The sequence below is a fragment of the Promicromonospora xylanilytica genome, assembly GCF_054782895.1.
This window is the reverse complement of sequence record NZ_BAAGRP010000075.1, coordinates 1-55,261: the sequence shown is the minus strand read 5'-3', so window position 1 is coordinate 55,261 and position 55,261 is coordinate 1. Positions and strand designations below refer to the sequence as shown.

At 72.1% G+C, this 55,261-nt stretch carries 54 protein-coding genes (1 of these 54 cut by a window edge); 32 read left to right on the top strand and 22 right to left on the bottom strand.

Features of this window, described 5'->3' with window-relative positions; all coding sequences use genetic code 11:
* Positions 1–1,107, top strand: the final stretch of a protein-coding gene (locus tag ACYVK7_RS24470; protein ID WP_460890337.1) for a S8 family serine peptidase. 5,097 nt of this gene lie to the left of the window's left edge; only the last 1,107 of its 6,204 coding nucleotides appear in the window; its start codon lies beyond the left edge, outside the window; its stop codon occupies positions 1,105–1,107.
* Positions 1,108–1,141: 34 nt separating this feature from the next.
* Here the strand turns inward: ACYVK7_RS24470 and ACYVK7_RS24465 are convergent, their stop codons facing one another.
* From ACYVK7_RS24465 to ACYVK7_RS24435, 7 genes are all read right to left on the bottom strand, one after another.
* Complete coding sequence (locus ACYVK7_RS24465) at positions 1,142–1,468, bottom strand: hypothetical protein (protein ID WP_460890336.1); 327 nt, start codon at positions 1,466–1,468, stop codon at positions 1,142–1,144.
* A 7-nt stretch (positions 1,469–1,475) separates the two neighbouring features.
* Positions 1,476–2,144 (bottom strand): cation transporter, encoded by a 669-nt coding sequence (locus tag ACYVK7_RS24460; RefSeq protein ID WP_460890335.1) that lies wholly within the window; start codon positions 2,142–2,144, stop codon positions 1,476–1,478.
* Positions 2,141–2,500 carry a Cd(II)/Pb(II)-sensing metalloregulatory transcriptional regulator CmtR gene (gene cmtR / locus ACYVK7_RS24455; protein ID WP_460890334.1) on the bottom strand — a complete coding sequence of 120 codons (360 nt, stop codon included), beginning with the start codon at positions 2,498–2,500 and terminating at the stop codon, positions 2,141–2,143. Before cmtR ends, ACYVK7_RS24460 begins: the two co-directional genes overlap by 4 nt.
* Positions 2,501–2,567: 67 nt before the next feature.
* Entirely contained in the window at positions 2,568–4,079 is a 1,512-nt protein-coding gene (gene arfA, locus ACYVK7_RS24450) for an arabinosylfuranosidase ArfA (protein WP_460890333.1), read from the bottom strand.
* A gap of 109 nt (positions 4,080–4,188) precedes the next feature.
* Positions 4,189–5,520: an ABC transporter substrate-binding protein gene (locus tag ACYVK7_RS24445; protein WP_460890332.1), complete on the bottom strand. Its 1,332-nt coding sequence runs from the start codon at positions 5,518–5,520 to the stop codon at positions 4,189–4,191.
* Between the two features lie 29 nt (positions 5,521–5,549).
* Entirely contained in the window at positions 5,550–6,410 is an 861-nt protein-coding gene (locus ACYVK7_RS24440; protein ID WP_460890331.1) for a carbohydrate ABC transporter permease, read from the bottom strand.
* The gene (locus tag ACYVK7_RS24435) at positions 6,410–7,306 is read right to left on the bottom strand and encodes a carbohydrate ABC transporter permease (RefSeq protein ID WP_460890330.1); all 897 of its coding nucleotides are present in this window, start codon (positions 7,304–7,306) and stop codon (positions 6,410–6,412) included. Before ACYVK7_RS24435 ends, ACYVK7_RS24440 begins: the two co-directional genes overlap by 1 nt.
* Before the next feature lie 95 nt (positions 7,307–7,401).
* Between ACYVK7_RS24435 and ACYVK7_RS24430 the strand changes: the two genes are divergently transcribed.
* From ACYVK7_RS24430 to ACYVK7_RS24415, 4 genes are all read left to right on the top strand, one after another.
* Positions 7,402–8,421, top strand: a complete 1,020-nt coding sequence (locus tag ACYVK7_RS24430) for a LacI family DNA-binding transcriptional regulator (protein WP_460890329.1) — start codon at positions 7,402–7,404, stop codon at positions 8,419–8,421.
* A gap of 270 nt (positions 8,422–8,691) precedes the next feature.
* Complete coding sequence (locus ACYVK7_RS24425; protein ID WP_460890328.1) at positions 8,692–9,561, top strand: phosphatidylinositol-specific phospholipase C/glycerophosphodiester phosphodiesterase family protein; 870 nt, start codon at positions 8,692–8,694, stop codon at positions 9,559–9,561.
* A 241-nt stretch (positions 9,562–9,802) separates the two neighbouring features.
* Positions 9,803–10,600, top strand: a complete 798-nt coding sequence (locus tag ACYVK7_RS24420; RefSeq protein ID WP_460890327.1) for an ABC transporter ATP-binding protein — start codon at positions 9,803–9,805, stop codon at positions 10,598–10,600.
* Complete coding sequence (locus ACYVK7_RS24415) at positions 10,600–12,849, top strand: ABC transporter permease (RefSeq protein ID WP_460890326.1); 2,250 nt, start codon at positions 10,600–10,602, stop codon at positions 12,847–12,849. The genes ACYVK7_RS24420 and ACYVK7_RS24415 overlap by 1 nt, the downstream gene beginning before the upstream one ends.
* A 78-nt stretch (positions 12,850–12,927) precedes the next feature.
* Here ACYVK7_RS24415 and ACYVK7_RS24410 read toward each other — a convergent pair whose 3' ends face one another.
* Genes ACYVK7_RS24410 through ACYVK7_RS24395 form a run of 4 tightly spaced genes read right to left on the bottom strand, consistent with a single transcriptional unit; the run spans position 12,928 to position 16,739 of the window.
* On the bottom strand, positions 12,928–14,256 hold the full coding sequence (locus tag ACYVK7_RS24410) for an MFS transporter (protein WP_460890325.1): 1,329 nt from the start codon (positions 14,254–14,256) through the stop codon (positions 12,928–12,930).
* Positions 14,257–14,290: 34 nt separating this feature from the next.
* The gene (locus ACYVK7_RS24405) at positions 14,291–14,749 is read right to left on the bottom strand and encodes an RpiB/LacA/LacB family sugar-phosphate isomerase (protein WP_460890324.1); all 459 of its coding nucleotides are present in this window, start codon (positions 14,747–14,749) and stop codon (positions 14,291–14,293) included.
* On the bottom strand, positions 14,746–15,738 hold the full coding sequence (locus tag ACYVK7_RS24400) for a ribokinase (RefSeq protein WP_460890323.1): 993 nt from the start codon (positions 15,736–15,738) through the stop codon (positions 14,746–14,748). Before ACYVK7_RS24400 ends, ACYVK7_RS24405 begins: the two co-directional genes overlap by 4 nt.
* Positions 15,735–16,739: a LacI family DNA-binding transcriptional regulator gene (locus tag ACYVK7_RS24395; protein WP_460890322.1), complete on the bottom strand. Its 1,005-nt coding sequence runs from the start codon at positions 16,737–16,739 to the stop codon at positions 15,735–15,737. Before ACYVK7_RS24395 ends, ACYVK7_RS24400 begins: the two co-directional genes overlap by 4 nt.
* Positions 16,740–16,873: 134 nt before the next feature.
* Between ACYVK7_RS24395 and ACYVK7_RS24390 the strand changes: the two genes are divergently transcribed.
* The gene (locus ACYVK7_RS24390) at positions 16,874–18,982 is read left to right on the top strand and encodes a carboxypeptidase regulatory-like domain-containing protein (protein ID WP_460890321.1); all 2,109 of its coding nucleotides are present in this window, start codon (positions 16,874–16,876) and stop codon (positions 18,980–18,982) included.
* 119 nt (positions 18,983–19,101) lie between these two features.
* Positions 19,102–21,987, top strand: a complete 2,886-nt coding sequence (locus tag ACYVK7_RS24385) for a right-handed parallel beta-helix repeat-containing protein (protein ID WP_460890320.1) — start codon at positions 19,102–19,104, stop codon at positions 21,985–21,987.
* A 114-nt stretch (positions 21,988–22,101) separates the two neighbouring features.
* Here the strand turns inward: ACYVK7_RS24385 and ACYVK7_RS24380 are convergent, their stop codons facing one another.
* Positions 22,102–22,842 (bottom strand): FadR/GntR family transcriptional regulator, encoded by a 741-nt coding sequence (locus ACYVK7_RS24380; RefSeq protein WP_460890319.1) that lies wholly within the window; start codon positions 22,840–22,842, stop codon positions 22,102–22,104.
* 153 nt (positions 22,843–22,995) lie between these two features.
* Between ACYVK7_RS24380 and ACYVK7_RS24375 the strand changes: the two genes are divergently transcribed.
* The 14 genes from ACYVK7_RS24375 to ACYVK7_RS24310 all read left to right on the top strand — a co-directional run bounded on the left by ACYVK7_RS24375 (position 22,996) and on the right by ACYVK7_RS24310 (position 35,893).
* On the top strand, positions 22,996–24,138 hold the full coding sequence (locus ACYVK7_RS24375; RefSeq protein WP_460890318.1) for a mandelate racemase/muconate lactonizing enzyme family protein: 1,143 nt from the start codon (positions 22,996–22,998) through the stop codon (positions 24,136–24,138).
* A 20-nt stretch (positions 24,139–24,158) separates the two neighbouring features.
* Entirely contained in the window at positions 24,159–25,211 is a 1,053-nt protein-coding gene (locus ACYVK7_RS24370; RefSeq protein ID WP_460890317.1) for a hydroxyacid dehydrogenase, read from the top strand.
* Positions 25,204–26,226, top strand: a complete 1,023-nt coding sequence (locus ACYVK7_RS24365) for an aldo/keto reductase (RefSeq protein WP_460890316.1) — start codon at positions 25,204–25,206, stop codon at positions 26,224–26,226. Before ACYVK7_RS24370 ends, ACYVK7_RS24365 begins: the two co-directional genes overlap by 8 nt.
* Entirely contained in the window at positions 26,210–27,655 is a 1,446-nt protein-coding gene (locus tag ACYVK7_RS24360; RefSeq protein WP_460890315.1) for a hypothetical protein, read from the top strand. Before ACYVK7_RS24365 ends, ACYVK7_RS24360 begins: the two co-directional genes overlap by 17 nt.
* A 95-nt stretch (positions 27,656–27,750) precedes the next feature.
* Positions 27,751–29,025 carry an ABC transporter substrate-binding protein gene (locus ACYVK7_RS24355; RefSeq protein WP_460890314.1) on the top strand — a complete coding sequence of 425 codons (1,275 nt, stop codon included), beginning with the start codon at positions 27,751–27,753 and terminating at the stop codon, positions 29,023–29,025.
* Between the two features lies 1 nt (position 29,026).
* Complete coding sequence (locus tag ACYVK7_RS24350) at positions 29,027–29,941, top strand: carbohydrate ABC transporter permease (RefSeq protein WP_460890313.1); 915 nt, start codon at positions 29,027–29,029, stop codon at positions 29,939–29,941.
* A complete protein-coding gene (locus ACYVK7_RS24345) occupies positions 29,938–30,777 on the top strand; it encodes a carbohydrate ABC transporter permease (protein WP_460890312.1) in 840 nt (279 codons plus the stop codon). Before ACYVK7_RS24350 ends, ACYVK7_RS24345 begins: the two co-directional genes overlap by 4 nt.
* A 54-nt stretch (positions 30,778–30,831) precedes the next feature.
* Positions 30,832–31,536 (top strand): deoxyribose-phosphate aldolase, encoded by a 705-nt coding sequence (deoC, locus tag ACYVK7_RS24340; protein ID WP_460890311.1) that lies wholly within the window; start codon positions 30,832–30,834, stop codon positions 31,534–31,536.
* Positions 31,526–32,491, top strand: a complete 966-nt coding sequence (locus ACYVK7_RS24335; RefSeq protein ID WP_460890310.1) for a ribokinase — start codon at positions 31,526–31,528, stop codon at positions 32,489–32,491. Before deoC ends, ACYVK7_RS24335 begins: the two co-directional genes overlap by 11 nt.
* Positions 32,488–32,994: a D-ribose pyranase gene (gene rbsD, locus ACYVK7_RS24330; protein WP_460890309.1), complete on the top strand. Its 507-nt coding sequence runs from the start codon at positions 32,488–32,490 to the stop codon at positions 32,992–32,994. The genes ACYVK7_RS24335 and rbsD overlap by 4 nt, the downstream gene beginning before the upstream one ends.
* On the top strand, positions 32,994–33,872 hold the full coding sequence (locus ACYVK7_RS24325) for a fumarylacetoacetate hydrolase family protein (protein WP_460890308.1): 879 nt from the start codon (positions 32,994–32,996) through the stop codon (positions 33,870–33,872). Before rbsD ends, ACYVK7_RS24325 begins: the two co-directional genes overlap by 1 nt.
* The gene (locus ACYVK7_RS24320; RefSeq protein WP_460890307.1) at positions 33,869–34,615 is read left to right on the top strand and encodes an SDR family NAD(P)-dependent oxidoreductase; all 747 of its coding nucleotides are present in this window, start codon (positions 33,869–33,871) and stop codon (positions 34,613–34,615) included. Before ACYVK7_RS24325 ends, ACYVK7_RS24320 begins: the two co-directional genes overlap by 4 nt.
* A gap of 116 nt (positions 34,616–34,731) precedes the next feature.
* Positions 34,732–35,220: a hypothetical protein gene (locus ACYVK7_RS24315; protein WP_460890306.1), complete on the top strand. Its 489-nt coding sequence runs from the start codon at positions 34,732–34,734 to the stop codon at positions 35,218–35,220.
* Positions 35,221–35,242: 22 nt separating this feature from the next.
* Positions 35,243–35,893, top strand: coding sequence for a hypothetical protein (locus ACYVK7_RS24310; RefSeq protein ID WP_460890305.1), 651 nt, complete (start codon positions 35,243–35,245; stop codon positions 35,891–35,893).
* 25 nt (positions 35,894–35,918) lie between these two features.
* On the opposite strand, the gene map is transcribed toward ACYVK7_RS24310, so the two are convergent.
* Positions 35,919–36,695, bottom strand: coding sequence for a type I methionyl aminopeptidase (gene map / locus ACYVK7_RS24305; RefSeq protein ID WP_460890304.1), 777 nt, complete (start codon positions 36,693–36,695; stop codon positions 35,919–35,921).
* Between the two features lie 65 nt (positions 36,696–36,760).
* On the opposite strand from map, the gene ACYVK7_RS24300 reads away from it, so the two are divergent.
* A complete protein-coding gene (locus ACYVK7_RS24300) occupies positions 36,761–37,063 on the top strand; it encodes a helix-turn-helix domain-containing protein (RefSeq protein WP_460890303.1) in 303 nt (100 codons plus the stop codon).
* A 2-nt stretch (positions 37,064–37,065) separates the two neighbouring features.
* Here the strand turns inward: ACYVK7_RS24300 and ACYVK7_RS24295 are convergent, their stop codons facing one another.
* Positions 37,066–37,776, bottom strand: a complete 711-nt coding sequence (locus ACYVK7_RS24295) for a TetR/AcrR family transcriptional regulator (protein ID WP_460890302.1) — start codon at positions 37,774–37,776, stop codon at positions 37,066–37,068.
* Between the two features lie 96 nt (positions 37,777–37,872).
* On the opposite strand from ACYVK7_RS24295, the gene ACYVK7_RS24290 reads away from it, so the two are divergent.
* Positions 37,873–39,045: a PQQ-dependent sugar dehydrogenase gene (locus ACYVK7_RS24290; protein WP_460890301.1), complete on the top strand. Its 1,173-nt coding sequence runs from the start codon at positions 37,873–37,875 to the stop codon at positions 39,043–39,045.
* Positions 39,046–39,100: 55 nt separating this feature from the next.
* Here the strand turns inward: ACYVK7_RS24290 and ACYVK7_RS24285 are convergent, their stop codons facing one another.
* Entirely contained in the window at positions 39,101–39,853 is a 753-nt protein-coding gene (locus tag ACYVK7_RS24285) for an SDR family oxidoreductase (protein ID WP_460890300.1), read from the bottom strand.
* Between the two features lie 101 nt (positions 39,854–39,954).
* Here ACYVK7_RS24285 and ACYVK7_RS24280 point away from each other — a divergent pair, with 101 nt between their 5' ends.
* Both ACYVK7_RS24280 and nhaA read left to right on the top strand, forming a co-directional pair.
* Positions 39,955–40,782 (top strand): helix-turn-helix transcriptional regulator, encoded by an 828-nt coding sequence (locus ACYVK7_RS24280; protein ID WP_460890299.1) that lies wholly within the window; start codon positions 39,955–39,957, stop codon positions 40,780–40,782.
* 28 nt (positions 40,783–40,810) lie between these two features.
* Positions 40,811–42,211 (top strand): Na+/H+ antiporter NhaA, encoded by a 1,401-nt coding sequence (gene nhaA / locus ACYVK7_RS24275; protein ID WP_460890298.1) that lies wholly within the window; start codon positions 40,811–40,813, stop codon positions 42,209–42,211.
* A 198-nt stretch (positions 42,212–42,409) separates the two neighbouring features.
* Here nhaA and ACYVK7_RS24270 read toward each other — a convergent pair whose 3' ends face one another.
* A complete protein-coding gene (locus ACYVK7_RS24270; RefSeq protein ID WP_460890297.1) occupies positions 42,410–44,419 on the bottom strand; it encodes a BTAD domain-containing putative transcriptional regulator in 2,010 nt (669 codons plus the stop codon).
* A 33-nt stretch (positions 44,420–44,452) separates the two neighbouring features.
* On the opposite strand from ACYVK7_RS24270, the gene ACYVK7_RS24265 reads away from it, so the two are divergent.
* The gene (locus ACYVK7_RS24265; protein ID WP_460890296.1) at positions 44,453–45,328 is read left to right on the top strand and encodes an alpha/beta fold hydrolase; all 876 of its coding nucleotides are present in this window, start codon (positions 44,453–44,455) and stop codon (positions 45,326–45,328) included.
* Between the two features lie 3 nt (positions 45,329–45,331).
* Here the strand turns inward: ACYVK7_RS24265 and ACYVK7_RS24260 are convergent, their stop codons facing one another.
* Positions 45,332–45,928, bottom strand: coding sequence for a DsbA family protein (locus ACYVK7_RS24260; RefSeq protein ID WP_460890295.1), 597 nt, complete (start codon positions 45,926–45,928; stop codon positions 45,332–45,334).
* Between the two features lie 37 nt (positions 45,929–45,965).
* Positions 45,966–46,535, bottom strand: coding sequence for a TetR/AcrR family transcriptional regulator (locus ACYVK7_RS24255; protein WP_460890294.1), 570 nt, complete (start codon positions 46,533–46,535; stop codon positions 45,966–45,968).
* Between the two features lie 124 nt (positions 46,536–46,659).
* Here ACYVK7_RS24255 and ACYVK7_RS24250 point away from each other — a divergent pair, with 124 nt between their 5' ends.
* From ACYVK7_RS24250 to ACYVK7_RS24240, 3 genes are all read left to right on the top strand, one after another.
* Entirely contained in the window at positions 46,660–47,502 is an 843-nt protein-coding gene (locus ACYVK7_RS24250; RefSeq protein ID WP_460890293.1) for an alpha/beta fold hydrolase, read from the top strand.
* 205 nt (positions 47,503–47,707) lie between these two features.
* Complete coding sequence (locus ACYVK7_RS24245; protein ID WP_460890292.1) at positions 47,708–48,289, top strand: cysteine hydrolase family protein; 582 nt, start codon at positions 47,708–47,710, stop codon at positions 48,287–48,289.
* Positions 48,286–49,209, top strand: a complete 924-nt coding sequence (locus tag ACYVK7_RS24240) for a GlxA family transcriptional regulator (protein ID WP_460890291.1) — start codon at positions 48,286–48,288, stop codon at positions 49,207–49,209. The genes ACYVK7_RS24245 and ACYVK7_RS24240 overlap by 4 nt, the downstream gene beginning before the upstream one ends.
* A 62-nt stretch (positions 49,210–49,271) precedes the next feature.
* On the opposite strand, the gene ACYVK7_RS24235 is transcribed toward ACYVK7_RS24240, so the two are convergent.
* Positions 49,272–49,658, bottom strand: coding sequence for a DUF1304 domain-containing protein (locus ACYVK7_RS24235; RefSeq protein WP_460890290.1), 387 nt, complete (start codon positions 49,656–49,658; stop codon positions 49,272–49,274).
* A gap of 143 nt (positions 49,659–49,801) precedes the next feature.
* Between ACYVK7_RS24235 and ACYVK7_RS24230 the strand changes: the two genes are divergently transcribed.
* Positions 49,802–50,665, top strand: coding sequence for an AraC family transcriptional regulator (locus ACYVK7_RS24230; protein ID WP_460890289.1), 864 nt, complete (start codon positions 49,802–49,804; stop codon positions 50,663–50,665).
* Here the strand turns inward: ACYVK7_RS24230 and ACYVK7_RS24225 are convergent.
* The 3 genes from ACYVK7_RS24225 to ACYVK7_RS24215 form a co-directional block, all read right to left on the bottom strand.
* Entirely contained in the window at positions 50,564–51,757 is a 1,194-nt protein-coding gene (locus ACYVK7_RS24225) for an MFS transporter (protein WP_460890288.1), read from the bottom strand. The genes ACYVK7_RS24230 and ACYVK7_RS24225 overlap by 102 nt on opposite strands.
* A 145-nt stretch (positions 51,758–51,902) precedes the next feature.
* A complete protein-coding gene (locus ACYVK7_RS24220) occupies positions 51,903–52,538 on the bottom strand; it encodes a DedA family protein (protein WP_460890287.1) in 636 nt (211 codons plus the stop codon).
* Positions 52,539–52,614: 76 nt separating this feature from the next.
* Entirely contained in the window at positions 52,615–53,052 is a 438-nt protein-coding gene (locus tag ACYVK7_RS24215; protein ID WP_116673850.1) for an Lrp/AsnC family transcriptional regulator, read from the bottom strand.
* A gap of 102 nt (positions 53,053–53,154) precedes the next feature.
* On the opposite strand from ACYVK7_RS24215, the gene ddaH reads away from it, so the two are divergent.
* Both ddaH and ACYVK7_RS24205 read left to right on the top strand, forming a co-directional pair.
* Entirely contained in the window at positions 53,155–54,054 is a 900-nt protein-coding gene (gene ddaH, locus ACYVK7_RS24210; protein ID WP_460890286.1) for a dimethylargininase, read from the top strand.
* Positions 54,051–55,079: an ornithine cyclodeaminase gene (locus ACYVK7_RS24205; RefSeq protein WP_460890285.1), complete on the top strand. Its 1,029-nt coding sequence runs from the start codon at positions 54,051–54,053 to the stop codon at positions 55,077–55,079. The genes ddaH and ACYVK7_RS24205 overlap by 4 nt, the downstream gene beginning before the upstream one ends.
* Positions 55,080–55,261 lie beyond the last annotated feature (182 nt).

Below are 55,261 nucleotides of genomic sequence, written 5' to 3'. Positions count from 1 at the left end.
TACGTCCTGCTCGGGTCGGGCACGATCGAGGGCACGGTGACCGACGCCAACGACCACGAGCCGGTCGCGGGCGCCGTCCTCACCCTGGCCTCACCCGACGGCGGCTCCCGGACGATCACCGCCGATGAGCACGGGCGCTGGAAGGCGCGGGCTCTGGTCGGTGAGCACACGGTGGACGTCTGGTCGCCGAACTACGTCTCGACCAGCGACTCGGTGACGGTCTCCGATAAGGGACAGGCCAAGGTGCACGACGCGGTACTGGCCACCGGAATCGCCGAGATCTCCGGGGACGACCTCGAGTGGTTCTTCGGCCCGGACCAGGACGCGAGGGCCGAGCTGACCGTGACCAACACCGGGACGGCCCCGCTGGAGGTCGGGCTGACCGAGCAGGGCAGGGACGAGGCGGGCGACCACGAGCCCGTCGACCTCCCCTGGCTCTCGATGACCGGGGACGCCGCGCAGGGTGTGGTCGAGCTCGGTGTGGGCGAGTCCACCACGGCCACCGTGTCGGTGGACAACGCAGGCATCGGTCCCGGGCTGCTCGTCGGTGACGTGCTGGTGTCGTCGACCGCGGGCCGGGCCACCGAACAGTACGAGCGGGCTCGGATGGCGACGTCGGCGTACTGGCTGGGTGTCGACGTCGGCGGGCGTGGACTGGTCGGTGCCGACGGCCTCGTCTGGTCGGCGGACCAGGAGCTGCGTCAAGGTTCCGACCCGGCGTGGGGACATGTCGGCGGAGTCAGCCGGGCGACCCGGGCCGACATCGAGAACACGGAGGACGACGCGCTGTTCCGCACCCAGCGGACCGGCGGGACGTTCAGCTACGTGTTCGAGGACGTCCCCGCGGGCGGTTACCAGATCGACCTCGGGTTCGCCGAGATCGACCCGGTCGCCGTCGGCCGACGGACGTTCGACGTGCTGGTGAACGGCGAGGTCGTGCTCCACGACCACGATGTCCGGGCCGAGGTCGGCCGGGCGGCCGCCGACGAGCAGAACGCCACCGTCCAGCACTCGGGTGGGGACCTGACCGTCGAGCTGGTCGGTGCGACCGGGCAGCGTCACCCGGTTCTCAGCGCGCTGGCGGTTCGCGAGGACCCGCGACTCTGACGCCGGCCGTTCCCGCACCTCGCGCCGCACCAGCTCACTGATCGGGCCGCGGCCCCACGTTGAGCGCGGACAGCTCCGACGGCGGACCCGTCACGACCAGCCGCAGGTCGTGACGGGTCTCGTCGACGGCCCAGTCGACGAACCCGCAGCAGGTCCGTTCGACGGCGACGAGATCGTGCAGCCGCCGGACCGAGTCGTCGACCTTGGCGTAGTGGACGGTCAGCCGGGTCTCGGTGCGTTCGTGCCCCAGCGCGTAGTCGGCGTCGAACGCCTGCCACCTGCCGACCTGTTCCTTCGCGGCGTCCAGGGTGGGCAGCGCGCAGGCGATCGGCACCTGGTTCAACGGTCCGGTGTTCGGCATGACGTTCTCACTCCTCGTGGTGGTCGTGCTCTACCTCGATCTCGCCGGTGAGGGCGGCGACCGGTACGGCGCAGGCGTCGCCCCGCCAGGCCTCGAGGCCTTCCCTGACGGCGAAGCCTGCGATGACCAGCGCGGCCACGGCGTCGGCCCAGGTCCAGCCCAGCAGGCTGTTGAGCAGCAGGCCCACCAGCAGCGCGGCGGACAGGTAGGTGCAGATCAGCGTCTGCTTGGAGTCCGCGACCGTGCTGGCCGAGCCGAGCTCGCGGCCGGTGCGACGTTCGAACCAGCTCAGGAACGGCATCACCAACAGGCTCACCGCGGCCAGGGCGATGCCCACCGGGCTGTGCTCCGGCTCGCGCAGGCCCACCAGGGAGAGCACGGCGTCCACGGTGACGTAGGCGGCCAGGCCGAAGAAGGATACGGCGATGACGCGCAGCGCCGTCTTCTCCCTGGTCTCGGGGTCCGGGGCGGCGAACTGCCACGCGACCGCCGCCGCGGACAGCACCTCCACGATCGAGTCCAGGCCGAACCCGATCAGTGCGGCCGACGACGCGACGCTGCCGGCGGTCAGGGCGATGACGGCCTCGACGAGGTTGTACGTGATCGTGATCGCGACGACCCAGCGGATGCGTCGCCGCAGCACCAGCACCCGTGCGGGGGCCTTCACGGCGGTCATGCGGTCGCGCCCGGACCGCAGCACAGCGGGACGTCGCAGTTCTCGTCCAGGCAGGGGGCGCCGTCGTCGACGGCGAGCACCGTCTCCACCAGGGCGCCGATCGCGCGGGTCAGGTGCGGGTCGGCGATCTCGTAACGGGTCTGCCGGCCCTCCGGGGTCGCCACCACGATGCCGCAGCCGCGCAGGCAGGCGAGGTGGTTGGAGACGTTGGTGCGCGTCAGGTCCAGGTCCCGGGCAAGTCGCGCGGGGTAGCCGGGCGCCTCGGTGAGGCTCAGCAGGATCCGGGAGCGGGTCGGGTCGGCCAGCGCGCGGCCGAGCCGGTTCATCACGTCCAGCCGTGAGGCAATGGTCAGCATGCACTGACTATACAGCGGCCGCTGACCAATGGTCGAGCGGCCGCCGCACGGAGAGGGCCGACGAGCGTCAGATCCGTTCGAGGCGAAGCATCGACCAGGAGACCGGCGGCAGGTCGACGTGCGCGCTGTCGTCGGCGACCTTCGCGCTCGTGTTGACCCGCGGCAGCACGGACGTCGCGTCGTCGACCGTCGCCGACCAGGTGTGATCGGGGTTGGCGAGCGTGAGCGCCTCCGCCACCCGCAGTCCGGGGAAGCCGCGCAGGTCCACGTCGAGCGCCACGTCGTCGGACAGCGACCGGTTCACCGCGAGCACCACCACGCCGCCCGACTCCGTGTCGTGGGTCGCGACGGCGTCGAGCACCGGGACGGGGCCGAACTTGGCCGTCTCCTGCACCGGTGCGTCCACCGCGAGGCGCAGCACCTCGCCCGCGGCGTGCCGTGCGGTGAGCGCGAACGGGTGGAACGTCGTCTGCCGCCAGGAGCGTCCGCCCGGCTCGGTCATGATCGGCGCGATCACGTTGACGAGCTGGGCCAGCGACGCCGCGTGCACGCGGTCGGTGTGCCGCAGCAGGGAGATGAGCAGGTTGCCGACCACGACAGCGTCGGCAACGTTGTACTTGTCCTCCAGCAGCACGGGCGCCACCGGCCAGTCGTCGCCCGACGGGGGACGCGACTCGGCGCGCTTCTGGTACCAGACGTTCCACTCGTCGAACGAGACGTGGATCCGCTTGGTGTGCTTGCCCGCCGCACGCACGGCGTCGGCAGTGGCGGCCACCGAGTCGACGAAGTGGTCCATGTTCACGGCGGAGGCCAGGAACGACGCGAGGTCGCCGTCCTCCTCCCAGTAGTAGGCGTGCGCCGAGATGTGGTCGACGTGCTCGTACGCCTCGGTGAGGACCGTGTGCTCCCACTCGCCGAACGTGGGCATCTGGGAACCCGACGAGCCGCAGACCACGAGCTCGAGGTCCGGGTCGATCATGCGCATGGCCCGGGCCGTCTCGGCCGCGAGCCGCCCGTACTCGTACGCGGTCTTGTGGCCGATCTGCCACGGGCCGTCCATCTCGTTGCCCAGGCACCACATCTTGATGCCGTACGGTTCCTCGGCGCCGTTGGCCCTACGGCGGTCGCTCCACTCCGTGCCGCCCGCCACGTTGCAGTACTCGAGCAGGTCGAGCGCCTCCTGCACGCCGCGCGTGCCGAGGTTCACGGCCATCATGGGCTCGACGCCGGTCCGGGCGCACCACCGCATGAACTCGTCGACCCCCACGAGGTTGGGGTCGGTCGAGTGCCAGGCGAGGTCCAGACGCCGGGGGCGCTGCTCCACCGGTCCGATCCCGTCCTCCCAGCGGTACCCCGAGACGAAGTTGCCGCCCGGGTAGCGCACCGCGGTGACCCCCAGCTCGCGCGTGAGGTCGACGACGTCGCCCCGGAAACCGTCGGCGTCGGCGGTCGGGTGGCCCGGGTCGTGCAGGCCCGTGTACACGCTGCGGCCCAGGTGCTCGACGAACGAGCCGAAGGTGCGGGGGCGCACCGGCCCGACGACGAACGCGGGGTCGATGGTGACGGAAGCGGACAGCATGAGTGATGTACTCCTCGGTGGTGGGGGCGTGCGGCATTGCGTCGCACGGGCGGGGCGGCCGCCGTGGGGACGGCAACCGCCCCGCCCGTGCGCTCGAACGGCTCGGGGCCTACTGCCCCAGCTGGTTCTGCAGGTCGGCCTGTGTCTGGTCCAGGGCGTCCTGGGCCGGGGTGCCGTTCTCGTAGATCTCGTTGAGCGTGACCGTGCGGAACGTGTCGTCCACGGTGGGCCAGTTCGGGTCGCTGAAGGACTCGAGGTGCCCGATACCGTCCTGCACCTCGTTCAGCACGTCGAACAGGTTCGTCTGGAAGTACTTGTTGAACTTGTTCTCGGGGTTCTTGGTGACGGCCTCGTCCTCCCAGACGGCCATGTTCACCGGGTCGAAGCCCAGCACCTCCCACACGGCGACGTTCGCCTCGGGGGAGAGCTTTGCGAACGCGAGCCACTGCGCGGCGAGGTCCTTGTTCGGCGAGACGGCAGGGACTGACGCGCCGGTGCCGCCGCCACCGATGGTCTGTACGACGGCGTCGTCCGTGACGGGAGCCGGCGCGATGGCCACCTTGCCCGCGAGGTCGGGCATGTAGTCGACGAACCGGGACGTGTACCACGCCGGGTAGACGATGGCGGCGTAGTCGCCGTCGTTGATGGCGCCGAACGCCTCCTCGGAGTCGGGGCTCCCGCCCGGGATCGTGGAGACCGCGCCGGCGTCCTGCATGTCCTGGACCATCGCGAGGGTCTCGACGACCTCGGGGCTGTTCACCTGCACGTTGCCGTCGGCGTCGAAGAACTCGCCGCCGAGCTGCGCCGTGATGAGCGGCTCGAGGAACATGACGCTCGTGCTGGCGACGCCGAACGCCTTACCGGTCTCCTTGTTGTACGTGGACCCGGCCTCCTTGAAGTCGTCCCAGGTCTTGATGGTCGTGTAGTCGATGCCTGCGCCCTCGAGGGCCTCCGTGTTGTAGAAGGTGGTGAAGGCGCCCACGTGGGTCGGGAACCCGTAGATCTTGCCGTCCTTGCTGTACAGGTCGAGGCGAGCCTGGACGACGTCGTCCTTGTACGGGGCCGCTGCCTCGGTCAGGTCGACCAGCGGCGGGTTCTCACCCTTGACGAAGTTGGCGAACTTGTTGACCTCGATGTCCACCACGTCGGGCAGGCCCTCGCCCGAGTTCACGGCGAGCTGTAGCTTGTTGTGCATGTCGTCGTAGGGGTAGACGGTGACCTCGAGCTGGATCTCGTCGTCGGGGTTGGCCTCGTTCCAGCGTTCGGCCATCTCCTCGTAGTACGCGGCGTGCACGTCGGCGAACGTCCACATGCTCAACGTGGTCGATCCGTCGGCGTTCTTGGCGGGTGCCTCCGGCTGGCCGCCGCCACCGCATGCGGTGAGCACCGTCACCGCCACTGCGGCGACCAGCGTGGACACCGTCGTCCGTAGCCTTGTCATGAGTTTTCTCCGTTCGATCTGGGGAGGGGTCAGCCCTTGACCGCTCCCGCGGTGATTCCTTCGATGAAGAACCGCTGGAATGCGAGGAAAAGAATGAGGACGGGGATCAGCGAGAAGAACGCCCCGATGATGAGCAGCTCGTAGTTGTTGCCGTACGGCGTCAGGAGCGTGTTCAGGCCGATGGGGAGCGTGAACTTCTCGGGGCTGCGCAGCACCAGCAGCGGCCAGAGAAAGTTGTTCCAGCACAGCATTCCGTTGAGGATCGCCATGGCGGCCATCGCCGGCTTGGTGATCGGCAGCACGAGGCGGAAGAAGATCCCGAACTCGCTGACGCCGTCGACGCGGCCGGCCTCGATGATCTCCTTCGGTATCCCCAGGAAGTACTGGCGGAAGAAGAAGATGGTCACGGCCGCCGCCAGGAACGGGAGCACGATCACCGCGTAGGTGTCGGCCAGCCCCATGTCGTTCACCTGGACGTACAGGGGGAGCATGAGCATCTCGAACGGCACGGTCATGACCAGCAGCACCATGATGAACCACAGCGTCTTGGTCCTGAACTCGTACATCGCGAAACCGTAGGCCACGAACGAGCTCACCAGCAGCGTGCCCGCGACCTGCGCGACCGTGAGGAGCAGCGTGTTGGCGAACCAGCGGAAGTACGGCCCCGAGTCCGTGAACAGCAGCACGTAGTTGTCCAGGCTCAGCATGCCGAGGTCGACGTCGAACGTCATGCCCCGCCGGATCACCTCGTTGCCGTCCTGGAACGTGCCCACGAAGATCGCCAGGAGCGGGACCAGGGAGATCAGTGCGATCACGACGAGGAACGCGCTCTGGATCCAGGCCGCGGCGGACGGGGTGATCGACCGGCGGGCGGTCGGCTGAGCGGCCATCACGCGGCCTCCTTCTTGAAGGTGCCGCTGGCGGCGAGGTAGCCGATGTTCAGGGTCATGACGACGACGAGCAGCACCACGCCGACGGCCGAGGCGAAGCCGAGGTCGTTCTCCTCGATGCCCTTGCGGTAGAGGTATCCGACGACCGTCAAGCCCTGGTTGTTGGGCGAGTTGTTGCCCGCGTAGAGCATGAAGCTCTCGAGGAACATCGAGAGGCCGCCGTAGACGCTGATCGTGACGACGTACACGATGGTCGGCTTGATGTTAGGGATCGTGATGTGGATGAACTGCCGGAACTTGCTCGCCCCGTCGATCGACGCCGCCTCGTAGTACTCGGTCGGGATCGCCTGCATCCCTGCCAGGAAATACATCATGTTGACCCCGGCCCACCGCCAGAGCGCGATGGCCAGCAGCGCGACGAGACCGGTGAGGTCGTTGCGCAGCCAGCGGACGGGGCCGAACCCGAAGAACTCCACGACCTGGTTCATCATCGCGGAGTCCGACTCCGCGAAGATGAGCCGGAAGACGATGCCAGCGACCACGACGGAGGTCAGCGCGGGGATGAACATCGAGGCCTTGAAGAAACCCTTGATGCGGGCGCTCCCGATGTTCGAGTTGACCAGGGCGGCGAGGGCCAGGGGGATCGGGATGAGCAGGACGAGCGTGAGCACCATGTACCGGAGGCTGTTGAACAGCGCCTGCCAGAAGATGCGGTCCCCCCAGAGCCGCTCGTAGTTGGCGAGCCCGATGAACGTCGCCTGCCCGTAGAGCACCTCCTGGGTGCTCATCACGAACGACCGGCCGAGCGGGACGACCCAGAAGACGGCGAGGGTCACCAGGAACGGCAGGATGAAGAGGTACGGCGCGAGCCTCTTCGAGTACAGGAGCTGTTTCACGGCGGTCTGGTCCTCCTTGATCAGAGCCGGGTGGCACCCGCGCGAGCGGACGAGGCCGCCGATCGCGGGGTGTCATGATGGTCGGCGTGGTGAAGATGAGCGATGTGGCACTCGAGGCCGGCGTCTCGAAGATGACGGTGTCGAACGTCATCAACGGACGGCCGGGAGCGAGCGACGAGACGCGTGCCCGTGTGCTCGAGGCGGTGGCCCGGCTGGGCTACCGGGTGAACGCGACCGCGCGCCAGCTGCGCGCCGGTCGCAGCGGCGCCATCGGCCTGCTCGTTCCCCACCTGGACGGGCCCTACTACGCCCATCTCGCCGCTCGCCTGGACACCCTGGCGCGGGCGCGGGGCTACCACGTGATCATCGAGCGCACGGGGGCGAGCAGGGAGGGCGAGCTCGCCGCCATCTCCGCCGAGCGGGTGCGTCCGTACGACGGCGTGGTCTTCAGCCCGGTGCAGATCGACACGACGGACGTGCGCCGTGCGGGCATCGAGGTACCGGTGGTGCTGCTCGGCGAGCGGCGTCTGGCCGGCGAGTTCGACCACGTGATGATGGACAACGTGGGCGGCGCGCAGCTCGCCACGTCGCACCTGCTCGAGCGCGGTGCCCGGCGCATCGCCCTGATCGGCGGACGCACCGACGACAGCGTCGACAGCATGGCGACCCTGCGTACCCGTGGCTACCGTGCCGCGCACGCCGCGGCGGGCGTACCCGTCGACGAGCGTCTCGTCGTCGACGCCGCCTCGTTCACGACGAAGGACGGGCACGAGGCCGTGCTGCGGCTTCACCATGACGGCGTCCGGTTCGACGGGGCGTTCGCCCTGACCGACGCCGCGGCGATGGGCGCGCTCCGGGCGCTCGCCGACCTCGGCCTGCGTGTCCCGGAGGACGTCCAGGTGGTCGGCTTCGACAACGACGCCGAGAGCGAGTACCTCGTTCCCCGCCTGACCACCATGGATCCCGACAACGACACGATGGCCGAACGCATCATGGAGCTGCTCCTGCGGCGCGTCGAGGCCGACGCGCCCGACGTCGGCGACGTGGTGGAGTCGGTGATGTCGGCGCGGATCGTGGTGCGCGAGTCGACGCTCGATCCGGCACGCGACCGCTAGTCGGTTGGTCATAGCTTCTCTTCCTCGAGCCGCCGTCTGGCTGATGTTTATCGATAAAGTAGGGTGCGGCGGACGGCGTGTCAACGACCTTGTCGAAACCGTGTCCTTCGGCGAGACGGTGCGCGGGACTCACAGCTCCGGGTACGGGACCTGCCTGGTTCGGTTCACCGACGCATGCCCGTCGCGCGACGTTCACCGGCACGTCAGCCCCCGGCGCTTGCATGGGCACCACTCAGCCGGTGCCCGGCCGGCGGGTACAAGGAGACGACCATGCGCGCACGAACCATCGCCGGAGCAGCCCTCGCTGCCGCCATGCTGTTCACGGTGCCGGCCCTGCCGGCGTCGGCCACGCCGCCAGGCGCCGGTGTCGACCTGGGCGAGCCGCACGACGCCGCGCACGCCCACAACGACTACGAGCACGAGCGGCCGCTGCGCGACGCGCTGTCCCACGGCTTCACGAGCGTCGAGGCGGACGTCTGGCTGGTCGACGGCGAGCTGCTCGTCGCGCACGACCTCGTCGACGTGGATCCCGCGCGCACCTTGGAGAGCCTCTACCTCGACCCGCTGCAGGACCTGGCGCGCGGCCGTGGCCGGAACGTCTACCCCGGCTGGGACGGCAGCCTGCAGCTGCTCGTCGACATCAAGTCGGACGGCGAGTCCACCTACGCCGCGATCCACGAGGCGCTCGCCGAGCACGGGTCGATCCTGACCCGCACCGTGCACGGCCGGGTCCAGGAGGGCCCGGTGACGGCGGTCATCAGTGGCAACCGGCCCCTGGAGACCATGCGGTCGCAGCCCGTGCGGTACGCCTTCTACGACGGACGGTCCGGCGACCTCGGCTCCGGCCTGCCGGCGAGCCTGATGCCGCTGGTCAGCGACAACTGGACCAAGCTGTTCACCTGGCGAGGCGAGGGCGAGATGCCCGCGGCCGAGCGGGAGCGCCTGCACGCGTTCGTGGACGAGGCGCACGCTGCGGGCTACCGCGTCCGGTTCTGGGCGACGCCCGACCAGCCGGGCGCCGCACGCGAGGCGATGTGGACCGAGCTCGCCGACGCCGGCGTCGACCACATCAACACCGACGACCTGGCGGGCCTCGACGCGTTCCTGACGACCCGCCACCCCGCGCTCCCCAGGCACTGACCTCGTTGACCACAGCAACTGGTGCCACATCCCGTGCCCGGCCGGCAGCAGCTGCTGTGGTCAACTGGCCCGGGTCAACTGGCCCGGGTCAACTGGCCCGGGTCAATCGGGCGGGGCATGAGGTCGAGGGTTTTCCCTACCGTGTGACCGGGCTGGCCCCATACCCCCTGGGTCGCGCCGTTCGTAGCGTCGTCTCCGTGCTCGTGCAATCCGGCGCGACACAGGGGGAACGGTGCAAGGAATGTTCACAGACAGTGGTGGCGCCACGGACGCGGTCCGGCTGACGGACGTCCGCAAGGTCTACGGCAAGCGCGGCAACCAGGTCGTCGCGCTCGATGACGTGTCGACGCGGTTCGGCAGAGGCACGTTCACGGCGATCATGGGGCCGTCCGGCTCCGGAAAGAGCACACTGCTGCAGGCCGCGGCGGGGCTCGACCAGCCGACGTCGGGCTCGGTGGTCCTCGAGGACCGCGAGCTCAGCACCATGGACGAGACCGAGCTGACGGAGCTGCGGCGGGACCGGGTCGGCTTCATCTTCCAGGCGTTCAACCTGCTCCCGGTGCTGACCGTGGAGCAGAACGTGACGCTGCCGCTGCGGCTCGCCGGCCGTAGCCCGGCCAAGGGCAAGGTGCTGACCGTGCTCGAGCAGGTCGGCCTGGGCGAACGGCGCAAGCACCGCCCGGCGGAGCTGTCCGGTGGCCAGCAGCAGCGGGTCGCGATCGCGCGAGCGCTGATCACCGAGCCCGCCGTCATCTTCGCCGACGAGCCGACCGGTGCGCTGGACACGAGGACCGCGCGGGACGTGCTCGGCCTGCTGCGGCGTTCGGTGCGCTCCGCCGGCCAGACCATCGTGATGGTGACGCACGACCCGGTCGCCGCGTCCTACGCCGACCGGGTCCTGTTCCTCGCCGACGGCCGGATCGTGGGCGAGCTGCACTCGCCGACGGCCGACGCCGTCGCCGAGCGGATGACCCGCCTGGGCGCCTACGCGGACGAGGCCGCCCAGCCGCCGTCGGCGGCCGTGGGAGGGCAGCACTGATGATGCAGCTCGCGCTCCGCACCCTGCGGTACCGCACGGGGACGTTCGTGGCCGCGTTCCTCGCGATGTTCTTCGCCGCCGTCATCCTGATGGCCTGCGGTGGCCTGATCGAGACCGGCATCCGCGCCGCGGCTCCTCCGCAGCAGCTGGCCTCTGCCGACGTCGTCGTCTCCGGCGACCAGGCGCACCACGCGCCGGGCGGGGACGAGGACGAGCCCGCGATCCTGCCCGAGCGGGTCCGGGTCGACGCCGGCCTGGAGAGCACCGTCTCGGCGCTCCCGGGCGTCCAGGACACCGAGACCTACGTCTTCGAGGGCACGGCACCGTCGGGGACGGTCGACGCGATCGGTGTGGTCGCCGAACCGGGGACCGACGTCGACGAGCTCCGCGAGCGGATCGACGCCGAGCTGGGCGGCACGGCGCTGACCCTCGTCGGCGACGAGCGGGGCAGGGCGGAGCTGCGGGAGGCCACGGCGACCAGCGTGAACGTCGTGTCCCTCGGGGTCTTCAGCGCCTTCGCGCTCCTGGTGTCGGTCTTCGGGGTGTCCTCGATGCTCGGCCTCTCGATCTCCCAGCGCCAGAAGGAGCTGGCGCTGCTGCGGGCCATCGGCTCGACCCCCCGCCAGGTTCGCCGGCTGATCTTCCGCGAGACGCTGGTGCTGGCCCTGGTCGCCACGGCCGCAGCCCTCGTCCCTGGCCAGTTCCTGGGCAAGCTCGTGTTCGACCTGCTCGCCGACCTCGGCATCGCCACGGCGGGCGTGGCGTTCCACCAGGGCTGGATCCCGTCGGTCGCCGCGATGGCGGTCGCCGTCCTCGCGGCCCTGGGCGGTGCCCTCGGAGCAGGCAGGAGGGCGGCGCGCGTCAAGCCGAGCCAGGCGCTCGCGGAGGCCTCGACCGAGGGTCGGCTCATCAGCGGCTGGCGGGTGCTCGCCGGGCTGGCCTTCATCGCCGCCGGCATCGGGCTGACCATCGTGACCGTCGCGGTGCTGAGCGGACCGCTCGCGCCGGCCACGGCCGCGCCGGCGGTCATCGTGTTCACCATCGGGTTCGCGCTCCTCGCGCCCCTCCTGGCGAAGGTCATGATCGCCCTGCTCCGGTGGCCCGTGCGGGCGCTGGGCGGGCTGACGGGTGACCTCGCCGTGCTGAACGCGCAGGGCCGCACCGGGCGGCTGGCCGCCGTCATGGGGCCGGTCATCCTGCTGACCGGGGTCTCTACCGGCATGCTGTACCTGCAGACCACCAACGACACCGCGGACAGGGAGGCCTTCGCCAGCGGCATCGTCGCGGACGCGGTCGTCACCGCGGAGAGCGGGTTCGAGCCGGAGCTGGTCGAGCAGATCAACCAGCTGCCGAGCGTCGCCGACGCGTCGGAGCACGTCAGCAGCGTCGGGTTCGTAGAGAGTCCCGAGGACGTGTCGCCGATGGGCGAGGGCTGGAGCCTCCAGGGCGTCACCGCCGAGAACGCCGCCGCCAGCACGCCGGTCGAGGTCACCACGGGTGCGCTCACCGACCTGCACGGTGACACGGTCGCGGTCGAGGACGAGCATGCCGGCCGCCTCGGCGTGGGCGTCGGAGACGTGATCACCCTCCGGATGGGGGACAACACCATGCTCGACGCGCGGGTGGCCGCCCTGTTCTCCGCGCCGGACGACTACGACACGCTGCTGCTCCCGGCGGAGACGCTCGCCGCCCACACCACCGAGGGGTTCGCTACGCGCATCCTGGTCAGCGCCCGGCAGGGCACCGCGCCCGAGCAGCTGGTCACGGACCTGACCGGCCTGACCGCCGGCCGGGACGGGCTGACCGTCGCCGACCGGGAGGTGCTGTTCGACGAGTACGAGGACCAGACGAAGACGGCGTCCTACGCCATCTACATCATGGTGCTCATGCTCGTCGGGTACGCCGCGATCACGATGATCAACACCCTGGTGTCCAGCACGTCGGCGCGGCGGCGGGAGTTCGGGCTGCAGCGGCTCGTCGGCTCGACCCGCCGTCAGGTGATGCAGATGGTCGGGATGGAGTCCGCCATCGTGGCGGTCACCGGCGTCGCCCTGGGGACCGCCGCCGCGATGGCGATCCTGGTCCCGGTCAGCCTCAAGCGTCTGGGCTCGCTGATCCCTGCGGGCTCCCCGCTGATCTACGCGGCGATCGTCGGCCTGGTCGTGCTGCTGACCCTCGGCGCCGCGCTGCTGCCCGCGTGGCAGGCGACACGTGGCCGCCCGGCCGAGTCGGCGGTCGCCGTCGAGTAGCGGCGACCACGCGATCGTGCAGGCGTCTGGCCACCAGAGCATGCACGATCGCGTGGTCGAGGGCGACGGGGGGAGCGATCAGCGACGGCGCTCCGCCTCGACGAGCGCGCCGACCCGCTCGCGCTCCGCACGGGGCCAGGTCTCCCGGGTGACCAGGATGCCGACCAGGCCGACGACGGCGGCGCCCAGGTACAGGACGGACGCCCCGGGCCAGCCGAACGCACCGACCAGCGCGGCGGCGATCAGCGGCGCGAACCCGCCGAGGGCCGCGGCCAGCTGGTAGCCGAGGGACGCACCGGAGGTGCGTGTGGCGGTGCGGAACTGCTCGGTCAGCAGTGACCCCTGCGTGCCGGTGAGGGCCGCGTGGATCACACCGATCCCGATGATGAAGACCAGGACCACCAGCACCGGACTGCCCGTGTTGGCCATGAGATACATCGGGAACGCGAACAGGATCGCCGCGATACAGCCGGCGATGTAGATGGGCCGCCGGCCGACCCGGTCGGTGAGCGAACCGGCGACGAAGGTGACCACGATGGCCGTGATGCTCGCGGCGGTGATCGCGCCGAGCGCCGTGGCCCGCAGCTCCGGGTCACGCTCCGAGATGTAGTTCAGCAGGTAGGTAGCGGTCGAGTAGTAGGCGAACGACTCGACGACGCGCAGGGCGATGACCCGCAGGATGCCGCGCCAGTCGTGCCGGAGCGTGGCCAGGAACGGGTTCTTCTCGGTCTTGCCCGTCGCGACGGCCTCCTGGAACTCGGGGGACTCGGACAGGCGGGAGCGCACGAAGAGTGCCACGACGACCAGCACGGCGCTGAGCAGGAACGGTGTGCGCCACTTCCAGTCCCCCTCGAGGTTGGCGCTGAGGGCGAACATGCCGCTGGCGAGCGCGATCCCGAGCGGGTTGCCCGACTGGGGGATGGCCGCGAACATGCCACGCCGGTGCCAGGGGGCGTGCTCGTACGCCATGGTGATGGCGCCGCCCCACTCCGCGCCGAACGCGAGCCCCTGGATCATCCGGATGATGACCAGCAGGACCGGCGCCGTGGCGCCGATCTGGGCGTACGTCGGCAGCACGCCGATCAGGACGGTGGCCCCGCCCATGACGATCATGGCGCCGACCAGCACGGGCTTGCGGCCGAACCGGTCGGCCAGGTAGCCGCCGACGGCCCCGCCGAGGGGGCGCATCACGAAACCGACGGCGAGCGTCGCGAACGCGAGCAGGGTGCCGACCAGCGGGTCGCTCTCGGGGAAGAAGACGGCGCCGAAGTAGAGGGCGGACGCCGTGCCGAACGCGACGAAATCGTAGTTCTCGACGCTGGTGCCGACGGCGGCGGCGATCGCTGTCTTGACGCGGTCCTTCGACCCGAGCGGGGAACGCCGCTGCGCAGGGGTGGTGGTGGACATGGGATCTCCTTTGATCGGTGGAGCTGGGGGGTGGTCAGCCGCTGGTGGGCATCAGGTCGTCGAGCGCGTTGAGCTTGGCGACACGGCGGCGGGTGTCGGCGTCGTCGTCGAAGGTGGCGGCGAGGAACTCCCGCACGATCTCGGCGACCAAGGCGCGGGGAGCGAGCCATGCGCCGAGCGCGATGGCGTTCGCGTCGTCGTGCTCCACGGCCTGGTGGGCCGAGTAGGGCTCGTTGGCGAGCCCGCACCGGATGCCCGGGATCTTGTTGGCCGCCATGATGGCGCCGGCGCCGGTGCCGCAGACGAGGATCGCCCGGTCCGCCTCACCCGCGAGCACCGGCGCGCAGGTGGCCTGCGTGATGTCGGGGAAGTCGACCGGGTCGGTGCTGTCCGTGCCGCAGTCGACGACCGTGTGGCCGAGGTTCTCTATCGCCTCCCGGACGTGGTCCTTGAAGGGGAAGCCGGCGTGATCGGCTCCGAGGGCGACTCTCATGGGTTGTTCCTTTCGGTCCGGCTCAAGGCCTGGCTGATGTTCTGGCTGACGCCCTGGCTCAAGGCCCGGGCGGTGGTCCGGTGCGCGGCATCGAGCCGCAGCTCGACCTCCGCGGCCGTGGGGATCGAGGACGCGGCTCCGTACCGGGTGACGGCGAGGGCGCCGGCCTCCGTGGCGCGGCGCACCGCGTCCGCCAGGGGCAGGTGCCACGACGCCGCGAGGTAGCCGACGAACGTGTCGCCCGCCGCCGTCGTGTCCACGGCGGTGACGGACGGCGCGGGCACCCGTGTGAGCACACCGGCGCGGTGCACCAGCGCTCCGGCCGCCCCGAGGGTGCAGACGACGTCCGTGCCGAGCCGTGCGCAGACGGCAGCGACGTCCCGGTCGGGCGCCGACGGCTCGACGCCGAGGAGGCGGGCGACCGCGACGAGCTCGTGCTCGTTGACCACCAGCAGGTCGACGTGCGCGATCAGGTCGGCCGCCCGCACAGGCGCGGGTGCCGCGTTCCAGATGACCGTCGCCCCCGCCGCCGACGCGGTCGCCGCCGCCAGCAGGGACGTCGCCACCGGTACCTCGTGCTGGAGCACGAGCACGTCGCCGCGCGAGAGCTCGGCGCAGGCTCGGCGGACGGTGGCTTCCTCGATCGCGACGTTGGCCCCGGGAACCACGATGATCGAGTTCTCGCCGGCGTCGTCGAGCAGCACGAGCGCCTGCCCGCTCGGCAGGTCCGACCGGGTCAGCAGGCCGGTGTCGACCCCCTCGGCAGCCAGAGCGGCCGCCAGGTGCTCGCCGTCGTGCCCACCGACCGCGCCGACCATGCGCACGTCAGCACCCGCGCGCGCCGCGGCGACCGCCTGGTTGGCTCCCTTGCCGCCGAGCGAACGTGTCGCGTCCCTGGCGAGCACGGTCTCGCCAGGCCGGGGGAGGGACGCGAGCCGCAGCGACGTGTCGGCATTGATGCTGCCGACGACGGTGACTCGTGCCGTCATGCCCCGGTCCCGGTCCCGGCCGGCACCGAGCGGTCGACGAAGGACGTCGCCACGCGGTGCGAAGCCGCCGGCCGGCCCTCGATCACGTCGACCAGGGCACCCACGCCCAGCCGGCCGATCGCCGTCGCGTCGTTGCGGACGGCGGAGACGGGCGGTGACACGAGCGCGAACCAGTCCAGGTCGTCGAACGACACGACCTCGACGTCGCCGAACGCGCCGGCGGACTCCTCGCGCAGCGCGCGACTCACGCCGAGGGTCATCAGGCCGTCGGCACTGAGCACCGCCGTCGGCCGCGCACCGGAGGCGAGGACCGCACGCATCGCCTCCGCGCCGCTCTCGGTCCGGAAGTCGCCGTGCGCGATCAGGCGGGGGTCGGCCGAGAGCCCGAGCTCGTCGCGGATCCGCAGGAAGGCCACCCGGCGCTCGCTGCCGGTCGATACCGCTGGCGGGCCGCCGACGAACGCGACCTCCCGGTGTCCTCTGCCGTGGAGCCACGTCAGGGCGCTGCGTACGCCGCCGTCGTTGTCGGTGCTGATCGTCGGTACGTCGATCCCGTCGACCGACCGGTCGACGAAGACGAGGGGCAGCCCCGAGGCGCGCAGGCTCCGCAGCTGGGTCAGGTCCGAGCCCTGAGGTGCGATGAGCAGGCCGTCGATGCGCTGCGACGCGAAGGTGCGCAGGTACGCGGCCTCCTGGGCCGCGTCCTCGTCGGCGTTCGCGAGCAGCACCGTGTAACCGCGCCGCTGCGCCTCCCGCTCCGCGGCGTGGGCGAGCTCGGAGAAGAACGGGTTGCGGATGTCGGACACGAGCAGGCCCAGCACGTCGGTGCGGGAGCGGCGCAGCGACCGGGCGGGGCCGTTGGCGATGTAGTTGAGCTGTTCCGCCGCGGCCGTGACGCGGGCCCGCGAGTCGGGGGACGTCTGGCTGCTGCCGCTCAGCACGCGCGACGCCGTGCCGAGAGACACGCCTGCCAGCGCTGCGACGTCTTTGATCGTGGCCACTCTGCCATCCTCCGTGGAAACGTTTCCATGACTAACTGGTGCCAATCTGCCACATTCGTCCATCCGGTCGCAACCACGATGCGTCCGCAGCCGTCCCCGCGCGGCGGCGAGGGTTGTCTCCTAGCGTTTCCACCGTGAAGCACTCCCGGGCGGGGCTGGGCGTTCTCGTGGCCGCTGTGCTCGTCGCGCTGTGCGCCGCCCTGGCGGCACCGGCGACGGCGCGAGCCGGTGTCGGGTGGGCGGAGTGGGAGCCCCTGGCCGGGTCGGCGGGCGACTGGTCGACGACCGTGCGGCTCCCGGCCGCCGGCTTCCCCGCCGCGACCGTGACGTCCGACGCCCGCGGGGGCGTCGGGGTCGCATCCGGCGTGTCCTCCTGGCTCGGAGCCGCGACACCGCCGGGCGAGGTCTTCGGCTCGAGCAAGGGCTCGCAGTACCTCGTCCTGCGCCCGCTGGCCGACCGGCCCGGTGCGCCGTCGGTCACCACCTACACCTTCGACCACCCGACGCCGGCGGGCGGCTGGGCGTTCGTGCTGGGCGACATCGACGCGGACCGTGCGGTGGTGACCGCACGCGGCCCGGACGGTCTGCCGCTCGGCGCGACGCAGCTCGGCTGGCAGGGCGGCTTCAACTACTGCACCGGCCCCGGGTCGCCGCGCTGTGCCGGGCTGGCGCAGGACGCGCCGGCCTGGGACCCGGCCACCGGTGAGCTGGCGCGCGACGCGAGCGCCGCCGACACGTCGGGCGCGGCCGGCTGGTTCCGGCCGACCGCTCCGGTCACGAGCCTGACCGTCGAGCTCCACCGGCGCAGCGGTTTCCCGGTCAGCCGGATGTGGTTCGCGTCCCTCGCGCGGGACATCGCGGGGACCGTCGAGCTGGTCGGCGCGACCGGCGCCGTGCAGGGGGTGCTGCCCGGTGCGCGCCTCAGGCTCCTCGGCCCGGACGGCGCGAGGCTCGGCACGGCGACGTCGGACGAGAGCGGCCAGTACGTCTTTCCCGGGTACGTCGCGGCGCCCGGCTACCGGGTGGAGCTCACGAGCCTGCGGCGGGCGGACGACGCGTACCCGGCCGGGCTGGTCCCCGTGTCCGGGCGCGCGGTCGTCGTGGTGGACCTGGGGGCGGGGGACGCCACCGGCGTCGACCTCGCGGCGCGGGAGGTCCGGCCGGTCGCCGTGCGCGGCACGGTGCTGACCGACGGCGGCGCCCCCGTGCCGGGCGCGACGGTCACGCTCACGCCGACCGGTGGGGGCGCCCCGCTCACCGCCGTGACCACCTCGGCGGGCGAGTACCTGATCGACGGCGTGGGGTGGGGCACCGGCGGGGGCCGGGCGCAGGGCTACACCTTCGCGCTGAGCGATCTGCCCGAGGGGCACACCACGACGGTGGTGCCGGACGGCATCACGGTGGCGGCCGGCCAGGAGGAGGCCGTCGAGGGCAACGACTTCGTCGTCGGGGCGGCGCCCTCGGTCTCGGGCCGGGTGGCGGCGGGCGGCGATCCCGTCGCGGGGGCCCGCCTGACGCTGGAGGGTGAGGGCGGGACGGTCGGCACGACGACGGCGGCCGACGGTACCTATGTCTTCGACGCGGCGCCCTCGGGTGAGCACGCCGTGCGCGTGTCCCCGCCGGGCGGGTACCAGGTCACCGGACCCGCCGCGCGGCGGGTCACCGTGGGGACGAAGGGCCTGGCCGGGGTGGACTTCGCCCTCTCCCGCACCGGTGCGGTGGGCGGCACGGTGACCGACGGTGCGGGAGGCGCTGTGGCGGGGGCCACGGTCACGGTCGCGGGCCTCGGTGGGCAGCTCACGGTGGCGACGGACGCCGTCGGCGGGTACTTCGTCGACGGCCTGGCGCCTGGCGAGTACCTGGTGACGCTGACCGTGCCCGACGGGTACACCGCTGATGCCGTGGAGAGGTCGGTCGCCGTGACGCGGGCGGGCGAGCGCCGGCTCGACGAGAGCTTCCGCGTGGCCGAGGTGCTCGCTCCGAGCACGAGCCCGGTGCCGAGCGGGACACCCGCCACCGCGCCGAGCGTCGTGTCCACCCCGAGCCGCACGCCGGAGCCGTCGGCGGGCCCGCCCCCGGGCGTCGGTCCAGGCGGCACCAGTACCGGCGGAGGGCCGGCCGGCCTGGCCGCGACGGGCGCGACCGTCGGGGTCGTCGGGCTTGCTGCAGCGATCCTGCTGGCACTGGGGAACGCGCTGGTGAGAGGTTCCCGCACGGCGGATCCGGCGGACGGCGACGGCTGAACCTTGCGGTTCGCACCGAGGACCCACTACTGTGCATATGTCATACATGTTCTCTTGCTGGTCGGACGGCGATCCGCCGCGCAGCTCGGGAGCTCGACATTCGACGAGGGAGTTTCTCGATGGCGAGAAGAATCCGTCCAGCGGCTCGGCTCGGTACGGCCGCCGCCCTGGCCCTGGTGCTCGGTGCGACGCTCGGCGCGGGAGCCCCGGCGTCCGCGGCCACCGGCGAAGAGCTGGTCGTGTACGTGTCGGACACGGGCGGTGACGACGCGAACCCCGGTACCCGGGACGCCCCGCTCCGGACCATCGCCGCCGCACGGGACGCCCTGGCGGGCCGGACGTCCGCCCAGGAGCGCGGAACGGTGTACGTCCGCGGTGGCGAGTACGTCCTCGACGACACGATCGGCCTGACCGGGGAGGACCACTCGTGGGTCACCTACTCGGCATACCGGGGCGAGCAGGTGACCATCACGGGATCGCACGAGCTGCCGGCCGACGGGTGGCGCAAGCTGAGCGACCTGGGCGCCGACGAGCTCGCCCTGCCGCAGTACACAGCGCACGAGCGCCTGGACACGCCGGCGCAGCGCGACGGCGTCTGGGTGTACGACCTCGGTGCGCAGGGCGTCGACCCGGGCACGCTCTACAAGAACGGGTTCAACTGGGTGCAGCAGCCCTTCGCGCCCGAGCTGCTGGTCGACGGCTCGCTCGAGACGCTCGCCGAGTACCCGAACGGCGGGGACTGCGCCACGACCGACACCGCGTGCCACCTGTGGGGCACGGGAGGCAAGTGGAAGGCGGACGGGCCCCGTGACCTGATGAACGTCGACCTGATCGACCGGTTCGGAGCCCAGGGGCACTGGGAGCGCAGCGGCACCACCCCGCGTGCGCAGTTCGAGGACAAGAAGCAGACGCTGCCGGACCCGGCGGACCGCGACTCGTGGTCGTCCGAGCGGATGCGCACCATGACGCCGTCGATCTTCACCGTGGGTGGTCGCGCGGCGGAGGGGGACCGGTACCAGCGGTGGGCGCCCGAGGCGGAGCCCGTCGTCGACGACCTGGGCGGCCGCGGTCTCGGCGACTACGCGGACGTGCCCGTCCAGCTCGACCCGCGGTGGATCGAGGACATCGACAGCTCCCGGTACGAGACGGAGGCCTGGTTGTCGGGGTACCTGGGCAACAACTACGCCAACGACATGGTGCGCCTGCTCTCCTGGAGCGCCGACCGGCTCTACGCGAAGTACCCCTCGATGTACATCCCTCAGGACGAGTGGACCAAGGTCAAGGTCGTCAACGTGCTGTCGGAGATGGACGTGGCCGGCGAGTACTACATCGACCGCTACCAGGGCCACGACGTCCTGTACTACCTGCCCGACGGCGGCACCGTCGAGGGCAAGAGCATCTCCCTGATGACCTTCGACAAGAACTTCTTCCAGCTGGAGGGCACCACCGGGGTGACCCTGCGCGGCCTGACCATGACCGGTTCGCTCGTCAGCGGCGTGCAGCTCCTCGACGCCGTCGACACGCTGATCGACGGTGTGGAGATCTCGAACGTCAGCATGGACGCCGTCCGGATCGGACGTCCCGCCGACACGATCACCGCCATGCCCGACTACGAGACCTTCCAGGGCGGGCACGGCAACGTGGTGCAGAACTCGTACCTGCACGACCTCGGAGGTGGCGGCGTGCTGCTCGGCGGCGGCGACCGCACCACGCTGGAGCGGGGCGACAACGTCGCCCGGCACAACGAGATCGCACGCTTCTCGAAGCTGGCCACCTACACGCCGGCGGGCTACCTGTACGGCGTCGGGAACAGCTTCGAGCACAACTTCGTGCACGATGCCCCGCACATGGCCGTGCAGATCATGGGCAACGACATGAAGGTCAACCACAACCACTTCTACGACCTCGTCAAGAACGCCGGCGACCAGGGAGTGGTCTACACGGGTCGCGACTACACGTTCCTCGGCAACGAGATCGCGTACAACCACTTCGAGCGGATCGGCGGCTCGAACGACGCGTTCTACATGGACGACGGCGCCTCCGGGATGCGGTTCCACCACAACGTGGTCCAGGACGCCCACTCGGGCGTGTTCTTCCAGTCCGGCCACAGCAACACGGCCAACGACAACGTGTACATCGACGTCGAGCGCACCGGCCACGACATGATGTACCACCAGAAGGGCGAGACCTCGCTCCCGATCTCCAACGCGTGGGTGGTGCACAGCCGCTTCAACGCCTTCCTCGACGTGCGGGAGGGCGAGAAGTACAGCGCGACGCCGGAGGCGGTGTCGGCCTGGCACGAGCACTACACGAGCGGGCGGCACGCCTACTCGGACGGCGTGCCGATCGTGTACCCGGAGATCACCCGCTGGTACGTGCCACGGGTCACCGCGACGGGTGCGGCCTGCACGGCCGCCGACTACACGACGGACGGCACCAACGGGTGCAGCCGGGCGACGGTCTGGGACAGCGCCGACTCGCTCTACGCCCCGGCACGGATCGAGATCGACCACTCCGTGGTGATCGGCGGCGACGAGTACCGCGCCGGGTCGGCCACGTTCTCCGCGCCCACCGCGACGTACGAGCTGGCGCGGTGGAGCGACAAGGTCAACACGAACGTCGTGCGGCCGGCCTCGCTCGCGGACGCGGGGTTCGACGGCGACACCCTGAAGTTCTCGACGTCGGGTGCCGTCGCCTCCGCCTACGGTGAGGCCTGGGTGGACACCTGGAACCGGCACGTCACGACGGAAGGCACGGGGCGGCCGGAACGCGGCGACGCCGCACGGCTCTGGGCCGCCGTCGACCACGCGGAGCAGGTGCTCGCCGGTGCGGGCGACCGGGGCGCACCACCGCTGCGGGACGCGCTCGACGCCGAGGTGCGCTCGGCGACCGCCGTCGGCGACGCGACGGGGGCCGACCAGGAGGCCCTGGACACGGCGACCGCCGACCTGGAGCGGGCCACCGAGCGGTTCGAGCGCACGCTCCCGCCGCGCCAGCCCGAGTGACCGCCCCTTGAGGTGACCGTTCCTTGAGTGCTGGGTATGTGCCGGATCTCGTGCTCTGATCCGATACATACCCAGCACTCGGCGTGGGTCAGGTCGTGGGGTCAGATCGTGCGGTCAGGTCTCCTGCGGGCGGCGGCGGGCCCAGGAGCCCGTGATGTGGTCGCGCATGGCGTCCGCGGCGCCGTCGGCGTCGGCCGCCAGCAGGGCGGACACGATGCGCTGGTGGCCGGCGTGCGTCAGCTCGAGGTCCTCACGGGTCGGCTGTCCGCTGTACTGCGGGGAGTGCAGCGCCTTGCCCTGGATGTTCGACACGATCGCGCGGCCGAAGGCGTCCTGGGAGGCGCGGTGGATCAGCTCGTGGAGCTCGACGTCGGTGGCAGCGTAGGCGGTCGGGTCGTCCATGAGGCCGGCGAGCTGGTCGAGCTTGGCCGACAGCGCGGCACGGTCGGCCGCGTCGAGCCGGCTCGCGGCCCGTGCCGCCATGGCGCACTCCAGGGTGGCCCGCACCTCGACGAGGTTGTCGAGGTACACGAGGCGGTCGTCGCGCTGGAAGAGCGCGTCCAGGACCAGGGGGTCCAGCAGGCTCCACTGCTCCTGGTCGAGCACCACGGTGCCCCAGCCCTGCCGGGTGGCGACCAGGCCCTTCTCGGCCAGTGTCGTCGTGGCCTCGCGGATCACCGTGCGGCTCACCTCGTACTGCTCGCACAGGACACCGGCGGGCGGCAGGGCGGAGCCCGGCGGGTAGTCGCCGACGACGATCGCCGTGACCAGGCTCTTGATGACAGCCGCGGCGAGCGGAGGCCGGTGCCGTTGCGGCCGGGGCACGGGGCCGCCGGCCGCGGGTGTCGCGTTCATGTCGTGGAGGACTCCATCGTGGACGAGCCCGGCGGGGTACCGCCGGACAGACCGAGGGTAGCCGAGTGTTGCACTATCGTCACTCGTATCATAAGTTATGAGTGACATGCTGGCGGAACCCGCGAGCGTGCTGTCTCGACGATGCGGAGCACGATGCGAATCACCGGGTACCGGAGCCTGACCACGGTTCACCGCTGGGGCCGGCCAGTGGGCGACGTCAACGGCATCGTCGCCGGCGGCGTCACGGAGGTGCCGATCGTCCTGATCGAGACCGACGGCGGGCTGACCGGCGTGGGCCTCGGCGCGCACCCGGACGTCGAGCGGATCTTTCCGGCGCTCGACGGGCAGGACCCGCGGGCCGTCACGGCGCTCTATGACCGCATGCTCGCGTTCGTCTTCAAGTCGGGGCACCACGGCGCGACCTTCGGCACCATCGGTGCGCTGGACATGGCGCTGTGGGACCTCAAGGCGAAGCTCGCGGAGGAGCCGCTCTGGCGCACGCTCGGCGCGACCGACCGGTTCGTGCCCGGCTACGCATCGGGCCTGGAGTACGGGCTCGCCGACGACGAGCTGGCCGGCCTCTACGAGCCGTGGGCCGAACGTGGCTACACGGGCGCGAAGGTGAAGGGCGGCCTCGACGTCGACCGGGACGTCAAGCGCCTGGCCGCCGTGCGGGACGTGCTGCGCGTCAACAGCGACCAGCCCGCCATCATGTACGACGTGAACGAGGCGTGGGGCCGGCACCAGGCGGTGCGGCTCGCACGCCGGGTCGAGGAGCAGGTCGATCTGACCTGGATCGAGGAGCCCGTGCGTCGCTGGGACGTGGCCGGGCACCGCGCGGTCGTCGCGGGCATCCACGGGGCGGTCGCCACGGGGGAGAACCTGACCGGGCTCGAGCAGTACCGGCAGCTGCTCGACGCCGACGCCGTCGGAGTGGTGCAGGCGGGCAGCGTGTGGGGCATCACGCACTTCTTGCGGGTGTCGGTCCTCGCGCTCGGCCACGACCTGCCCGTCAGCCCCGTGGCCTACGACGTCAACCCCCTCGCGCACGCCTCGGCGGCGGTGCCCAACCACCTCGTCACCGAGGTCCAGGACCTGGAGCTCCCGGACGGCCTGCGTGCCGACCAGGAGATCGCCGACGGCGGGATCGTGCTCGGGGACGCCCCCGGGCTGGGCATCGAGGTCGACGAGAAGCTGATCGGCGCGCTCCGGGAGTCGGGCGAGTGGGCGACCGTCGCGGGACCGCACGTCCGCCCGGCGGACGCCGGGCTGCGGCTCGCGCACCGGCGCCAGTGAGGCACAGGAGGATGACCACCATGACGAACCACCGGCCGCGCGCCGTCCTGGCGTTCGGGCCGCCGTCCCTCGCGGGCAGGATCTTCGGCGCCGAGGCGGCAGCGCGCCTGACGGCGGCGCTCGACGTCGACGTCGACCAGGTGCTCACCGAGGTCACGTCCACCCGGGCGCGCGGCCTGCTCGCCTCCGCGGAGGTGCTGGTGGCGGGCTGGGGCGCGCCCGAGGTGCCGGCCGGGCTCACGCCGCGGCTGCGCGCCGTCCTGTACGCGGGCGGCGTGGCGCGCACGTGCCTCGCCGACCCGGCGGCGCACGCCGCGCGCGGCGTGGTCGCGTCGAACGCACGCGCAGCGAACGCCGTCCCGGTGGCCGAGTACACGCTCGCGATGATCCTGCTCGCGGGCAAGCGGGTCCGGGCCGCCGAGCGGGAGCTCCGCGCACACCGGCGGCTGCCGGACCGCGAGCACGAGCCGGTGAGCCTCGGCAACTACCGCCGCACCGTCGGGATCGTCGGGGCGTCGCAGGTGGGACGGCGGGTGATCGAGCTGCTGCGCCCCTTCGACCTCGACGTCGTGGTGCACAGCCCAGAGCTGACGGAGCGGAGCGCCGCCGAGCTCGGCGTGCGCAGCGCGACGCTGGAGGAGGTGGCCGCGCAGAGCGACGTGCTCTCGCTGCACCAGCCGCTGCTGCCGGAGACGGTCGGTCAGATCGACGCGCGCGTCCTCGCGCTGCTCCCCGACGGCGCGACGCTGATCAACACCGCCCGTGGCGCCGTGGTGGACGAGCCGGCTCTGCTCGCCGAGCTGCGCACCGGCCGGATCGACGCCGTCCTCGACGTCACCGCACCCGAGCCACCGGCCCCCGACAGCGAGCTGTGGGACCTGCCCAACGTCGTGCTGACCCCGCACGTCGCGGGGTCGGCGGGCGGTGAGCTGCACCGGCTCGGCGACCTGGTCGCCGGCGAGGCCGAACGCTTCGCGCGCGGCCTGCCGTTCGAGCACCCGGAGAACCTCGCGGCCGGCGCGGCACCCGCCGTACCGGGCGCGCCCGCGACCGGAAGGCCCGGACATGCGTGAGCGCCCGCTGCGGACCGGTGTCCGTCTGACGGAGCTGGGCTTCGGGGCCGCTCAGCTCGGCAACCTCTACCGCCGCACCACGGACCAGGAGGCACGCGACGCCGTCGACGCCGCCTGGGACGCCGGGATCCGCTACTTCGACACCGCGCCGCACTACGGGCTCGGGCTCTCCGAGCACCGGCTCGGAGCGGCGCTCGCCGGCCGGCCGCGTACCGAGTACGTGCTGTCGACCAAGGTCGGGCGCGCCCTGGTGCCGACACCGGAGCGGGCGCACCTGCGCGACGACGACGGGTTCGACGTGCCCGCACGGTTCCGCCGGGAGTGGGACTTCACGCGCGACGGGGTGCTGCGGTCGCTGGAGGGCAGCCTGACCCGGCTCGGCGTCGACCGGATCGACGTGGTCTACCTGCACGACCCGGACGCGCACTGGGCGGCGGCGTCCACCGGCGCGATCAAGGCCCTGACGGAGCTGCGCGACCAGGGCGTCGTCTCGGCGATCGGCGCCGGGATGAACCAGTCGGCGATGCTGGCACGCTTCGTTCGCGAGACCGACGTCGACGTGGTGATGTGCGCGGGCCGGTTCACCCTCCTGGACCACGCGGCGCTCGGCGACCTGCTGCCCGCCGCGCTGGAGCGCGGGGTGTCGGTCGTGGCAGCCGCCGTGTACAACTCCGGGCTCCTGGCCGCTCCGCGCCCCCGGCCGGACGCCCTGTACGACTACCAGCAGGCGCCGGCGGAGCTCATCGCCCGCGTGCACCGGATCGCCGACGTCGCCGAACCCTTCGGCAGCACCGTCCCGGAGCTCGCCGCGCAGTACGCGCTGCGGCACCACGCCGTGGCGTCCGTGGTGCTCGGCATGCGGACCGCCGAGCACGTCACGACCAACACCGCTCGGATGTCGCGAGCGGTACCCGGCGAGCTCTGGGACGAGCTCGACCGCCTCGGCCTCGTGCCGGGCGTCGGCAGCGAGCAGGGCGGCACACAGGACGGAGCACCTCATGACCGAACGAGCTGACGTGACAGCGCTCGCCCGCTGGTTGCGTACCTGGGTGGGCGACGAGGGGCAGATCAGGGGGTTCCACAACCACAGCGTGTGGGGCACCAACCCGGCCACCTTCCTCGACTTCACCAGCGGGCACCAGGCGTTCTCGGCGCCCGCGACGGCGGCGTTCGCCGAGGCGCTGGCCCGCCGGCCCGACGAGCGCGGGCTCGCGATGTGGCGCCGGATGATGCTCTTCCAGGCGCGCACCGTCCAGGCGGACGGCCAGTTCCGCCACATCGGCTTCCAGGTGGGGGAGTCCGCCACGGCAGGTCTGATCCACAACATGGTGGGCTGCATCGGCCTGCTCGAGGGCCTGCGGCATGCCGGGCACCTGCTGGAGCCCGCCGAGCGGGCGGAGGTGCTGGCGGCGGTCCGGGCCGACCTCGACGCGTGCCGCGTGTACGGCGGTGGGCGGCCCACACCGGAGGGCACCGTGAACCAGGAGTACGCCCGGGTCTGGGCGAAGCTCCGATACACCGAGCTGTCCGGGGACGACCGGTACGCGGGCGAGCTGGAGGACGACCTCGACGACCTCGTCCGGCTCAGCCGGGCCCCGGGCGTGCCGGACGCCGAGAGCGCCGGCGCGTACCGGCAGCCGACGGACCGCGCCGGTGGCGGCATCCTGGAGCCGGCCGAGTACTACGGCCTGATGATCGTGCCCCTGGTGCTCGGCGCCCGGCGGTTCGGACGGCCCGACCTGCTCGCCGAGGCGGTGCGCCTGAGCCTGCACGTGGCCCGGTCCGCGTGGGTGGACGAGCGCGGCCGCACCCGCTACCACCGCTACTGGTACGTGCGGCAGGACACGGCGCTGCGCACCACCACGCCCATGCTCGTCGCCGGGATGGGCCTGAGCCTCTACGGCATCGACGAGGTGCTGGCCGAGGCCGACCACCCGGAGCTGGCCGGCTTCGTGGGCCGGTGCCTGGCCACGTACGCCGCGTACCAGACGCCCGCCGGCTACTTCGCCTCGGCGACCGGCTGGCACAACGAGGCGGACGTGGCTCCGAGCACGGCGTGGCACGCGCACGACCTGCTGTTCCTCGTGCGGCACACGGAGACCCCCGACACCTTCTGGGACACCGTCTTCGCCGAGCACGACAGGCAGTCGGTGCTGCTGTCGGACCGTGCGTACTGGGTCGAGGACGGCGTGCACTGGGCGATCCTCAGCCCGGCGACCGCCGGCGATCTCAGCCTCTACGGCCGCAAGGACCGCGACACGTTCGGGCGGTCGTACTTCGCCTGGACGGACAAGGAACCGCTGCCCGCGGAGCTCGAGCTGCCGGGCGCCCCGCTGTTCTTCGTGGCCGACGACGGGATCTACCGGCTCGACGACTCCGAGCGGCCGGCCGACGTGTCGACGCTCGGCGCGCTCCCGTACCGGGGGCACATCAGGGAGGCATGATCCGCCCCTTGCATCGAACTTTGCACATGTAGTATGTATGACAAGTAGTCGGAGTCCCTCCGGACCCGACTCGGACCCAAGGCAGGGAGACAAAGATGTCAACTTCGTTCCGACGCCGGGCGCGCGGAGCCGTGGCCCTCGGCTTCGTTCCCGTCCTCGCGCTCGCGGCCTGCAGCTCGGGTGACGCGAGCGCCGACACCGATGACGGGTCGGTACGCATGCTCGTGAACATCACGGACAACCTCACGCAGGCCAAGTGGGAGGAGCTGGTGGCGCCCTTCGAGGAGGAGAGCGGCATCGACGTCAAGATCGAGGGCCCCAGCGGCCAGTCGGTCGCCGAGTCGTTCCCCGCGCTCCTCGCCGCGGGCACGGCCCCCGACGTGATCCAGTCGATCGTGCCGGGGCCCGACACGGCTCCGGAGCTCCTCGACCTGACGGAGTACGACTGGGCATCCGGCACGCCCATGGCCGACCTGTACTCGACGGACGGCTCGATCAACGTCGTCGGTGTCGGGATGCAGGCGCAGTCGCTCATGTACTACAACGCCGACCTCTTCAAGGAGGCCGGGGTCGCCGAACCGCCCACCACCTGGGACGAGCTCGACGCGGCGCTCGCGAAGCTGGACGAGGCGGGCGTCGCGACGCCCATCGCGTTCGCGTCCGACTGGGCGACCGGGGTCCAGGTCCAGGAGATATGGCACCCGCAGCAGAACCTCACCACCCCCGGCTGGCAGCAGAGCGTCGCGGACGGCTCGTCGACGCTGGGCGACCAGTTCGAGCCCGTGTTCGAGCACGTCGCAGGCTGGGTCGAGGCGGGGTACACCACCGCTGACGACGTCGCGACGGACAGCGGGACGCAGGAGGCCAACTTCATCGCCGGCGAGGTCGGCGTCTACCCGATGGGTTCGTGGTTCAGCACCACGCTCGCCGCGTCCCCGCCCGACTTCGAGGTGGGCGTGTTCGCGCCGCCGGTGGACGACGCGGCGGACGCACCCGGGCCGATGGGCGCGACCATCGCGTTCCCGTACATGGTCTGGAACGGCACGGAGAACCCGGACGGCGCGACCGCGCTCGTGGAGTATCTCGTGACCTCCGACGAGGCCATCGCGAAGCAGGCGGAGATGGACAGCTTCAGCCGCGAGGGCCTCGAGCCCAGCGACAACGAGTACGCGGGACAGGTGCAGGAGCTGACCGACAGCGCGCCGTCGTACGTGGTACCCGGCAACCAGACCGTCGGCGACTTCGCGCTGCCGGTGGCCGGGTTCAACCCGAAGTTCACCGAGCTCGTCCAGGGCCTGTGGCAGGGCAGGTCTCCTGCCGATGTCGCGGCGGACCTGACGGCCTGGTACGAGGCGGAGAAGCTCGGCTGACATGGCTCGCACCACTACCTCCCGGCGCGGGTTCGTCAGCAGCCTCGCGAGCGGGCTGATGACGATCCCCGCGGCCGCCGTCTACGCCGGGCTGACGGTGGTGCCGGTCGGGTTCGCCGTCTACTACTCGTTCACGCGGTACAACGGGATCCCCAGCCAGCCGCCCACCTGGGTCGGGCTCGAGAACTACGCGCGGATCATCCAGGACCCGATCGGTGACCTGCGGCCCGCGGTCGTCGTCACCACCCTGATCGCCGTGGTGGGCGCGTTCCTGGTCAACGGCGCCGCGCTGGGGCTCGCGCTGCTCCTGCGGCGGACCACCGGGTTCAACACGTTCGCGCGCGTCGTGATGTTCTACCCGCACGTGCTCTCCGCGCTGATCGTCGGGTTCCTGTGGCAGGCGATCCTCGGCCCGCAGGGGGCGGTCAACAACCTGCTCGAGAGCACGGGGTCGTCGTCGCTGCCGTTCCTGGCGGACCCGGACTGGGCGCTCGCCACGCTGATAGCGGTGATCGTCTGGGCGCAGTTCGGCGTCCAGCTCGTCCTGTATCTCGCGGGGCTGCAGGCCGTGTCGCCCGAGCTCCAGGAGGCGGCACGGCTCGACGGCGCGGGCAGCGTCCAGGTGTTCCGGCACGTCACGTGGCCGGCGCTCGCGCCCACCGTGACGGTCACGATCGTGACGTCGGTGCTCTCGCTGCTCAAGGTCTACGACGTCGTGCTCGGCCTGACGAACGGCGGGCCGGGCGACGCCACGCAGACCTGGGCGTACGAGATCCTCGCGGTCTCGTTCGCGAACAACAAGGTGGGGCTCGCCTGCGCGCAGGCCGTCCTGCTGGTCCTGGTGGCCGGGATCCTGTCGTTCACCATCATCGCGCTGCGCAGGCGCGCCGAAGAAGGAGCGGAGGCCGTCGGATGACCAGGACCTCAGTGCGCTCGGCGACCCGCGTCGCGGTGGTCGCCGTGCTCTCGGTCGCCATGCTCGTGCCGATGTACATCATGGTCGTCAACGCGTTCAAGCCGCAGCAGGAGATCCTGCTGTCGCCGCTCGGGCTCGACCTGGCGACCGCGACCACCGAGCACCTCGCGGCCGCGTGGGAGAACACCAGCTTCCCGGTGGTCGAGGGCTACGCCGTCACCCTGTTCCTGGTGCTGGCCTGCAACGTGGTGGCGATCGGCACGTCGGTACCCGCCGCGTACGCCATCGCCCGCACCCCGGGGCCGCTGTTCCGGTTCCTGCTGTTCTTCTTCGTCGCGGGGATGTTCGTCCCCGCGCAGATCATCCTCGTGCCGGCGATCTTCGTGCTCAAGGCGACCGGCCTCATGGGCACGCTGCCCGGGCTGGTGCTCTTCATGGCGTCCACGATGATCCCGTTCACGCTGTTCATCTTCAGCGGCTACATCAGGATGCTGCCCCGGTCGCTGGACGAGGCGGCGTCGATCGACGGCGCGGGCAGGCAGCGCATCCTGTGGACCATCGTCTTCCCGCTCATGCGGCCGATCGTCGCCACCGCGTTCATCCTCAACGCCCTGAGCGCCTGGAACGACTTCGTCAGCCCGCAGCTCATCCTCGGGCCCGGCTCGGAGTTCAAGACGATCACGACCGGGGTGTACGCGGCCGTGTCCACCTACACGACCAACTACGAGATCGTCTTTCCCACCCTCCTGCTCGCCGTGGTGCCGATCCTGGTGATCTTCGTGGTCATGCAGCGGCACATCATGGGCGGCCTCTCCGCGGGCGCCGTGAAGGGCTGACCCGACCCCGAACCCGGCGGCACGCCGACCCCCATCCGTACCAAGGAGACCACGATGACCGTCGACCTCACCGACCCCAAGCAGGTCGCCAAGGCGATCCAGTACACCAACGTCAACCCGGACCTGACCAGGGCGGGTGTCGTGCGGCACCTCGAGACCTGCGTCGAGTACGGGTTCGACGCCGCGATGATCGCGCCCTACTGGGTGTCGCTCGCCAAGGACGTGCTGGCCGGCACGGAGGTGCGGGTCGCGTCGACCCTCAACTTCCCGATGGCCAACGACACCCTGCCGATGCGGCTCGCCGCGCTCCGGGAGCTCGTCGCCCAAGGGGTGGACGAGTTCGACTTCCCGCCCCACCCCGGGCTCCTGATCGGCGGCGACGAGGACCTGTACGCGCAGGACGTGCGCGAGATCGTCCAGGTGGCCCACGCCGAAGGAGTGCGGGTCAAGGCGATGCTGGAGTTCGGCTTCCTGGAGACGGACGAGCTCAAGGTCCGCGCCACCCGCATCGCGTACGAGGCGGGGGTCGACTGGGTCAAGCAGTCCTCCGGCTGGGGCAAGGGCGGCCTCGCCGCCACGGAGCACGACGTGCGCCTGCTCGCCCAGAACATCGAGCCGCCCTGCCGGGTGAAGGTGTCCGGCAAGGTCAACACGCTGGAGAAGATGACGGCGCTCTTCGAGGCGGGTGCCGAGCTGGTCGGCACGAGCTCCGGCCCCGCCATCGTCGACGGGCTCGTGGGAGACCCCGATGCCTACTGAGCGCCCCGCCGTCGCCGTGGTCGGCAGCTACGCGAAGGCCCTCGTGATGACGGCGGACCGGATCCCCGCCCCCGGCGAGACCCTGATCGGCAGGGACTTCCGCGGCACCTTCGGTGGCAAGGGCTCCGACATGGCCGTCCAGGCGGCCCGGCTCGGGGCAGCCGTGGCATACCTGGGAGTGGTGGGCGACGACGGCTACGGCGCCGAGCTCCGCGACCTCCTCACGCACGAGGGCGTCGACCTGAGCGGCCTGCGCGTCGCGCCGGGCACCTCGACGGGCGTCGGGTTCATCGTCAAGGACACGGCGGGGCGCAACGTCATCGTCGTCGACCCCGGGGCGAACGCCGGCTTCTCCACCGCCGACGTCGACGCCGCCGCCGCCACGGTGCGGGCCGCCGACGTCGCGCTCGCCCAGCTCGAGATCCCCCTCGCGACCGCCCTGCACGCACTCGACCTGGCCCGCGCGGCCGGCGTCACCACGATCCTCAACCCCGCCCCGGCCGTCGACCTGCGGCACACCGACCTGACCGGCGTGGACGTGCTGACGCCGAACGAGCACGAGGCGAAGGTCGCGCTCGGCCTGCGACCCGACGACGTGGTCCCCGCAGAGGAGCTCGGCCGCCGCCTGCTCGCGCTCGGCCCGCGCGCCGTGGTCATCACGCTCGGCGAGGCCGGCGCCCTGGTGGTCACCGACCAGGGGGCCACGCCGATCGACCCGGTCCGCGTCGCCGTCGTCGACTCGAACGGCGCTGGGGACAGCTTCAACGCCGCGCTCGCCGTGGCCCTCGGCGAGGGCCACGACCTGCCCGACGCCGCGCGGTTCGCCGGCACGGTGGCGGCCCTGTGCTGCGAGCACTGGGAGACCGTCCCGTCCTACCAGGACCGGGCGACCGTCGAGGCCTTCCTCGCCGCGGACCCGACCACGAACCCGACCACCATGGAGGCACGACGATGAGAACCGGACGGATCCTGCACCCCGAGCTGGCCCACGGCCTGGCGACGCTCGGACACACGGACGTCGTGCTGGTCACCGACGCCGGGTTCCCGATCCCCGCGGACGCCAACCGCGTGGACCTCGGGCTCACGCCGGGCCACATCGACGTCCGGACCGTGCTCCGGACGCTCCTCGACGAGATCTTCGTGGAAGAGGTGCACCTCGCCCGCGAGCTCAAGACGAACCACCCGCGCCTCTACGGCGAGACCCAGGACATCTTCACCGGGTCCGGCGCCACCTTCCACGGCACCACGCACGAGGAACTCATCGCGCGCTGGGCCCCGCGCGCCAAGATCGTCGTGCGGTCCGGCTCGTTCGAACCCTGGGCGAACTTCGCCCTCGTCGCCTCGACGGCGCCCTTCGACTGGTTCGCCGACGACGACGTGACGATCCTGCCCGCGTACGTGGAACGGCGCCGGCTGATCACCGAAGCGGTCCGCCCCGACCTCACCGAGGAGCCCTGATGAGGCTCGCCCGCATCGGCGCCCCCGGCCACGAACGCCCCGTGGCGCACGACGGCACCCGATGGCGCGACCTGAGCCCGCTCACCGCCGAGATCGACGGAGCGTTCCTCGCGTCCGACGGCGTCGCCCGTACCCGGGAGGCGCTCGCGGCCGGGACGCTCGCCCCGGTCGAGACCGCCGGGGTCCGGTTCGCCGCCCCGGTGGCCCGGCCGTCCGCGGTCGTGTGCGTCGGCATGAACTACGCGGCGCATGCCGCGGAGTCCGGGTCCGCGCCGCCGGAGGCTCCGGTCGTCTTCCTCAAGACCCCGAACACGGTCGCGGGGCCGGACGACACCGTGACGATCCCCCGGGGGAGCCGCAAGACGGACTGGGAGGTCGAGCTCGCGGTCGTGATCGGCCGCAGGGCCCTGTACCTCGACTCGCCCGAGCAGGCCCGGACGGCGATCGCCGGGTACGCCGTGGCCAACGACCTGTCCGAGCGGGCGTGGCAGCTCGAGGAGTCCGGCGGCCAGTGGTCCAAGGGCAAGTGCGGGCCGGGGTTCACCCCGCTGGGCCCGTGGCTCGTGACCCCGGACGAGGTGGACGGGGCCGGCGCCGCGGGGCTCCGCCTGCGGTCGTGGGTGAACGGCGAGGCGCGCCAGGACTCGACGACGGCCGACCTCATCTTCGGCGTCGACGTGCTGGTGCACACGCTGAGCCAGTACCTGGCGCTGGAGCCGGGTGACGTGCTGCTCACCGGCACGCCGGAGGGCGTGGCGCTGTCGGGCCGCTTCCCCTACCTGCGGCCGGGCGACGTCGTGGAGACCGAGATCGACGGGCTCGGCAGGCAGCGCCAGGAGTACGTGGCCTGGGCCGCCGGCCCGGGAGCGGGCGCATGACCGCCTTCGCCGGCCTGGTCGCGGTGGTCACGGGCGGATCCTCCGGGATCGGGGCGGCGGTGGTCCGCCGGCTGCGCTCGGCGGGCGCCCGGGTGGCGGTCTTCGACGTCGACCCCGAGGCGGCCGACGCCGACGTCGCGCTGGGGGTCGACGTGACCGACACCGCGTCGGTGGGCTCTGCCGTCGCCGCCGTCGAGGACCGGTTCGGACGGCTCGACGTGCTGGTCAACAACGCGGGCGTCGGTGCACAGGGCACCGTGGCCGACAACCCGGACGAGGAGTGGCTGCGGGTGCTCGACCTGAACGTGGTGGGGATCGCCCGCACGAGCCGGGCCGCCCTGCCGCTGCTGCGGCGCTCGCCCGCCGCCTCGATCGTCAACACCTGCTCGATCGCCGCGACCGTCGGCCTGCCCCAGCGTGCGCTGTACAGCGCGAGCAAGGGCGCCGTGCTCGCGCTGAGCCAGGCGATGGCCGCCGACCACGTGGCCGAGGGCATCCGGGTCAACGCCGTCAGTCCCGGCACCGTCGACACGCCCTGGGTCGGACGGCTCCTCGCGCGCGCCGACGACCCGGCGGCCGAACGGGCGGCGCTCGAGTCCCGGCAGCCGCACGGCAGGCTGGTCTCCGCCGAGGAGGTCGCCGAGGCGGTCGCGTACCTCGCGAGCCCGCTCGCCGGCTCGACGACGGGAACCAGCCTGGCGGTCGACGGCGGCATGCAGGCCCTGCGTGTGCGCAGGCCCTGACCCGTGGCCCTGACGGGTGCGCGCTCGGACACAATGTCACAACGGTCGGGACGGCTCCGGCGGCTCTGCGCCGTCGGTGGCACCGAGCACCCTCTGACATGCGGAAAGATGCCCGCATGAGGTTCGAGTACTTCGCAGTTCCGGACGACGAGACCGCAGCCCAGACCATCGACGGTGGCGAGATCGACGGTAGCGTGGGATCCCACGTCGTCGACCCAGCCTCGGTGCTCGGCCAGCTCGAGCGGCTGCTCGGTGGGCCGGTCGGGGACGACGGGCTGCGCAGCGCGCAGCTCGTGGCCGAGAGCGCCGACGGCGCCCGGCTCGTGATCCGGCTGTCCAACCACCTGGTGTCGCTGTTCGGGATGGTGCGTCCGACCACGCTGGACGACGTGGTCAGGCACTGGTCGCTCTCCCGCCGGTTCCGCCGTGCGGACCCGGAGGACCTGCGCGCCTTCGCGGCCGGGCTGAACGAGCTGTGCAAGGGCAGCGGCAAGCGCGTCTATTGCCGGGCGACGGCGGACGAGGCGGAGCTGGCGGCAGCCATGGCCCCCGCCGGCGCCGGCGCCGGCCCCGACGGGGAGCGCCCGTTGCCCCGCCGGCGCTGAGCCGCTCGTCTAGGGTTGGCGGGTGACCTCGTTCGACGCCCTTCGTCAGCTGCCGCACCGCGACGTCGCCGGGCGCCTGCTCGCCGACGGCTGGAACGTGTGCGGCCTCGGGGACTGGGCGACGGTCTGGCGCTCGCCCGACGGGACGCAGGTCGCGAGGGTCAGTCCGTTCGAGCCGGCCTACGAGGTCTTCGTGGACCTGTGCCGCGACCTCGCCGGGCACCCGCTGCTGCCGCGCGTCGACTTCGACGCCGCTCTGCCCGGCGGCGGCCGCCTCACGGTGATGGAGTTCCTCCTCCCGGCGGACCCGGTCGAGGCGGACGCCGTCGTCGAGCGCTGGGCCGCCGCCCTGCCGGACGACCCGGTCAGCGAGGTCCGCCGGAGGGCCGAACGGCTCGATGCCGCGGCGGCCGCGTCGATCCCCTTCTGGGGCGGGCTCGACCACAACCCGGGCAACGTCATGCGGAACGCCTCCGGCGAGCTCAAGCTGGTCGACCTGTTCTACGCCGCCGGCCTGGAGATCTACCGGGTCCTGCGGGAGGACCCGGCGAAGATCGCCGAGGCTTTCGCGGCGGACCGGCGCGCGTACATCTGCGACATCGGCGCCGTGGCCCGGATGTCGGCCCCGGACGAGCTGACGGCGCTCCGGGCGGCTGCGGAGAGCATCGCCTGAGCGGCGGACGGGGCCCGCCGCCCGGTCACGCCGGTCGTGGCAGCGTGAGGATCTCGGCCCCGTCGTCGGTGACGGCGATGGTGTGCTCGCTGTGCGCGGTCCGGCTTCCGGTCGCGCTCCGGAGCGTCCAGCCGTCCGCGTCCGTGACCAGCTCGTCGGTGTCTGCCATGACCCACGGCTCCAGCGCGAGCAGCAGCCCGGGGCGCAGCCGGTAGCCGCGGCCGGGCCGCCCGGTGTTCGCGATGTGGGGGTCCTGGTGCATCGTCGACCCGATGCCGTGGCCGCCGAACTCGGTGTTGATCGCGTACCCGGCCCCGCCGAGGACGGTTCCGATGGCGTGCGAGATGTCGCCGATGCGTGCGCCGGGGCCTGCGGCGGCGATCCCCGCGGCGAGCGCGCGCTCGGTGATGCTGATCAGCGCGACGCTCTCGGCAGGCCGGGCGCCGCCCACGATGAAGCTGATCGCGGCGTCCGCGGCGACTCCGTCCAGGGAGACTGCGAGGTCGAGGGTGAGCAGGTCGCCGTCGGCGAGCGTGTAGTCGTGCGGCATCCCGTGGAGCACGGCGTCGTTGACGGCCGTGCAGATGTAGTGCCCGAACGGCCCCCGGCCGAAGGACGGCGCGTAGTCGACATAGCACGACTGGGCGCCGGCCTCGGTGATCATGGCCTGGGCCCAACGGTCGATGTCCAGCAGGTTGGTGCCGACCGTGCTGCGGCCCTTCAGGGTCTGGAGGATGTGCGCCACCAGGGCGCCGGTCTCCCTGGCCCGGGCCAGCTCGGTGGGGCTGAGGATCTCGATCATGCGGGGCTTCTCTCGCTTGGCCAATAACTATCCCGGTAATGTTATACCGGGATTATCATGGGCTCATGGTCAGGTTGCCCCTCACTCCCGCGGAGGTCGAGCGCGGACAGCGTCTCGGCGCCCTGCTGCGTCGCGCACGGGGCGGGCGCTCGATGCTCGAGATCGCGCTCGACGCACGCGTCTCACCGGAGACGCTCCGCAAGATCGAGTCGGGCCGCGTGGCGACGCCGGCCTTTCCCACCATCGCGGCGATCGCCGACGTCCTCGGCCTCTCGCTCGACGAGGTGTGGGCAGAGATCAGCCGGCCCGACGGCGGGGTCGAACCCGGGCGTCCGGCTCGCGAGGAGCGTGCGCGGCTGGTCTCGTAGGGTCAGGACGGCCGGCGGTCGCCCCGTGAGTTCCCGAGCCGGTCGAGCAGCTCGCCGAGCAGCGCCTCCTCCCCCGCGGTGAGCAGTCCACCGGTCTGCCCCAGGGCTGCCTTGAGTGCCGTGGCGTGCTGCGGGTACCTGGGAGCGCTGGGCGGTGCGTCGCCCGTGACTGCGGCGAGGACGGCCTCCCGCAGCCGGCCGGGCAGCTCCGGGTCGCGTTCGCCGGGTGCTGTCCCGATGAGGTGGAACGTGAGACCGCTGCCCGCGGAGTGGATCATCGCGGCGGCGGTCTGAACGGTGACCGCCAGGCGGCCCGCCGCGGCGACGCGCTCGACGAGCAGGTGCAGCCGGTCGGCCGAGCGCTGGGCGGCTGCCGACGTCTCGCCCGGAGTGCGCCTGCCATACATCAGCAGGTAGTGGGCCGGGTGGGTGAGGCCGAACTCGACATGCAGGTCCCAGCCGTTGCGCAGGTCCTGCACGGGGTCGTCCGTGAGGTCGATGCCGTGCTTCTGGGCGAGGTACGTGTCGAAGCCGTGCGCAGCCACCGCCTCCAGCAGGCCGTTCATGTCGGTGAACTGCCGGTAGATGGTCGGCGGCTGGACCCCGGCCGCGTGGCTCACGGCGCGCGTGGTGACGCCGTCTCGCCCGTGCTCTTCCAGCAGGCCTGCCGCCGCGTCGAGGATCCGCTGCCGGGTGCTGGTGGGCTCGCTCATGTATCAACGGTAACGCAGAACCGATATCGATAGTTGCGTGCATGCGATAACGGCGCTAGCGTTATCGGCGATAACATCCTGACGGAAGGAACGCTCGTGTTCAACGCAACGCGTACCGCTCTGGTGGCAGCGACCGCCACGGCGTCCTTGGCAGTTCTGATGACCGCTGGGTGTGGTGGGCCGGCGTCCGCCCCGGGCGGCGAGGCCGGTCCGGCAGGCGAGGTCGGTGGTGAGGCGCGAACGCCGGACCCGGCGGACGCGGCGGTGTCTGCCTCCGGCCCTGGCGAGCTGACCGAGCTCACGACGGGGCTTGAGGCGCCATGGGGGCTGGCCTTCCTCCCGGACGGGTCGGCCCTGCTCACCGAGCGGCTGACGGCCAGGGTGCTGCGAGTGCCGGCCGACGGCGGACCGCCCCAGGTCGTCGGCGCGGTCCCCGACGTGGAGACCAGCTCGGAGGGCGGCCTGCTCGGCCTGGTCGCGTCGCCCGACTTCGCGACGGACCGCACGGTGTTCGCCTACGCCTCCGGCTCGCCGACCAACAGGGTGGTCGCCCTGGAGGTCGGGCCCGACTTCGACTCGCTGGACGTCTCGCGAGTGCTGCTCGACGGCATCGAGACCGCCGACCGGCACCACGGCGGCCGCCTGCGGATAGGTCCGGACGGCCACCTCTGGATCGGCACCGGCGACGCGTTCCTGCCCGAGAACGCCGCGGACGACGGGTCGCTGAACGGAAAGATCCTGCGGATCGCGCTCGATGGCTCGATCCCGGAGGACAACCCGTCCGGGACCGCCGTCTACTCCTCGGGTCACCGCAACGTCCAGGGCATCGCCTTCGGTCCGGACGGGACGGCATACGCCTCGGAGCTCGGGCACCGCACCTGGGACGAGGTCAACGTGCTGCGTCCCGGCGCGGACTACGGCTGGCCGGAGACGGAGGGCGTCGCGGGAGGCACCGGTGAGCAGCCTCTGTTCACCATCCATCCCGACGACGCGTCACCGTCCGGCATCGCCTACGCCGACGGATCTCTCTGGATGGGCGCCCTGGGTGGGCAGCGCCTGTGGCAGCTGCCCGTGGACGGGCCCGAGGCGACCGGGGACCCGATCGAGCACTACACCGGCGAGCACGGCCGCATCCGCACCGTCGAGGTCGCGCCCGACGGCGCGCTCTGGCTGGTCACCTCCAACACCGACGGTGCGACGTGGGGCGGCACGGAGCCCAGGCCGGGTGACGACAGGATCCTCCGGCTCGAGCTCGCCCCCACCGGATGACCGGCATCACGACACCGGAGTGCCCGGCGCCGGGCCCCGCGGAGGGCCCGGACGCTCACCGCTGGGCCGCGGGGCGCACGATGATCTCGTTCACGTCGACGTCGGCGGGCTGTCCGAGAGCGAAGGAGATCGCGCGGGCGATCGTGTCGGCGGGGATCAGGTTGCGGCGGAAGTCGCGCATGTAGTCCTGGGCGCCGGGGTCCGAGATGTGGTCGGCGAGCTCGCTCTCCACCGTCCCGGGCGTGATCGTGGTGGTCCGGATGCTCGGGTCCGACTCCATCCGCAGGCCCTCGGTGACGGCCCAGGCGGCGAACTTGGTGCCCGAGTAGACCGCCGACGTCGGGTACACCTCGTGCGCGCCGACCGAGGCGACCGTGACGACGTGCCCGCCGCCCTGCCGCCGGAAGTGGGGCAGCACCGCGGCGATCCCGTGGAGCAGCCCCCTCACGTTGACGTCGATCATCTGGTCCCACTCGTCCACGAGGAGCGCGTCGAGCCGGGACAGCGGCATGACCCCCGCGTTGTTCACGATGACGTCGATGCTCCCGTGCTCCTCGACGACCTGGTCCACGACCGCGCGCACGCCGTCGCGGTCCGTCACGTCGAGGCGGTGGGCGCTCGCCCGGCCACCGCCCGACCGGATCTTCTCCACCAGGGCCTGGAGGCGGTCCGTGCGGCGGGCGCCGAGCGCCACGTGGTGGCCCTCGGACGCGAGGCGGAGCGCCGTGGCCTCGCCGATACCGCTGCTGGCGCCGGTGACGAGGACGACCTTGGCGGAGCTGTGCTGGGTGTTCGTCTGTGTGCTCATGGACCCAGGCTGCGGTGGCGGCGCGGGGCCGAGGAAGGACGCCGTCCTCCTGGGTGCGACACACCCTGGACCCGTGCCCCGGGACGAGTACCGTCGACGACATGACCGCATCACCGCTCGGCGACTACCTGCGCGGCCGGCGTGACCAGCTGACGCCGGAGGTGCTCGGGCTGCCCGTGTACGGTCGGCGCCGCGTCGTCGGGCTGCGGCGTGAGGAGGTCGCCATGCTCACCGGTGTGAGCGTCGACTACTACGTCCGGCTGGAGCAGGGTCGCGAGGCGAGCCCGTCACCGCAGGTCCTCGACTCGCTCGGGGAGGTGCTGCGCCTGGACCACGACGGGCGGCAGCACCTGTACCGCCTGGCCGGCCTGAGCCCCCGGCCCGAGCCGCCGGCGCCCGTCGAGGAGGCGGACGCGTCGCTGCTGGAGCTCATGCTCTCGTGGCGGGACAGCCCGGCGCTCGTGCTCGGCCGGGCGTTCGACGTGCTCGCCGGCAACCCGCTCGGGGAGGCGCTGTTCGGCGGGTTCCCGTTCTCGCGGAACCTGACGCGTTCGACGTTCCTCGACCCCGTCGCCAGGACCTTCTACCCCGACTGGCACCGCGTCGCCGAGAACACGGTCGCGGGGCTCCGCCTGGCCGACGGCCGGACTCCGGGCGACCCGGTGGTCCGCGGGGTGGTCGACGAGCTGCGCGTCAAGAGCCCGGACTTCGTGACGATGTGGGACCAGCACGACGCCCGGGGGAAACGGCTCACCGTGAAGCGCTTCCTGCACCCGGAGGTCGGCCACCTGGAGCTGCGGGTGCACGTGTTCGACGTGCGGGGCGCGCCCGGCCAGGAGCTCGTCGTCTACCACGCGACTCCGGGCTCGCCGGCCGCGGAGGCGCTGTCGCTGCTGGGGACGCTCGCGGCGACGCGGGGGATCGGCTGACGACGTCGGCGTCTGACAAACTTGCCCCGTGACAGACCGGATTCCCACCGGCGTTCCGACCCGGCCGGGTCCCCGGCCCCGGGTGGACATCCCGTACCCCCGCTTGTCCCCAGGACTGCGCAGCTACTTCGCGACCGAGGGCGGGGGAGCGACCCTGCTGCTCGCGGCGTCAGCCATCGCGCTGGTCTGGGCGAACGTGGCCGGCGACTCGTACCACGACCTGTGGGAGACGCCGATCAACCTCATGGTCGGCACCTGGACCCTCGACCTCTCGCTGCACCACTGGGTCAACGACTTCCTCATGGCCGTGTTCTTCTTCGTGGTCGGCGTCGAGGTCAACCGTGAGCTCACCGTCGGCGAGCTGCGCACCTTCCGTGCCGCCTCCGTCCCTCTGTTCGGCGCGATCGGGGGGCTGGCCGTCCCGATCGGGCTGTACCTGCTGATCAATCCCTCCGGCCCGGACGCGTCCGGCTGGGGCCTGCCGATGTCCACGGACACGGCGTTCGTCATCGGTGTGCTCGCGCTGGCCGGGCCCCGCTGCCCCGATCAGCTCCGCGTGTTCCTGCTGACGCTGGCGATCTTCGACGACATCGGGGCCATCGCGCTGCTCGGCATCTTCTACTCCGACGCGCTGTCCATGGGTGCGCTGGTACTCGCGGCACTGCTGACGGTCGTGCTGTTCGCGATGCGCTGGATCGGTGTCTGGCAGATTCCCCCGTACCTGCTCGTGGGCGTGATCCTGTGGGTGGCGGTCCTCGAGTCCGGCCTGCACCCTACTCTCGCGGGCGTCGTCGTCGGCCTGGCGGTCCCCACGACGCGTCGGGGGCGGGACGACGAGGCGCGCCACCACCTCGGCTGGTACGCGCGCGCTCTCATGGAGGAGTTCGACCCCGCCCGTTCCCGTCTCGCCGTCAGCGCCGCACGGTCGGCGGTACCCACGTGCGACCGCATCCTGGACGCGCTGCACCCCGTGAGCTCGTACTTCGTCGTTCCGGTGTTCGGGCTGGCCAACGCGGGAGTGGTGCTGTCAGGTGAGTCGATCGGCGCCGCCGTGACGAGTCCGGTCACCCTCGGCGTGCTGGTCGGTCTGGTGCTCGGCAAGGGGATCGGTGTCTTCGCCGGGGCCATGGTCGCTCTGGTGACCGGGCTGGGCACCCTGCCCGGCCGGGTGCGCTACGGGCACCTCGCCGGCGGCGCGTTCCTGTGCGGCATCGGGTTCACCATCGCGCTGTTCGTCAGCGAGCTCGCCTTCGACGACGATGCCCTGATCAACGAGGCCAAGGTGGGCATCATCGTGGGGTCGATCCTCTCCGGTGTGATCGGCATCCTGATCCTCCGGTACTTCGGTGACCGCCTGCCGCTGTGCTCGCCGAACGAGGCCGCGGGCCCGCCGCCGCTCCCCGAGGGAGCCTGGCGCGCGCCGCGGTGACGCTCGCGGCCGGGGCCGGCGACGAGTTCGGTCCGTTGCACAAGGTGGTTCGTTGAGTTCGGTCCCTTGCACAGGTGGCTGGTTGAGTTCGGTCCGTTGCTCTGAGATCGGTCAGTTGATTGACCGATCTCAGAGCAAGGGACCGAAGTCAGTGAGTTCGGTCCCTTGCTCGACCGACTCACTCGCCGGCAGGCGCTGTCAACGGGCGAGGAACTCCGTCAGCGCGGCGAGGTGGTCCCGGACAGGACCGGCGGTCACGAAGCCGCTCCCCGCGGCCACCTCGTCCGCGGCCGGGACGAGCGCGGTCCGGGCGCGCTCGGCGACCCGGCGGTCACCCACCGCGATGGCCGCACGTCCGGCCAGGATCCAGAGCACCTCGGTCAGCAGGCCGGGCGGCGGGTCCGGCAGACGGCGGACGGCGGCCGCGGCGTCGGCGTCCGATCCGCGGGCCAGGAGCAGGTGCGGGCGAGCCCACGGCTCGTAGGGCCCCCAGCTCACGCCGCCGTCCCCGCGACCGGCCGCGTCGCCGTCGGCAGAACCGCTGTCCGCCCTCGTCGCTGGTTCGGCGGGCAGGCCGTGCCACACCCGCAGGGCGAGCACCGCGAGCGGAAGCAGGCCATCGGCCAGCCCGGGCATGCCGGACCCGTCGAGCAGTGCCGCTGCCTGCCGGTAGGCCCGCGTGGCGCCGTCCGTCGAGGTACCGGACGCCGCCGTCCGCACCGCCGCGAACCACCCCGTGAACACGTCGACCAGCGGCCGCTCGTGCTGCCGGCCCAGGGCTACGGCGTCGTCCGCGTGCGCCTGTGCCGCGTCCCAGTGACCGAGGGCGGCCAGCGCCTGCATCCGCACCAGGTGTCCGAGGATCTCGAACGTGGACAGCCCGTGGCGGGTCGCCAGGGAGATCAGCTCGACGCCGATCGTGTCCCTCTCCCGTGCGAGGCCCGTGCGCGAGAAGCACGTCAGATACCGCCCGGCCAGGGCGAACGCCAGTACCGCCGGGTCGCCCGCCCGCCGTGCGAGTTCCTCGGCGGCACGCGCGGCCTCCGCACCGCGAGGCCCGGGCAGGCCCCGTGACTCGATGGCGACGGTCGCCAGCAGCCGGGCGCGGACGGCGTCGGGCGCGCCCTCGGGGAGCGCGTCCAGGGTGCGTTCGGCGGCCGCGGCGACCTGGGCGGCCACGACAGGGTCGTCCGACCGTGTCCAGGAGCCGGGCACGTCGAACGCGCCGATCACGCGGGCGGTGAGCTCCGGGTCGCCGAGCTGCTCGGCCGCGCGGATGGCCGCCGGACGGTGCGCCCGTACGGCCGCGAGCCCGTCGCCACCGCTCAGCGCCAGCGTGCGCAGGAGCGTCGCCGTCGACTCCAGCCGGGTGCGCGCCCCGGCCGCGACCACCCGTTCGTAGGCGGACGTGGTGTCCCGCCAGACGTCGTCGGGCGCGGACGCCGAGCCGACGTCGTGCCGCAGCACCTGGGCCTCCAGCTCCGCGAGCCGCGGGCCGGGGTCGATGCCGAGCTCTCCGGCCAGCATCGCGCGCGCCCGGCGCAGCACGGCGAGCGCATCGGCCTGCCGCCCCGACCGGTACAGGCCGAGCGCGAGCAGCCGCCACCCGTCCTCCCGCCAGGGGTGTTCCGTCACGTGCGCGTCCAGCCCCGGGACGACGCCGGCAGCGTCGCCGAGCGTGATCCCGGCCTCCGCGCCGCGTTCGACGGCGACCAGGCGCAGCTCGGTCAGCCTGGCACGCTCGGTGACGGCCCACGGCTGGTCGAGGCCTGCGTACGGTGTGCCGCGCCAGGTGTCGAGGGCCCCGCCGAGCGTGGTCCGGGCGGCGGCGGGCGCGAGGTCACGCGCCCGGGACACCGCCTCCTCGAACGACCAGGCGTCGACGTCCACGCCCACGTCGGCGCCGACGCCGCGCAGCGCGTAGCCGGGACCGTCGGTCACGAGCAGGCGGGCGGGAGTGCGCGGCGTCCGGCCGGGTTCGATCCCGCGGCGCAGCGCCGCGACGAAGGTCCGCAGCGCGACCAGGGCGCCCGCAGGAGGGCCCTCCCAGAGGTCCGCGACCAGGCGGTCGGCGGTCACGGTCCGCCCGCGGGCAGCGACCAGCCGCGCGAGCACCGCCCGCTGCCGTGGTCCTCCCAGGGCGGCCTCTGCGCCGCCGACCCACGCCACCACCGGGCCCAGCACACCGATCCGCACGCTGTCACTCATCACTTGCTCATTCATGTCCTGGAGATTCGGGGCATGACACAGTCAATCCCCGATCTCGACTACCAGCGCGTCGCCGTGGGCGACGTGGTCCTCAACGTAGCTGTCGGCGGCTCCGGCAGCCCGGTCGTGCTGCTGCACGGCTTTCCGCAGACGCACCTGATGTGGCGGCACGTCGCGACCGACCTCGCGCGGGACCACACCGTGATCGTCCCCGACCTGCGCGGCTACGGCGCGAGCGACAAGCCCGCCGAGCACGACCGCACCACCTACGCCAAGCGGACGATGGCCCAGGACGTCGTCGGGCTGGCCCGGGTGCTGGGCCACGAGACGTTCACGCTCGCCGGCCACGACCGGGGCGCGCTCGTGGCGATCCGCGCCGGGCTGGACCATCCCGACCGTGTCACCCACCTGGCCGTGCTCGACGTCCTGCCGACCCTGGACATGTGGGACGTGCTCCACGGTGCCGACGCCGGCGTCGCGTTCCACCTGTACCTGATGGCGCAGCCGCCCGGCCTGCCCGAGCGCATGATCGCGGCCTCCGCCGACGAGTTCTTCGGGTTCTTCCTCGACGCCTGGGGCACCGGTGCCGATGCGATCCCGCCGGAGGTCCGCGCGGAGTACCTGCGCGCCTCGCGGGAGGCCGTGCCGTCGATCGTGGCGGACTACCGCGCGTCAGCGGGGATCGACGTCGAGCACGACCAGGCGGACCGGGCCGCCGGACGGCGCCTGACCATGCCGGTCACCGTGCTCCAGCAGGACTGGGGCGCCGCGCTCGGCTACGACGCGGCGGGCCTGTGGTCGGCGTGGGCCGCGGACCTCGAGCACCGCACCCTGGACGCCGGGCACTTCATGGCCGAGCAGGCACCGGGCGAGGTGGCGGCCCACCTGCGCGCACTTCTGGCGCGGTAGGGGCTACCGGCGGAAGCGCGACGTGCGCTTGCGCGACAGCCCCATCGTGTCCCGCAGGTCGGTGACGGTGACCCCGTCGGTGTACGGCACGCCGTTGATGAAGATCGTGGGCGTGCCGTGCACACCGGCGTCGATGCCGTCCTGGTAGTCCGTGCGGACGGCGTCGGCGAACCGCTGGGCGGGGTCACCGACCAGGGCGGCGGTGTCGAGTCCGAGCTGCTCGCCGTAGCGGACGATCGACGCGTCGTCGAGGTGGTCCTGGTTCTTGAGGAGCAGGCCGGCCATCGGCCAGAACGCCCCCTGGTGCCCCGCGGCCTCGGCCGCGAGGGCCGCGGTCAGCGCGTAGGGGTGCGGCTCGAACAGGGGGAAGTGGCGCCACACGAGGCGGACCTGGCCCTCCGACCCGTTGACGAGGTCGGCGAGCACGGGCTTGACGGCGCCGCAGTACGGGCACTCGAAGTCGCCGAACTCCATGATCGTGAACGGCGCCTCGGGGTTGCCGTACGCCCAGCGGAAGGCGAAGTCACCCTCGTGCGGGCCGCTCTGCAGGCTGAGCGGGGCCGCCTCCTGCGTGCCACCGTCGGATTCGTCGGTCGTCATGGGATCCATCGTCGCACTGCCCGACCGTGCCGCCCGGTCATGCGCGGACGCCCGTCGCGACGTCGAGCAGGGTCTCCGCGGCGTCCCGTGCCTGCCGTGCGGCGTCCGGTGTGCCCGCGATGGCGGCGGTGGACTGCGCGCCCTCGGCGAGGATCGCGAGCTGGGGCGCCAGGGCGGCGGGCGCGCCGGCGTCGGCCACGAGGCGGGCCACGTAGTCCTGGAAGGTGCGCTTCTGCGCGCGGACGGCGTCCGCCACCGCCGGCGACGTCGCGCCCAGCTCGCCGTGGGTGTTGATGAACGCGCACCCGCGGAAGTCCGGCTCCCGGAACCAGGCGTCGAGGAAGTCGAAGATGGCGAGGATGCGCTCCCTCGCCGACGTGGCCCGCTCGGACGTGGTGGCGAGCCCGGAGTCCCAGACCGCCGTGCGGTGGGCCAGCACCGCGACCACGAGCTCGTCCTTGGAGGCGAAGAGCGAGTAGATGCGCTTGAGCGACACGCCTGCCGCCGTGCGCACGGCGTCCATGCCGACGGCCTGCACGCCGCGCGTGTAGAAGAGCTCGTCCGCCGCCCGGATCACGGCCTCGCGTGCGGTCTTCTCGTCGATCATCCGATCTCACCCCATCTTCTGCTCCGCACGACTTGCGCGGAGAACGTTCGTTCTCTACTGTAGCGGACATCGGCAGGGAACGACCGTTCTCCACCGCGGCGCAAGGTCACGAGAGGGACAGATCATGGGTTACATCAAGGTCGGTACCGAGAACAGCACCACCACGGAGCTCTACTACGAGGACCACGGCGCGGGTCAGCCGGTCGTCCTGATCCACGGCTACCCGCTGGACGGCAACAGCTGGGAGCTGCAGTCCCGCGAGCTCGTCGCCGCGGGCTACCGGGTCATCACCTACGACCGCCGCGGGTTCGGCAGGTCGAGCAAGGTCGGCGCCGGCTACGACTACGACACGTTCGCAGCCGACCTGGACACCGTGCTGAACACGCTCGACCTGCGCGACGTCATCCTGGTCGGCTTCTCGATGGGCACCGGTGAGCTGGCCCGCTACGTGAAGAACCACGGCCACGAGCGGGTCGCGAAGCTGGCCTTCCTCGCCTCGCTCGAGCCGTTCCTCGTGGCGGCCGACGACAACCCGACCGGCGTGCCGCAGTCGGTCTTCGACGGCATCGAGGCGGCGGCCCGCGCCGACCGCTTCGCCTGGTTCACCAACTTCTACCAGGACTTCTACAACCTGGAGGAGAACCTCGGCAGCCGGATCAGCCAGGAGGTCGTCACGGCCAGCTGGAACACGGCGACGGGCAGTGCTCCGGTTGCGGCCTACGCCGTCGTCTCCGCCTGGATCGAGGACTTCCGGGCCGACGTCGAGGCCGTCCGTGCCGCCGGCAAGCCGTCCCTGATCCTGCACGGCACCAAGGACAACATCCTGCCGATCGACGCGACGGGCCGGCCGTTCCACAAGGCGTTCCCCGAGGCTCAGTACGTCGAGGTCGAGGGCGCACCGCACGGCCTGCTCTGGACGCACGCGGCCGAGGTCAACGAGGCGCTCCTGGCCTTCGTCAAGGCCTGACGCCCCAGTGGTCGGCCGACGCGGACGCGTGCGGTCGGTAAGAGGTTCGGTAAGAGGTCAGGTGTTCGGCAACCCGAGTTGCCGAACACCTGACCTCTTGCCGATCACCACCCGACTTGCCGCCGCACACCGGTGACCGGATCCGTCCGCCGCCCGACCAGATCCGGTCTCCCGGGGCATCCCCGACCGGACCAGACTGGAGGGCATGAACCGCGCACTGATAGTCGTCGACGTCCAGGAGTCCTTCCGTGCCCGCCCGCAGTGGGCCGACACGCTCAACCCGGCGGTCGCCGAACCGGTCAACCGGCTGGTCGACCTCGCCCGGGCGGCCGGTGACCTGATCGTGTGGGTGCTGCACACGGAGCCGGGGACGGGCAACGCGTTCGACCCCGAGTCGGGCCACGTCCGGCTGTTCGAGGAGCTGGGCGACCCCCGGCCCGGCGAGCCGGTGCTGCGCAAGACGTCGCACAACGCGTTCACCACGACGAGCCTGCAGCAGATCCTCACCGCCCACGGGGTGCGTGAGCTGCGGGTGTGCGGCATCCGGGCCGAGCAGTGCGTGGAGACCACCACGCGGGTGGGCTCCGACCTCGGCTATGCCATGACGTTCGTCTCCGACGCGACGAGCACCGACCCGCTCGGCCGGTTCAGCGCCGCCGACATCCTCGAGCGCACCGAGGCCGTGCTCCGCGACCGGTTCGCGCGCATCGCCACGGTCGCCGAGCTCGAGGGGGAGGCGGCCCCGGGCGCCGGCCCCCGGGCAGAGGTGGCAGCATCGGCCGGGTGACCACCGTCGTCTTCGTGCTCCTGCCCGGGGTCCACCTGCTCGACCTGGCGGGTCCCGCGCAGGCGTTCTTCACCGCTGGGGACCTCGGCCACCCCTACGACCTGCGGTACGTGTCGGGCGACGCCCCGCAGGGCGGCGGCGTGGTGACCTCGGCCCAGGGCCTCCCGCTGGTCCCGGGCACGGACTGGCCGGCGCTGGGCCCGGACGACCTCGTCGTCGTGCCCGGATGGCGCGTGGGAGACGACCGGGCCGCCTGGCCGCACGTGAGCGAGCCGCTGCGGGAGCGGCTCCGCGAGCACCACGCGGCGGGCGGGACCACGGCGAGCGTGTGCGCGGGCACCGACGCGCTCGGCCAGGCAGGCCTCCTCGACGGACGGCGCTGCACCACGCACCACGCGGTCCAGGACCAGCTCGCTGCCCGGCACCCGCGGGCGCGCGTCGTCCGCGACGTCCTGTTCACCACCGACGACGGCGTGGTCACCTCGGCGGGCATCGCCAGCGGCATCGACCTCTCGCTCCATCTGCTCGCGATGCGCCACGGGCCCGCGCTCGCCGCCCGCGTGGCCAGGGAGATGGTCGTGTACGCGCGCCGGAACGGTGCGGAACCGCAGGCCAGTGCCATGCTGCGGCACCGGTCGCACGTCGACGACACGGTTCACCGCGTGCAGAACCACATCGACACCCACTTCGCGCGTTCGCTGCCGCTCGCCGACCTGGCCACGCACGCCGGCGTGGCCGAACGCACCCTGACCCGGCTGTTCACCCGGGCCGCCGGGGTGACGCCCCTGCGGTACCAGCAGCTGCTGCGCCTCGAACGGGCCGAGCACCTGATCGGCCACGGCGCGACCGTCGAGGCGGCGGCCCGGGCCGTCGGCTTCGAGGACGCCCGCATGCTCCGCCGCCTCCGGTCAGGCGCGTGACGCGCGCTCCGCCAGCAGGCCGCCGACGGCGGGTTGAACTACCTCCGGGATCTGGCCACCGGTCAGAGTGCCAGGCCGACCACCAGGGCGAGGATCCCCAGCAGCGGCACCAGGCCCTGCTTGAGCGCGGCACCCCGCTTGGTCGGGTCCGAGACGACCAGGACCAGCGACGCCGCGACCATGGAGCCGGTGCCGGCGAGCACGAGAGCCGCACCCACCGCGGTCGACCCGGTCGCCGTGAGGACGATGCCGACCGCCGTGACGATCGCGAGGAACAGGTTGTAGAAACCCTGGTTCAGGGCCATGGGCCGCATCGCCTCGGCCTCCTCGGCCGTCATGCCGAACGTCGCCAGCGTCTTCCGGTCCGTCCAGGCGAAGGACTCCAGATAGAAGATGTAGACGTGGACCAGCGCTGCGATCCCCGCGAGCGCGAGACCGGCGATCAGCATGGGTGGCTCCTTCGCTGCGGGCGTGTCACCGGCAGTATGTCAGTGGGGCGGCAGGCCGGAGGGCGACCCGCTCGACCGGCCGGCAGCGCGTTGCCGGGAATAGCCGGCGCGCGTCCGTGGCTCCGCTTCGTATGGAATGGGAGATGACGAGGCTGACGCGCGAGCGGCTGCCCGCCGAGACGGTCCTGGTGCGGCCCGGTGCGCTCTGGGCGCTGGTCCTGTCCGGTGCCGCGACGCTCGAGACGGCGGCCGACCGGCGGACGATCCTGCCCGGCGACGCGGTGCTCGTCGACCCCCGGACGGCGCACCGGCTGACCGCCGATGTCGACACCGATCTCGTGCACGGGGACCTCCGCCGGGCGGTGCCGTCCGAGCCGTGGCCGAGCCCGCTGGTGCTGCGGGGGTTCGGCGACGAGCACCACGGCGTCGTCGCGCTCGTGACGACCTGCCCGCTCACGGCCCGGTGCAGGGCGGGTGTGTTCGCGGCGGCCTACGCGAGCCTGATCGGGGCCGCGATCACCGCCACCGCCCACGCGGCGGAGCGGACCGGCGACCAGGCCGGCGGCGTGCGCGAACTGTCCGACGACCCGCAGGTCGCCGAGGTGGTCGCCGCCCTCGCGGCCCGGCCCGGCGAACCGTGGAACATCGACCGGATGGCCGGCCTGGTGCACCTGTCCCGCTCGGCGCTGACCGAGCGGTTCCGCCGCGCGACCGGGCACAGCCCGATGCGGATGCTGCGGGAGGTACGGATGCACCGGGCCCGCACGCTCCTGGCCGAGCAGTGCCTCGCGGTGACGCGGGTCGCGTTCGAGGTGGGGTACGGGTCGGTCGCCGCGTTCAGCCGGGCGTTCGCCGCGGACCACGGCGTCTCCCCGCTCGCGTGGCGCGCCGTGCCGGCGACGGCGTCAGGCCCGCGGTATCCGCAGGAGTGCCCAGCCGACCCCCGCCGCCACCGCGGCTCCCGCGCCGACGACCAGCAGCGACCGGATGCCGTGCCCGTCCAGTAGCGCCCCGCCCAGCGCGGCACCCACGGTGATGGCCACCTGGAAGGCCGTGACGGTGAGCGCCATCGCCGACTCGGTCCGTGCGGGCTCGACCCGCGAGCCCCAGAGCTGGGTGATCACCGGGACCATGTTGAACGAGAAGCCCCACAGCACCACCGCCGCCGTCAGGACCGGCACGGAGGAGGCCGTCGCGGTGAGCACCAGGGCGATGCCCAGCGCGACCGGTGCGGCCGCGGCCAGCGGTCGCAGCCGCGTCGCGAGCATCCCGGCCACGACGGTCCCCACGACGGCGCCCGCTCCCCACGCGAGCAGCAGCCAGGTGGTGGCGCCGGGGTCGACGCGGTCGATCGCGATGCGGATGAACGGGTAGGCGGCGAAGTTGCCGAAGGCGACGAGTACCACGCAGCCGATGCCCGCCATGAGCCGCCTGTTCCGCAGCGCCTCGCGCAGCATCCGCAGGCCCGCCGTGGGGTGGGCGGGGACGGACGGGAGGGCGACCGCCAGGGCGACGGCGCTGAGCGCGCAGAGCGCCGCGGCGCCCGCGAACGCCGTCCGCCAGCCGACGGCGTCACCGATGAGCGACCCGAGCGGGACGCCGAGCACGGTCGCGATGCTGACCCCGAACGAGATGGCCGCCGACACCAGGCGGTTCCTGCCGGGGGCCACGTGGGTGCCCACGCCGAAGGCGAACGACCAGTACCCGGCGATCGCGACTCCGAGCAGGAGCCGGCCGACCAGCAGCACGGCGAAGCTGGGCGCGACGGCGACCGCCAGGTTCGAGACGGTCGCCGCGGCGAGCAGGGCCAGGAGCACCGTGCGCCGGTCGGTCCTGGGGAGCAGCACCGCGATGCTCGGCGCCGTCAGGGCTCCTGCGATCGCCGTCGCCGCGACGGCCAGGCCCGCCGTACCCTCGCTGACGCCGACGTCGGCCGCGAGGGACGGCAGCACGCTGGCGGGCAGGAACTCGCTCGCGACCAGGATCGCGATCCCGGAGGAGAGCGCGACGACGGGTGTCCAGGTGCTCTGTCGGATGTTGGTGGGCGTGCCGGCGGGGGAGCTGGGCGGTGTGCTCAGCGCGGTGCTCTGGGTGGGCATGCCCCCAGCCTGGTCGCCGGGCGTACGCCCTGGTTGATCCTGCGGCGTGCCCTGTTGATCGACCGGCCGCCCACTTCGACCGTGTGGTCGGCAGAACGTCAGATGGTCGGCACCCCGGAATGCCGATCGCCTGACGTTCTACCGATCATTGCCTCGGGACCGCCGCTCGTTCCTGCCGCCACGCGCGGACGCCCGCCACCACCGACGCCGCGATGACCACCCCGGCCACGACGTACGCGACGGGCCGCACCGACGGGTCCGATGCCGCGAAGTACCCGAGCACCGTGATCAGCACCGCCCAGCTCAGTGCCCCGAAGACGTTCGCGGTGAGGAACTTGCCGTAGGGCATGCGTGTGACGCCCGCGATGACCGGCACGAACACGCGCGCCCAGGGCATGTAGCGGCCGATCACGACGGACCACCACCCGAACAGGTCGTAGAACTTCTCGGTCCGCGCCACGGCGGCCCGCACCCAGCGGCCCTTCCGGGACTCGAGGTACGGGCGCCCGTACCTGCGGCCCAGCAGGAACGCGACCTGGTCGCCCGCCACGGCGGCCACCCCGACGCCGATCGCGAGCACCCAGATGTCGACGCGGTCGGTGCTCCCGGCCACGATCCCCGCGCCGAACAGCAGACCGTCACCGGTCAGGAAGGGAATGAAGACACCGACGAAGAACGCCGTCCCGACGAAGACGAGGCCCCAGACGACCAGATAGAACGCGAGCGGTCCGAGCACGTCGAGCCAGCCGGCGACGTCGTCGGACACCGTGGTTCTGAGCATGGGGACACCCTCCGGTCCGGGCAGGAAGATCCTGGTAAGGACACCCTAAGGTGTCACCTCCGGCGGTCCGCCACCGTCAGGCGCCGGGCCGGTCGACCACCCGGGACATCACGAGCGCCGTGCGCGTCTTGACCACGTGCGTCACGGTCCGGATGCGCTCCACGACGTGCTCGATCTGCTCCATGTTCGCCGCCATGACGTGCACCATCGCGTCGGCGTCACCGGTCACGGTGGAGACGCGCACCACCTCGGGGATGGGTGCGAAGTCGCGCTCGAGCACGGCCGGCGACACGATGCCGGAGCAGAAGATCTCGACGTACCCCTCAAGGGTCCAGCCCATCGCCTGCGGGTCCACGCGCACGGTGAAGCCGGCGATCTCACCCCGGGCGATCATGAGGTCCACCCGCCGCTTCACGGCAGGGGCGGAGAGCCCGACCACGCTGCCGACCTCCTGGTACGTGGCACGCCCGTCCCGCAGCAGCTCTCCGACGATCGCGCGGTTCACGGCATCCATGAACGAATCGTTCAGTACATCGCGCGATTGCGCAAGAAACCGCGGCTGAATGCGCAACGGATGCGTGGCTGTTGTGAATCGGTACGGCCGTAGCCTCACGACATGACGCAGACCACCGCGCAGCGGACCGCCACACCGAGGCACTACCTCATGTGCCCGCCCACGTACTTCGACGTCGTCTATGCCATCAACCCTTGGATGGACCCGTCGTCGCCCGTCGACACCGCGAAGGCCCTGGCCCAGTGGGAGGTGCTCCGCGACGCCTACGAGGCACGCGGCCATCGGGTCGACGTGATCCAGCCCGAGCCGGGCCTGCCCGACATGGTGTACGCGGCCAACGGCGGCATCGTCGTCGGCGGACGGGCGCTCGCGGCCCGGTTTACGTTCCCCGAGCGGGCCGCAGAGGGCCCCGCGTACGACCGCTGGTTCGACACCCCCGCCGCACAGGGCTACCGCCGCCTGGGCGAGGCCGTCGAGACCATGGAGGGCGAGGGCGACCTCCTGCTCATCGGCAAGGTGCTGCTCGCGGGCACCGGCTTCCGCACCACGCCCGCCGGGCACGCGGAGGTCGCCGAGCGCCTCGAGCTGGCCGAGCAGGGCATCGAGCTGGTCCCGCTCGAGCTGGTCGACCCGCGCTACTACCACCTCGACACCGCCCTCTCGGTGCTCGACGACGGCGCCGTGTCCGGCGAGACCCTCGTCGCCTACCACCCCGAGGCCTTCAGCCCGGCTGCCCAGGAGACCCTGCGCCGCCTGTTCCCCGACGCGATCCTGGTCGGCGCCGACGACGCCGCCGTGCTGGGCCTGAACGTCGTCTCGGACGGGCTGCACGTGTTCCTCAGCGACCGTGCCCACGACTACGCCGACGCGCTCAAGGAGCGCGGCTTCGTGCCGGTCGGCATCGACCTGTCCGAGATCTTCAAGGGCGGCGGCTCGGTCAAGTGCTGCACGCTCGAGCTGCGCCCGGACGCCACCGCACTCACCGAGGAGACCACGCGATGACCACCGTCCCGTACCTGGATGTCGCCGCGACCGCCCGCTGGGTGGCGCGCCGCGGCCCCGAGGCCGCCATCGCCGCGCTCACCGACGCCCTGGAGCGCGACTTCGCGCGCTGGCCCGAGCTCGACAAGCGGCCCCGCATCGCGTCGCACTCGAAGGAGGGCGTGATCGAGCTCATGCCCACCTCCGACGACGAGACCTACGGCTTCAAGCTGGTCAACGGGCACCCGCTCAACCCCGTCAACGGCTTCCAGACGGTGACGGCGATCGGCATGCTGGCGGCCGTCGGCAACGGCTACCCCACGTTCCTCGCCGAGATGACGCTGCTCACCGCGCTGCGCACCGCCGCGACCTCGGCGCTGGCGGCGCGCTACCTCGCGCCGGAAGGGTCCCGCACCCTCGCCCTGATCGGCTGCGGCTCGCAGGCGGAGTTCCAGGCCCTCGGCATGCGTGCGGAGCTCGGGATCGAGACGCTGCGGGTCTTCGACGTCGACCGGGCCGCCATGGAGAAGCTGGCGGGGCACGCCAAGGCCTTGGGCTTCGACGTCGTCCTCGCCGACGACGCCGCCGAGGCGGTCCGTGGTGCCGACGTGATCACCACCTGCACGGCCGACAAGCAGAACGCGACGGTGCTGCACGACGTCGACGTGTCGAGCGGAGTACTGATCAACGCGATCGGCGGTGACTGCCCGGGCAAGACCGAGCTGGACCCCGCGACCGTCGCTCGCGCGAGCGTGTTCGTGGAGCTGCCGGAGCAGACCCGCATCGAGGGCGAGATCCAGCGCCAGGCCGACGACTTCCCGGTCACCGAGCTGTGGCAGGTCATCACCGGTGCCGCCCAGGGGCGCCGGAGCCAGGACGAGCTGGTCGTGTGGGACTCCGTCGGGTTCGCCGTCGAGGACTGGACCACCCTGAAGTTCGTGCTCGAGGACGTGACCGCGAACGCGCCGGAGCTGCTGCAGCACCTCGACCTCATCGCGGAACCGGACGACCCGAAGGACCTGTACTCCCTGGTGGCCGCCTCCTGAAACTCCGCCGAGGTAGTCACCTGCCGAGGTAGTCGTCTGGCGAAGTAGTCATGTAGCGGATGCTGGGTGACTACCTCGCCAGGTGACTACCTCGCCAGGTGACTAGGCGGATTCAATCGGTGGTCGCAACACCGGTTGTGTCGGCTGACAGTAGCTTGCTCATTGCTTCGTAGGGTGTGTGC

What these genes read in the sequence shown, in the direction of transcription:
- ACYVK7_RS24465 (WP_460890336.1), bottom strand. Translation starts at nt 1,468, where the DNA reads ATGCCGAACACCGGACCGTTGAACCAGGTGCCGATCGCCTGCGCGCTG.
- ACYVK7_RS24460 (WP_460890335.1), bottom strand. Translation starts at nt 2,144, where the DNA reads ATGACCGCCGTGAAGGCCCCCGCACGGGTGCTGGTGCTGCGGCGACGC.
- cmtR (WP_460890334.1), bottom strand. Translation starts at nt 2,500, where the DNA reads ATGCTGACCATTGCCTCACGGCTGGACGTGATGAACCGGCTCGGCCGC.
- arfA (WP_460890333.1), bottom strand. Translation starts at nt 4,079, where the DNA reads ATGCTGTCCGCTTCCGTCACCATCGACCCCGCGTTCGTCGTCGGGCCG.
- ACYVK7_RS24445 (WP_460890332.1), bottom strand. Translation starts at nt 5,520, where the DNA reads ATGACAAGGCTACGGACGACGGTGTCCACGCTGGTCGCCGCAGTGGCG.
- ACYVK7_RS24440 (WP_460890331.1), bottom strand. Translation starts at nt 6,410, where the DNA reads ATGGCCGCTCAGCCGACCGCCCGCCGGTCGATCACCCCGTCCGCCGCG.
- ACYVK7_RS24430 (WP_460890329.1), top strand. Translation starts at nt 7,402, where the DNA reads ATGAGCGATGTGGCACTCGAGGCCGGCGTCTCGAAGATGACGGTGTCG.
- ACYVK7_RS24425 (WP_460890328.1), top strand. Translation starts at nt 8,692, where the DNA reads ATGCGCGCACGAACCATCGCCGGAGCAGCCCTCGCTGCCGCCATGCTG.
- ACYVK7_RS24420 (WP_460890327.1), top strand. Translation starts at nt 9,803, where the DNA reads ATGTTCACAGACAGTGGTGGCGCCACGGACGCGGTCCGGCTGACGGAC.
- ACYVK7_RS24415 (WP_460890326.1), top strand. Translation starts at nt 10,600, where the DNA reads ATGATGCAGCTCGCGCTCCGCACCCTGCGGTACCGCACGGGGACGTTC.
- ACYVK7_RS24410 (WP_460890325.1), bottom strand. Translation starts at nt 14,256, where the DNA reads ATGTCCACCACCACCCCTGCGCAGCGGCGTTCCCCGCTCGGGTCGAAG.
- ACYVK7_RS24405 (WP_460890324.1), bottom strand. Translation starts at nt 14,749, where the DNA reads ATGAGAGTCGCCCTCGGAGCCGATCACGCCGGCTTCCCCTTCAAGGAC.
- ACYVK7_RS24400 (WP_460890323.1), bottom strand. Translation starts at nt 15,738, where the DNA reads ATGACGGCACGAGTCACCGTCGTCGGCAGCATCAATGCCGACACGTCG.
- ACYVK7_RS24385 (WP_460890320.1), top strand. Translation starts at nt 19,102, where the DNA reads ATGGCGAGAAGAATCCGTCCAGCGGCTCGGCTCGGTACGGCCGCCGCC.
- ACYVK7_RS24380 (WP_460890319.1), bottom strand. Translation starts at nt 22,842, where the DNA reads ATGAACGCGACACCCGCGGCCGGCGGCCCCGTGCCCCGGCCGCAACGG.
- ACYVK7_RS24375 (WP_460890318.1), top strand. Translation starts at nt 22,996, where the DNA reads ATGCGAATCACCGGGTACCGGAGCCTGACCACGGTTCACCGCTGGGGC.
- ACYVK7_RS24370 (WP_460890317.1), top strand. Translation starts at nt 24,159, where the DNA reads ATGACGAACCACCGGCCGCGCGCCGTCCTGGCGTTCGGGCCGCCGTCC.
- ACYVK7_RS24365 (WP_460890316.1), top strand. Translation starts at nt 25,204, where the DNA reads ATGCGTGAGCGCCCGCTGCGGACCGGTGTCCGTCTGACGGAGCTGGGC.
- ACYVK7_RS24360 (WP_460890315.1), top strand. Translation starts at nt 26,210, where the DNA reads ATGACCGAACGAGCTGACGTGACAGCGCTCGCCCGCTGGTTGCGTACC.
- ACYVK7_RS24355 (WP_460890314.1), top strand. Translation starts at nt 27,751, where the DNA reads ATGTCAACTTCGTTCCGACGCCGGGCGCGCGGAGCCGTGGCCCTCGGC.
- ACYVK7_RS24350 (WP_460890313.1), top strand. Translation starts at nt 29,027, where the DNA reads ATGGCTCGCACCACTACCTCCCGGCGCGGGTTCGTCAGCAGCCTCGCG.
- ACYVK7_RS24345 (WP_460890312.1), top strand. Translation starts at nt 29,938, where the DNA reads ATGACCAGGACCTCAGTGCGCTCGGCGACCCGCGTCGCGGTGGTCGCC.
- deoC (WP_460890311.1), top strand. Translation starts at nt 30,832, where the DNA reads ATGACCGTCGACCTCACCGACCCCAAGCAGGTCGCCAAGGCGATCCAG.
- ACYVK7_RS24335 (WP_460890310.1), top strand. Translation starts at nt 31,526, where the DNA reads ATGCCTACTGAGCGCCCCGCCGTCGCCGTGGTCGGCAGCTACGCGAAG.
- rbsD (WP_460890309.1), top strand. Translation starts at nt 32,488, where the DNA reads ATGAGAACCGGACGGATCCTGCACCCCGAGCTGGCCCACGGCCTGGCG.
- ACYVK7_RS24325 (WP_460890308.1), top strand. Translation starts at nt 32,994, where the DNA reads ATGAGGCTCGCCCGCATCGGCGCCCCCGGCCACGAACGCCCCGTGGCG.
- ACYVK7_RS24320 (WP_460890307.1), top strand. Translation starts at nt 33,869, where the DNA reads ATGACCGCCTTCGCCGGCCTGGTCGCGGTGGTCACGGGCGGATCCTCC.
- ACYVK7_RS24315 (WP_460890306.1), top strand. Translation starts at nt 34,732, where the DNA reads ATGAGGTTCGAGTACTTCGCAGTTCCGGACGACGAGACCGCAGCCCAG.
- map (WP_460890304.1), bottom strand. Translation starts at nt 36,695, where the DNA reads ATGATCGAGATCCTCAGCCCCACCGAGCTGGCCCGGGCCAGGGAGACC.
- ACYVK7_RS24300 (WP_460890303.1), top strand. Translation starts at nt 36,761, where the DNA reads ATGGTCAGGTTGCCCCTCACTCCCGCGGAGGTCGAGCGCGGACAGCGT.
- ACYVK7_RS24295 (WP_460890302.1), bottom strand. Translation starts at nt 37,776, where the DNA reads ATGAGCGAGCCCACCAGCACCCGGCAGCGGATCCTCGACGCGGCGGCA.
- ACYVK7_RS24285 (WP_460890300.1), bottom strand. Translation starts at nt 39,853, where the DNA reads ATGAGCACACAGACGAACACCCAGCACAGCTCCGCCAAGGTCGTCCTC.
- ACYVK7_RS24280 (WP_460890299.1), top strand. Translation starts at nt 39,955, where the DNA reads ATGACCGCATCACCGCTCGGCGACTACCTGCGCGGCCGGCGTGACCAG.
- ACYVK7_RS24270 (WP_460890297.1), bottom strand. Translation starts at nt 44,419, where the DNA reads ATGAGTGACAGCGTGCGGATCGGTGTGCTGGGCCCGGTGGTGGCGTGG.
- ACYVK7_RS24265 (WP_460890296.1), top strand. Translation starts at nt 44,453, where the DNA reads ATGACACAGTCAATCCCCGATCTCGACTACCAGCGCGTCGCCGTGGGC.
- ACYVK7_RS24260 (WP_460890295.1), bottom strand. Translation starts at nt 45,928, where the DNA reads ATGACGACCGACGAATCCGACGGTGGCACGCAGGAGGCGGCCCCGCTC.
- ACYVK7_RS24255 (WP_460890294.1), bottom strand. Translation starts at nt 46,535, where the DNA reads ATGATCGACGAGAAGACCGCACGCGAGGCCGTGATCCGGGCGGCGGAC.
- ACYVK7_RS24250 (WP_460890293.1), top strand. Translation starts at nt 46,660, where the DNA reads ATGGGTTACATCAAGGTCGGTACCGAGAACAGCACCACCACGGAGCTC.
- ACYVK7_RS24245 (WP_460890292.1), top strand. Translation starts at nt 47,708, where the DNA reads ATGAACCGCGCACTGATAGTCGTCGACGTCCAGGAGTCCTTCCGTGCC.
- ACYVK7_RS24235 (WP_460890290.1), bottom strand. Translation starts at nt 49,658, where the DNA reads ATGCTGATCGCCGGTCTCGCGCTCGCGGGGATCGCAGCGCTGGTCCAC.
- ACYVK7_RS24230 (WP_460890289.1), top strand. Translation starts at nt 49,802, where the DNA reads ATGACGAGGCTGACGCGCGAGCGGCTGCCCGCCGAGACGGTCCTGGTG.
- ACYVK7_RS24225 (WP_460890288.1), bottom strand. Translation starts at nt 51,757, where the DNA reads ATGCCCACCCAGAGCACCGCGCTGAGCACACCGCCCAGCTCCCCCGCC.
- ACYVK7_RS24220 (WP_460890287.1), bottom strand. Translation starts at nt 52,538, where the DNA reads ATGCTCAGAACCACGGTGTCCGACGACGTCGCCGGCTGGCTCGACGTG.
- ACYVK7_RS24215 (WP_116673850.1), bottom strand. Translation starts at nt 53,052, where the DNA reads ATGGATGCCGTGAACCGCGCGATCGTCGGAGAGCTGCTGCGGGACGGG.
- ddaH (WP_460890286.1), top strand. Translation starts at nt 53,155, where the DNA reads ATGACGCAGACCACCGCGCAGCGGACCGCCACACCGAGGCACTACCTC.
- ACYVK7_RS24205 (WP_460890285.1), top strand. Translation starts at nt 54,051, where the DNA reads ATGACCACCGTCCCGTACCTGGATGTCGCCGCGACCGCCCGCTGGGTG.